This is a genomic window from Bradyrhizobium sp. BR 1432 (assembly GCF_051547705.1).
In the GTDB taxonomy this organism is placed as follows: domain Bacteria; phylum Pseudomonadota; class Alphaproteobacteria; order Rhizobiales; family Xanthobacteraceae; genus Bradyrhizobium; species Bradyrhizobium zhanjiangense.
Genome location: NZ_JBPUGF010000003.1, coordinates 749730 through 807400 on the forward strand (window position 1 = coordinate 749730; position 57671 = coordinate 807400).

General features: G+C 57.9%; 47 protein-coding genes, 1 tRNA gene and 3 pseudogenes. 25 read left to right on the top strand and 26 right to left on the bottom strand.

What is annotated here, in order from left to right:
- Nucleotides 1-141: 141 nt before the first annotated feature.
- A pseudogene (locus ACSKB8_RS03645) lies at nt 142-225 on the top strand (DUF736 domain-containing protein); the annotation flags it as partial.
- A gap of 139 nt (nt 226-364) precedes the next feature.
- Here the strand turns inward: ACSKB8_RS03645 and ACSKB8_RS03650 are convergent.
- Nucleotides 365-1690 carry a DUF3422 family protein gene (locus ACSKB8_RS03650; RefSeq protein ID WP_438102558.1) on the bottom strand — a complete coding sequence of 442 codons (1326 nt, stop codon included), beginning with the start codon at nt 1688-1690 and terminating at the stop codon, nt 365-367.
- A 1004-nt stretch (nt 1691-2694) separates the two neighbouring features.
- Between ACSKB8_RS03650 and ACSKB8_RS03655 the strand changes: the two genes are divergently transcribed.
- The gene (locus tag ACSKB8_RS03655; RefSeq protein ID WP_438102560.1) at nt 2695-2913 is read left to right on the top strand and encodes a hypothetical protein; all 219 of its coding nucleotides are present in this window, start codon (nt 2695-2697) and stop codon (nt 2911-2913) included.
- 457 nt (nt 2914-3370) lie between these two features.
- Here the strand turns inward: ACSKB8_RS03655 and ACSKB8_RS03660 are convergent.
- The 6 genes and pseudogenes from ACSKB8_RS03660 to ACSKB8_RS03685 form a co-directional block, all read right to left on the bottom strand.
- A pseudogene (locus tag ACSKB8_RS03660) lies at nt 3371-3772 on the bottom strand (pyruvate kinase); the annotation flags it as partial.
- 1896 nt (nt 3773-5668) lie between these two features.
- Nucleotides 5669-6007, bottom strand: a complete 339-nt coding sequence (locus ACSKB8_RS03665) for a hypothetical protein (RefSeq protein ID WP_438102562.1) — start codon at nt 6005-6007, stop codon at nt 5669-5671.
- An 88-nt stretch (nt 6008-6095) separates the two neighbouring features.
- Nucleotides 6096-6599 carry a hypothetical protein gene (locus ACSKB8_RS03670; protein WP_438102563.1) on the bottom strand — a complete coding sequence of 168 codons (504 nt, stop codon included), beginning with the start codon at nt 6597-6599 and terminating at the stop codon, nt 6096-6098.
- A 35-nt stretch (nt 6600-6634) separates the two neighbouring features.
- Nucleotides 6635-7255 carry a hypothetical protein gene (locus tag ACSKB8_RS03675; protein WP_438102565.1) on the bottom strand — a complete coding sequence of 207 codons (621 nt, stop codon included), beginning with the start codon at nt 7253-7255 and terminating at the stop codon, nt 6635-6637.
- Nucleotides 7256-7376: 121 nt separating this feature from the next.
- Entirely contained in the window at nt 7377-7949 is a 573-nt protein-coding gene (locus ACSKB8_RS03680; RefSeq protein ID WP_438102567.1) for a hypothetical protein, read from the bottom strand.
- 40 nt (nt 7950-7989) lie between these two features.
- Nucleotides 7990-9627 (bottom strand): hypothetical protein, encoded by a 1638-nt coding sequence (locus ACSKB8_RS03685; protein ID WP_438102568.1) that lies wholly within the window; start codon nt 9625-9627, stop codon nt 7990-7992.
- Between the two features lie 17 nt (nt 9628-9644).
- On the opposite strand from ACSKB8_RS03685, the gene ACSKB8_RS03690 reads away from it, so the two are divergent.
- From ACSKB8_RS03690 to ACSKB8_RS03700, 3 genes are all read left to right on the top strand, one after another.
- The gene (locus tag ACSKB8_RS03690) at nt 9645-9809 is read left to right on the top strand and encodes a hypothetical protein (RefSeq protein WP_438102570.1); all 165 of its coding nucleotides are present in this window, start codon (nt 9645-9647) and stop codon (nt 9807-9809) included.
- 386 nt (nt 9810-10195) lie between these two features.
- On the top strand, nt 10196-10453 hold the full coding sequence (locus ACSKB8_RS03695) for a hypothetical protein (protein ID WP_438102572.1): 258 nt from the start codon (nt 10196-10198) through the stop codon (nt 10451-10453).
- A 246-nt stretch (nt 10454-10699) separates the two neighbouring features.
- Nucleotides 10700-11656 carry a S1/P1 nuclease gene (locus ACSKB8_RS03700; protein ID WP_438102574.1) on the top strand — a complete coding sequence of 319 codons (957 nt, stop codon included), beginning with the start codon at nt 10700-10702 and terminating at the stop codon, nt 11654-11656.
- A gap of 2173 nt (nt 11657-13829) precedes the next feature.
- On the opposite strand, the gene ACSKB8_RS03705 is transcribed toward ACSKB8_RS03700, so the two are convergent.
- The 3 genes and pseudogenes from ACSKB8_RS03705 to ACSKB8_RS03715 all read right to left on the bottom strand — a co-directional run.
- Complete coding sequence (locus tag ACSKB8_RS03705) at nt 13830-14135, bottom strand: hypothetical protein (protein ID WP_438102576.1); 306 nt, start codon at nt 14133-14135, stop codon at nt 13830-13832.
- Nucleotides 14136-15035: 900 nt separating this feature from the next.
- Nucleotides 15036-16430, bottom strand: coding sequence for a carbohydrate porin (locus ACSKB8_RS03710; protein ID WP_438102577.1), 1395 nt, complete (start codon nt 16428-16430; stop codon nt 15036-15038).
- A 287-nt stretch (nt 16431-16717) separates the two neighbouring features.
- A pseudogene (locus ACSKB8_RS03715) lies at nt 16718-16974 on the bottom strand (hypothetical protein); the annotation flags it as partial.
- Between the two features lie 781 nt (nt 16975-17755).
- On the opposite strand from ACSKB8_RS03715, the gene ACSKB8_RS03720 reads away from it, so the two are divergent.
- The 10 genes from ACSKB8_RS03720 to ACSKB8_RS03765 all read left to right on the top strand — a co-directional run bounded on the left by ACSKB8_RS03720 (nt 17756) and on the right by ACSKB8_RS03765 (nt 33577).
- Nucleotides 17756-19585, top strand: a complete 1830-nt coding sequence (locus ACSKB8_RS03720) for an AAA family ATPase (protein WP_438102579.1) — start codon at nt 17756-17758, stop codon at nt 19583-19585.
- Nucleotides 19586-19587: 2 nt separating this feature from the next.
- Nucleotides 19588-20232, top strand: a complete 645-nt coding sequence (locus ACSKB8_RS03725) for a 4Fe-4S single cluster domain-containing protein (protein ID WP_438102581.1) — start codon at nt 19588-19590, stop codon at nt 20230-20232.
- Nucleotides 20233-20242: 10 nt separating this feature from the next.
- Complete coding sequence (locus ACSKB8_RS03730; protein WP_438102583.1) at nt 20243-21898, top strand: protein kinase domain-containing protein; 1656 nt, start codon at nt 20243-20245, stop codon at nt 21896-21898.
- 425 nt (nt 21899-22323) lie between these two features.
- Nucleotides 22324-22788 carry a DUF4011 domain-containing protein gene (locus ACSKB8_RS03735; RefSeq protein ID WP_438102585.1) on the top strand — a complete coding sequence of 155 codons (465 nt, stop codon included), beginning with the start codon at nt 22324-22326 and terminating at the stop codon, nt 22786-22788.
- On the top strand, nt 22734-26513 hold the full coding sequence (locus tag ACSKB8_RS03740; RefSeq protein ID WP_438102587.1) for an AAA domain-containing protein: 3780 nt from the start codon (nt 22734-22736) through the stop codon (nt 26511-26513). Before ACSKB8_RS03735 ends, ACSKB8_RS03740 begins: the two co-directional genes overlap by 55 nt.
- Complete coding sequence (locus ACSKB8_RS03745) at nt 26510-27877, top strand: hypothetical protein (protein WP_438102588.1); 1368 nt, start codon at nt 26510-26512, stop codon at nt 27875-27877. The genes ACSKB8_RS03740 and ACSKB8_RS03745 overlap by 4 nt, the downstream gene beginning before the upstream one ends.
- A gap of 897 nt (nt 27878-28774) precedes the next feature.
- Entirely contained in the window at nt 28775-29527 is a 753-nt protein-coding gene (locus ACSKB8_RS03750) for a phosphorylase family protein (protein ID WP_438102590.1), read from the top strand.
- Complete coding sequence (locus tag ACSKB8_RS03755; protein WP_438102591.1) at nt 29412-31361, top strand: hypothetical protein; 1950 nt, start codon at nt 29412-29414, stop codon at nt 31359-31361. The genes ACSKB8_RS03750 and ACSKB8_RS03755 overlap by 116 nt, the downstream gene beginning before the upstream one ends.
- Nucleotides 31362-31467: 106 nt before the next feature.
- Nucleotides 31468-32091, top strand: a complete 624-nt coding sequence (locus ACSKB8_RS03760; protein WP_438102592.1) for an HD domain-containing protein — start codon at nt 31468-31470, stop codon at nt 32089-32091.
- Between the two features lie 319 nt (nt 32092-32410).
- Entirely contained in the window at nt 32411-33577 is a 1167-nt protein-coding gene (locus ACSKB8_RS03765) for a hypothetical protein (protein WP_438102594.1), read from the top strand.
- A 33-nt stretch (nt 33578-33610) separates the two neighbouring features.
- On the opposite strand, the gene ACSKB8_RS03770 is transcribed toward ACSKB8_RS03765, so the two are convergent.
- The 3 genes from ACSKB8_RS03770 to ACSKB8_RS03780 form a co-directional block, all read right to left on the bottom strand.
- Nucleotides 33611-34957: a hypothetical protein gene (locus ACSKB8_RS03770; RefSeq protein ID WP_438102596.1), complete on the bottom strand. Its 1347-nt coding sequence runs from the start codon at nt 34955-34957 to the stop codon at nt 33611-33613.
- Between the two features lie 73 nt (nt 34958-35030).
- Nucleotides 35031-35546 (bottom strand): hypothetical protein, encoded by a 516-nt coding sequence (locus tag ACSKB8_RS03775; protein WP_438102598.1) that lies wholly within the window; start codon nt 35544-35546, stop codon nt 35031-35033.
- An 11-nt stretch (nt 35547-35557) separates the two neighbouring features.
- Entirely contained in the window at nt 35558-36688 is a 1131-nt protein-coding gene (locus ACSKB8_RS03780) for a S8 family peptidase (RefSeq protein ID WP_438102600.1), read from the bottom strand.
- A 226-nt stretch (nt 36689-36914) separates the two neighbouring features.
- Here ACSKB8_RS03780 and ACSKB8_RS03785 point away from each other — a divergent pair, with 226 nt between their 5' ends.
- The 4 genes from ACSKB8_RS03785 (at nt 36915) to ACSKB8_RS03800 (ending at nt 42700) form a co-directional block, all read left to right on the top strand.
- Nucleotides 36915-37109, top strand: a complete 195-nt coding sequence (locus ACSKB8_RS03785) for a hypothetical protein (protein WP_438102602.1) — start codon at nt 36915-36917, stop codon at nt 37107-37109.
- 3148 nt (nt 37110-40257) lie between these two features.
- Nucleotides 40258-40617 (top strand): Dabb family protein, encoded by a 360-nt coding sequence (locus ACSKB8_RS03790; protein ID WP_438102604.1) that lies wholly within the window; start codon nt 40258-40260, stop codon nt 40615-40617.
- Nucleotides 40618-40724: 107 nt separating this feature from the next.
- On the top strand, nt 40725-42119 hold the full coding sequence (pabB, locus tag ACSKB8_RS03795; protein WP_438102606.1) for an aminodeoxychorismate synthase component I: 1395 nt from the start codon (nt 40725-40727) through the stop codon (nt 42117-42119).
- On the top strand, nt 42116-42700 hold the full coding sequence (locus tag ACSKB8_RS03800) for an anthranilate synthase component II (protein WP_438102608.1): 585 nt from the start codon (nt 42116-42118) through the stop codon (nt 42698-42700). The genes pabB and ACSKB8_RS03800 overlap by 4 nt, the downstream gene beginning before the upstream one ends.
- A gap of 439 nt (nt 42701-43139) precedes the next feature.
- Here ACSKB8_RS03800 and tnpC read toward each other — a convergent pair whose 3' ends face one another.
- From tnpC to ACSKB8_RS03835, 7 genes are all read right to left on the bottom strand, one after another.
- On the bottom strand, nt 43140-44792 hold the full coding sequence (tnpC, locus tag ACSKB8_RS03805; protein ID WP_438101914.1) for an IS66 family transposase: 1653 nt from the start codon (nt 44790-44792) through the stop codon (nt 43140-43142).
- A 45-nt stretch (nt 44793-44837) separates the two neighbouring features.
- Nucleotides 44838-45185 (bottom strand): IS66 family insertion sequence element accessory protein TnpB, encoded by a 348-nt coding sequence (gene tnpB / locus ACSKB8_RS03810; RefSeq protein WP_438101912.1) that lies wholly within the window; start codon nt 45183-45185, stop codon nt 44838-44840.
- Complete coding sequence (gene tnpA / locus ACSKB8_RS03815; protein ID WP_438101910.1) at nt 45182-45583, bottom strand: IS66-like element accessory protein TnpA; 402 nt, start codon at nt 45581-45583, stop codon at nt 45182-45184. Before tnpA ends, tnpB begins: the two co-directional genes overlap by 4 nt.
- Nucleotides 45584-45758: 175 nt before the next feature.
- Nucleotides 45759-46160: a hypothetical protein gene (locus ACSKB8_RS03820; RefSeq protein WP_438102610.1), complete on the bottom strand. Its 402-nt coding sequence runs from the start codon at nt 46158-46160 to the stop codon at nt 45759-45761.
- Nucleotides 46161-46375: 215 nt separating this feature from the next.
- Complete coding sequence (locus tag ACSKB8_RS03825) at nt 46376-46558, bottom strand: hypothetical protein (RefSeq protein ID WP_143035364.1); 183 nt, start codon at nt 46556-46558, stop codon at nt 46376-46378.
- A gap of 831 nt (nt 46559-47389) precedes the next feature.
- The gene (locus ACSKB8_RS03830; protein ID WP_438102612.1) at nt 47390-47794 is read right to left on the bottom strand and encodes an HAD family hydrolase; all 405 of its coding nucleotides are present in this window, start codon (nt 47792-47794) and stop codon (nt 47390-47392) included.
- Nucleotides 47795-47804: 10 nt separating this feature from the next.
- A complete protein-coding gene (locus ACSKB8_RS03835; RefSeq protein ID WP_438102614.1) occupies nt 47805-49379 on the bottom strand; it encodes a hypothetical protein in 1575 nt (524 codons plus the stop codon).
- A gap of 328 nt (nt 49380-49707) precedes the next feature.
- Here ACSKB8_RS03835 and ACSKB8_RS03840 point away from each other — a divergent pair, with 328 nt between their 5' ends.
- Both ACSKB8_RS03840 and ACSKB8_RS03845 read left to right on the top strand, forming a co-directional pair.
- Nucleotides 49708-50028, top strand: a complete 321-nt coding sequence (locus ACSKB8_RS03840; protein ID WP_438102615.1) for a hypothetical protein — start codon at nt 49708-49710, stop codon at nt 50026-50028.
- Nucleotides 50029-50296: 268 nt separating this feature from the next.
- A complete protein-coding gene (locus tag ACSKB8_RS03845; protein WP_438102617.1) occupies nt 50297-51568 on the top strand; it encodes a hypothetical protein in 1272 nt (423 codons plus the stop codon).
- 742 nt (nt 51569-52310) lie between these two features.
- Here ACSKB8_RS03845 and ACSKB8_RS03850 read toward each other — a convergent pair.
- Nucleotides 52311-52502, bottom strand: coding sequence for a hypothetical protein (locus ACSKB8_RS03850; RefSeq protein WP_438102619.1), 192 nt, complete (start codon nt 52500-52502; stop codon nt 52311-52313).
- A gap of 140 nt (nt 52503-52642) precedes the next feature.
- On the bottom strand, nt 52643-53026 hold the full coding sequence (locus ACSKB8_RS03855) for a hypothetical protein (protein ID WP_438102620.1): 384 nt from the start codon (nt 53024-53026) through the stop codon (nt 52643-52645).
- 129 nt (nt 53027-53155) lie between these two features.
- Here ACSKB8_RS03855 and ACSKB8_RS03860 point away from each other — a divergent pair, with 129 nt between their 5' ends.
- A complete protein-coding gene (locus tag ACSKB8_RS03860) occupies nt 53156-53542 on the top strand; it encodes a hypothetical protein (RefSeq protein WP_438102622.1) in 387 nt (128 codons plus the stop codon).
- Between the two features lie 478 nt (nt 53543-54020).
- On the opposite strand, the gene ACSKB8_RS03865 is transcribed toward ACSKB8_RS03860, so the two are convergent.
- Entirely contained in the window at nt 54021-54281 is a 261-nt protein-coding gene (locus tag ACSKB8_RS03865; RefSeq protein WP_438102624.1) for a hypothetical protein, read from the bottom strand.
- A 4-nt stretch (nt 54282-54285) separates the two neighbouring features.
- On the opposite strand from ACSKB8_RS03865, the gene ACSKB8_RS03870 reads away from it, so the two are divergent.
- Nucleotides 54286-54356, top strand: a tRNA-OTHER gene (locus tag ACSKB8_RS03870).
- A gap of 342 nt (nt 54357-54698) precedes the next feature.
- Here ACSKB8_RS03870 and ACSKB8_RS03875 read toward each other — a convergent pair.
- Both ACSKB8_RS03875 and ACSKB8_RS03880 read right to left on the bottom strand, forming a co-directional pair.
- Complete coding sequence (locus tag ACSKB8_RS03875; protein ID WP_438102626.1) at nt 54699-54830, bottom strand: hypothetical protein; 132 nt, start codon at nt 54828-54830, stop codon at nt 54699-54701.
- Between the two features lie 447 nt (nt 54831-55277).
- Nucleotides 55278-55421 (bottom strand): hypothetical protein, encoded by a 144-nt coding sequence (locus ACSKB8_RS03880; RefSeq protein WP_438102628.1) that lies wholly within the window; start codon nt 55419-55421, stop codon nt 55278-55280.
- 561 nt (nt 55422-55982) lie between these two features.
- On the opposite strand from ACSKB8_RS03880, the gene ACSKB8_RS03885 reads away from it, so the two are divergent.
- Both ACSKB8_RS03885 and ACSKB8_RS03890 read left to right on the top strand, forming a co-directional pair.
- Nucleotides 55983-56486: a DUF4236 domain-containing protein gene (locus ACSKB8_RS03885; RefSeq protein WP_438102630.1), complete on the top strand. Its 504-nt coding sequence runs from the start codon at nt 55983-55985 to the stop codon at nt 56484-56486.
- Nucleotides 56487-56494: 8 nt separating this feature from the next.
- Nucleotides 56495-57124 (top strand): hypothetical protein, encoded by a 630-nt coding sequence (locus ACSKB8_RS03890; RefSeq protein WP_438102632.1) that lies wholly within the window; start codon nt 56495-56497, stop codon nt 57122-57124.
- Between the two features lie 175 nt (nt 57125-57299).
- Here ACSKB8_RS03890 and ACSKB8_RS03895 read toward each other — a convergent pair whose 3' ends face one another.
- A complete protein-coding gene (locus ACSKB8_RS03895) occupies nt 57300-57503 on the bottom strand; it encodes a cold-shock protein (RefSeq protein ID WP_438102633.1) in 204 nt (67 codons plus the stop codon).
- Nucleotides 57504-57671: the final 168 nt, after the last annotated feature.

Sequence of the window (57671 nt, forward strand, 5' to 3'; positions counted from 1 at the left end):
GCCCTTGCCCGCGCCGCAGCGATAGCCGCGCAGAATCAGCAGAACCGTCAAACCAGTGCAGGCGATGATGATGAGAGCGGCGATCTACACAAGGTTTAGTGACAAGGAAAAGCAGACCGCCAAGTCGATCGAGGATCAGGGATCTTCGTCAACCTCTTCGCCGACGAGGAAGGTGAGGGCTTCAGCCTGATCTGGTCCCGTCCCAGCCGTCGCAACGGCGACTGACCCGATCCACAATGCCTCGCCCGGCTGGTCCGGGCGGGGCATTACCTTGCGCAGGAGCCGGGCCGCGATCTTGCGGCAGCGGGGCACCCCCGACCATGCGAGCTTCGCAGGACGGACGCACCGATTCCCTCAAGGAGCTTTAGTCGCAAGTAACCGAGGGCGCGTCGTCGTGCTTGAGGTGTCGCTTTCGGACATTGTAACTCACCAGCCAGATCACGCCGACCGCGATCGGCACGAAGGCTGCAGTCAGGAACGAGGGCTCTACTCGCAGTCCGACATCATGCGCGCCCTTGGCAAGATAGCTAAACAGGCTGACCACATAATATCCTATCGCCCCGACCGACAATCCTTCGACCGTGCACTGCAGCCGAAGTTGCTGTCTCGCGCGCTCGTTGATAGCCTGCAACAGGTCACGATTCTGTCGTTCGATTTCGACGTCGACCCGGGTTCGCAACAGATCGGCGGCGCGCGCGAGCTTGACCGACAGAGTCGCCTGGCGATCCTCCACAGTTGCGCAGGTTCGCATCGCCGGCGCCATGCGGCGTGCCAGAAACGACGACCAGGTTGGATAGCCCGAGACATCGTTGCCTTCAATGATGGATAGTCGCGATTGGACCAGCTCGTTATAGGCCCTGCTGGCGCCGAATCGAAACAGGCTGCCGGTCGCGCCTCTTTCGAAGGATGCGGCCAGAGCCGTCAGCTCGGCAAGCAGATGGTTGTTGAACTGCAGCCCCTCACCGCTTTGCATTTTCTCGAGCGCCTCAACAAGACGGCGGTCGATGCGATCAACAGATGGTGCAAGCTCAAGGGCCGCCGACAGGCCAAGCAGCGCTAATGGACGGTAGGTCTCGATTTCCAGGAGCCGTTGCACCAGCGCTCCGAGATCGTGCGACGTCAACCCGAGGTCGCAGACGAGGATTTTCGTGAAGCCTTTTTCGTCTACGCGGAAGTCTGAAGCGGCAACGGCTGCGCCGCTCTTTGTGGCAACCATGGCCAGGCTGTTCTTGTCAAAAATCTGTTCGGCCCGCCTGGTCGGCGAGGCGTCCCGCTCCACTTCTAGCCTGATCGCGACCAGCAACTGTCCGGTCTGACGTAACGCGCGGACCAGCGATCGGACGGTGCCATCAACTTTGTCAAAATGGTCTGCGGCAGAACAATTTGCGTTAGTCCAGATCCAGGTGAATGTTGTAAATTCCGAATGCTGCTCCCAGCGTAGCGTAGCGGGCCCGATGACAATCTGATGAAGTTTCGCTGATTGCTCAGGCGGCGTAAGATTGCGATCGAGGCAAAAATCGATAAAACGGCAGCGATCGCTTGTGGCCGCCTCGCCCTGTGCAAGAAAAGCGAAGTGGATCACGCTGAAGGGCGAAACAAGGCGCGTGAAGGGGCGCGCGTGCACTTCGCCGAGCACAGCGTCGCGTTGCGGATGTGGCGTGAAGGTTCGCAGATCCAGTTCATCGATCATGTATTGACGCCTCACTTCAGGGTGAGCAGGCAACCGTCAGCCTTGACGCGGGAGGCAATGGCGGTGCTGGGAAACGGCTGCGCGCGGCTAGGTTTCTGATCGAGTCATGTCGACGATCACTACCGAGGCCGCCTTGAACTCGGGAAAGAGGTCTTGCGGGAGGAAGGTCAGGCCAGGCAGATTGAGATGGATCCGCCTCATCCAGCTTTCGAATGACGCCATCAACGTATGGTCCGGTGTCTATGGCGAAATGCCGGCATTGTGACGCAATAGGTGTAGCGGTGCGCCAGCAAGCCGTTCCGCGACCTTGGCGGTGGCGCGCGGCACCGTTCGACGAATGCCTAGATTTACGTGGACATGGTTGTCTGTCTCCGAATCCCACCGACATCGCCCGCCACCGAAGGGGTGCCGCGTGCAAGTGAAGATACGCCGGCCCTCTTCTGAAAGCAGTTTTCCGGTGGGATAACCGATGCCGCGCGAGGCCGTGGCAAGCAGGAACATCTTCCGTTCTCCCAGCGTGGTACAGATAAACGACCTCCGGTGCGGCAAGCGCATTGTCGATTGACGGATCGAGGCCCAAACTCGACTCCCATCTTGTTGCCGGCGCCAAACTTCCTGGCGCCGAGAGCCGGTGCAGGATTTGGGCCAGTACTATAGAAGGGGCGCTCTCGCGTCTTTTTTACGCAATGTGGCTTTCGAAGACAGTCGGAGGCGGGTTTCAGACATAAGCACGCTTGTATTCTGACAGAATGCGCACGTGGCACAGGCCACAGGGAAGGGGCTGTTTTCGGCAAGGTGATCGCTCGCCCGGCCGCTGCCATTATTTGAGCGGCCACGCTCTGGTTGGATTTGTCGATGCAGCCGAAAGAAGACGGGCTAGTCTTTCTTCGCAAGCACCACGGGCTTTCCAACATCATCCTCAAAGAGCTGACTCTGAAGCTGGATCGTGAGGGGCAACGCCGCACCTTTTACGGTCTGCGGCATACTACATCTGCTTTCGCCTCATGGAAGGCGCCGACGTTTATCAGATCGCCAAGAACTGCCGGACCAGCGTGCAGATGATTGAGGATTTCTACGCCTCGCATATTGAGAGCATGGTCGATCCGGCGGTCGTCAACGTCCGGCGCCCCAGAGAAGCGCACAAAACGCAAAAAAGCTCTGCAATCGTCGGAGAATCCGCTATAGCAATTCTGCGTTGGCTTACGGGCACTTCAGCCCGCTAGAATGGCGCAACGCGGGCGTGGCGAAATTGGTAGACGCAAGGGACTTAAGCATTTGAGTGCCCCCGGGGAAACCCGAGGTGCAGAACTGCCCAAACTCGGGGAAACCGGTAACAGGCAATCCCGAGCCAAGCGCGCCGTTCGAACGAACGGCTCGAAGGTGTAGAGACTAGACGAGCAGCACCTAAAGCGCGAAGCGCAACGGTGAAGGTATAGTCCAGACCACAAACTAGCCGGACGTGCGAACGCGCCCAGGCGAGGCGACGAAAGTCGTAGTGGTACGAAAATCCCTCGGCTCGAAGAGCTGTGCCGGTTCGAGCCCGGCCGCCCGCACCATCCCACAATGTTGAGAGCCTCCGACAAGTTGTTCTTTTCGGTGACATGGGCAGCAAGCCCAAGCAGCCATTGCGGCTTGCCGGCCCGATCCAGCAACGGCTCGGCTCGGGCGCAAATCCTGCGCATCGGACGTCAGCTTTTCGACGAACAGACCAACGCGCCCATCATCGATGAGCAAATCCTGACCGGGATAAACGGCTGCGAATATTTCCGGATGAGGCTGCGGGATCGACTGCTTCCCGCCCGTCCTTTCGCTTAGTGTGAAGCAGACGGTCTCGCCGGCATCCAGCGCGAGCTTGCCTTCATCGAGCCGGCCAACGCGGATCTTCGGGCCTTGCAGATCCTCTAGCATGCCGATCGGTCGATTGAATTCCCGCTCGAGCGCGCGGATGGAGGCGAGCACGCTGGCGTGATCGTCATGGGTCCCCTGGCTGAAGTTCAGCCTGAAAGTATCAGCCCTCGACTTAGGTGACGAGGTTGCCGGGCCGACGCTTGCGACGATCTTAGCATCGCGTGAGCGGCGCATCGTGCCCCTCCAGCTTAGAAGATCATAATTGTATGAAGCCCGGCAGGGCTGTTCATAAGGTGTTTAAGTGGTGCTGGTTGACCATGCGCATCCTTGCTTTGCCGCTGGTCCGTCGACGCAGGGCGAACAGGAGAGAACACTCGGCTTACACTCCCGATGCCGCCGCGGGCTGCCCTTGTCGCGCCGACCGCACGATGCTGTCGATCGCGCGGTAGGCGAACACAATTGCCGGCCCGATCGTAATGCCTGCCCCAGGAGAGATTCCACGCATCGGAGAGGTCATATCATTGCCGCAGGCATAAAGACCTGCGATCGGCCCCCATTTCCATTCAGGACCCGTCCCTCTGCATCCCGCTTCTATATGTGTTAAAGAAGAGCTTCACCTGTGTGGCTGTGCGTCCGATCGATGCCCGAGAGAACAACACGCTGGTCTGTACGAAGGCGATGGTGCGAGCGGTCGTAAAGGATTATGCGACCGTCGAAGGATTTATCCGCGTTTATCCGACCGAACTTGATCCCCCCAGGTCTTTCTATCGTCCGCGTGGTCGACTTCGACAGCTGCCTGATATCATTCAAACGAGCCGCCGAGAAACGCACCTTCCGGGACGACCGAGGGTCCTTCTTTTACTTATATTTGCGCGGTTTCACCTTCGTATAACACTTAGCGATCGCTCGGTTTGCTCGACGAGTATGGGCCTGATCGGCAATAGCGGCACATAATCGCGACTCCACATACAACCGCAGCGTGGGCATCATTCCGTCATTCTCCCGAAGTCCGGGAATGCGAGCACAGTGACACGCTCCTCGCAACCGTTGACGCTTAGGGCGTCGAGATCAATCCACGAGCTGTTGCAACTATCCATCGGTTGCCCCAACGCACGATAGAATTGATTCGCCCGATACCCGGGACCACGTCGCCCCGTGCTGCCATTCGAATCCCATCGGGGCCTTCGAGCACCGCCGTTCCGCCGCGAACGTCAAGGACTGTCCAACCCCCAATAGTCGTTGGTCTTGTCTCAGGAACCGACAGGAGCGGCCCCGCAGGCGCGAGCGAGCCGGTCACAGACATGTCCGTCTCCACAGCAGAGGAAGCTTGATTCGAAACTTCCGCCGATTGCGCCGCACTCGACGCTTTGGCGACAGGCTTCGGAGCAAGGCTCGCGCTGACTGTGGAGGGCTGACCTAAACCAGACGGTGCTCGCGAGCCTGATGCTGATGCTACCTTTCGGGCGCTTTCGGCCTTACCGCCTGACTTTCTGTCAGGCATCGGGCGCGAAGCCGTATCTATCTGAGCAATTGGGTTGACAGCCGAGATAGTTGCAGGACCGTACAAAGCCCCAGCCCATCCCAATCCGAAGCCCCCAGCCAACGCGGCCACGAGGAGCCAAATGGTGCGATTTGGATGGCCGCTTGGCTCTAATAGCGCCAGGATCTCATCTCGATTGGAGGTCGAGAAATCTGATTGGTCGAGAGTGACGGGCCACGTCGCGACCTCGCCACTGCCTTGATCCGCGACCGTCTCAATCCTTTCCAAGGTATTGGCATGATGCAGTTGCATGCTCGGGCCCCTTGTGGTCCCCAATGATCATGCCGGGAACTAAACCAACTCTTAACAGCCGATGTCCCTCAGCACGAATAAGACAGCAGCGGATCGCGCAAGAAACCAAAAAGGCGTGATGCCTGGCGGTGGCCCGGGAGCTCAACGCCAAGACGGCCGGACTGTGTTTGCAACCATGAGCTGCTGGACCGCCCTTGCATTCGTGCGATGCGCTGCGGAGCCTCCGAGGGATCGACCCCTAAGTATGTAGGCCGCCGTCCGGTGCACCAACTTGTCGGAAGTCGCAGGGCTGATGCACACACAAGGAAGAACCCCACGAGGAATTCGCTACGGCTCCGTCACTCAACGGTGAAGGTATTCGTTTCGTGATCCGCCTGGCCAGAACCAGGATTCACAAATATGAGCACCTCATGCTCCCCGCAGAGAAGTCTCCCCAGGCCAACGAAACCTGCTTGTTGCTGACCTGGATCAAGAAAGTCCGAGGTCCAGTTGTTGGTGAAAACATCATCGAGTTCGATGCCGACTTCAGCGTTGCCGCCGGCGTCGCCGACATTCACGACGGAAAAACTGACCCGTGTGCCTGACTCATGATGGGGCACGACATGTCCAGCCTCGTTATCCTCCGGGTCAGGCATCACCCCAATGCCTCCCCCAATCAACTCAAACATCGCTGACATATCGACTCCTTGAATTGTTGGGAGCGGTCATCACGACCTGCGCAACGCAAGCCCTGCCGGGTTCAGCCCAAGAGGTGCAATGCCGAGGTCAGCCGACCGCTTCGGTTGGCGGAGCCGCGTCCACGATCGCAATAAGATCGTCGTCTGCAACGATCTCGTCGAGCGAAGCCACGGACCGCTCCAGCTGCAACATCTCGGTGGAGAAGTTGACCGGATTGCTGACGACCGAGATGCCTCTGCAGTCCGTCGCCTGAAACTCGATGCTCTTGTCGAGCAAGACCCCGTCCTGCTCGACGGAGCGCGTCATGGTGATACGGGCAATGCCGCCACTCCTGACGAACAGATTGGTCTTGATCTGATAGCTGACGACCTGTCCATGCAAATTGGAGAAGAGGTCCCGCACCTCCGGCTCGGGCTCGCCGATGTCGACCTCTTGGGTTTCGAGGAGCATGTAGCCCAACGTGCCGAGGTCGTTCGTGGCGCTGGTGAAGCCGGCGCCGTCGATCCAGACGGAGACGGCTCCGATACCGAGGCCGATTGTGGTTGACGGGATGTTGACAGCTTCACCGAAGAACAACAATTTCACAATCATTTGCAGCCTACCTTTCGTCCGACTTCAATGTCCGTTCAGGGTGGATCCATTGGTGGCAGCCGCTTGGGATTCGTGCACACCCACGCGACGGCCTGAATTCCAGGAATTGTCAGCGAGCCCGAAGCCGTATCGAACGTGCGTCCGAAAAGGCTGAACGGTCCAACCGCAACCGATGTAGTGGCGGCATCAACATCTGCTGGCGTCCAGTTGGCCGTGATACGGACGTCACGCGTCAGAATGCACGCAATCGGGATCGCATTGAGAAGCCCGTCATTGTCAGGGCCGTCGAGCCCCTCCGAGAAGTCACCCTGCCGGAAGCCCGGCACAAACCAGTTGGGAAGTGCGAGCAAACCGCTCGAATACCAGGGGCGGGACAGACTGAGGACGCAGAGGTCGAATTCAATTGAGACGCCACGTGCCGCAACCTGTTTGGGCGTTGTACCGGCCGCAATGAGCTCGGAGAAATGAGCCGGCTCTCTTGTCGGCCGGATAACTGCATGACCATCATTTGGCCCTTGGGTATGGGCGGCCCCATTCTGGGCTCCCGCCGCCGCCATGACCAGCGGAACGTGCCCAAGCCGCAACCGCCGGAAACTCGCGGCTGCCTGCGGCGTCTCGACATGCCGTATAAGATCGCCAAACTGGTTTTCGTTCACGGTGACGCCAGGATTGAGAGCGGTGAAAACGGTCCGCAGGGCTTCGCGGCTCAGGTGGACGTTGCCGGCTCCGCGGACAAATCTCGCCCCGTGGGCCACCGGAGGTTCGGGATTAACGATTTCATCGAAGCGCGAGTGAAATCTTCTGAAGTTGCTCCGGCGTAACCTTCTCGGGAAGCAGCGGCCGGATGGCCTCCGGCGCGACCAACCATTTTTCGAGCTTGGGATTGACTGGGGCCGATCCAGAGGGAGCGTTGTCGCTGCCGACGATGCGATGATGGGACCAGTTGCCGGCAACCTGGGGATTGAACCAACTGTCGGGGATCGCAGCCACCGGATGAAACGTGCTTGGTCCATCCAGCGAGCCAATCTCGTTCGCGAACGCGATCCTGGCCTGGCTCTTGATGGCCTCGAACAGCGCCGGGTCGGTGCCTGGGGCCGACTGAGACCCGAGCAGCAAAATCTGGTACATCCCGTCAAGGGTTCGATCGCCGCGCTCAAAATAGGAGTCGACGACACGCGGAACGACGTTTGCAACGCGCGACAGGATCTCGACCGCGCGTGCATGCAACTGATCAGGCACGGTAAGCGGAGATCCAATCTCGAAACCGATGGTGGAACTTGAACCATGCGGCGCGAATTGGGATTTTATGGTATCCCGAAACTCCTGCAGCGCTCCTGCAAGGGTCGACATCGTTCCGACTCCAGACCAACAGTCCTATTGCAAACCCGGATCATTCGGGGGGACTGACGGGAACGATGTCACTAAGGAAAGCCACGATCTGAGCCCCCTTGATTGTCAACGTGTTATTCTTGAACGTCGTCCCGAAGAAGCCGCTCCCGGATCGGCTCTCAAACTGCGAGCCCTGCCCGCTGGCGCTTGACTGAGCGTGGCTGGCCGTCCCTCCAAAATTGATGAAACCGAGACACACGCCTCCGGCAGCACCGAATTCGGACTGATCGGACATCGTCGACCCCTGCGCCGAACCGTAGCGCTCCTCGAGCTGGTTGCCGTCGGCTCCCCATTCTTCGGCACTGATCCTGACGTTCCGCACGACCAGGAATTGTTGCGGAATCATGGGCAACAGCTTGTGCGGGTCGTTCACCTGCCCATCTATCGTGCCGTCGCTGATGTCGCCCTTTTCCATCTCCGCCATGGTCCATTTCCGCATGTAGAACAGATCGCTGATCAGCCATGGGCGCATGATTGTACAGAGGCCATATTCCAGGTCGATGGTGAGCCCCTTGGCGGACTGGCTGAAGCTGTTCCTGAACTGTGCATTCGAACTGCTCTGCCAGCCCGCACTCGATTCCGAGCTCGAGTGGCGCCCGCCGAATGCCATGAACCCGAACGACACGGCGCCGCCGCCGCTGTTTCGCTCCGCGCGCTGATGCCAGGAGAACTGGCTTCCGGATGTCTGATTAAAGTTGGTGAAGCTCTGATAGTCGCGTTGCGTCACTTGCAGGCGCGAAAAGCCTTCAGGTTGGTCCGGGTCGCACCAATTGGTCGGCAGGATAAATGAATACGGGATCTTGCTCGGAACACCTGTCAACCCCAGGTTCCAAGCCTCGAATTCCCTTTTCGCTTTGGCGATCATGTGAGCCTGGACCGGCACACCGATGGCATTGAGCGTATCGAATGCGGCTTCGACACGATCGCCACCTTCAGCGAGAATGGCCTCCTGCGCCCGGTTCACAGCATTGATCAATGGAATGGAAGTAAAGGGAAACGCTTCAAGCTTCTCCGGATTCCGGTTTGCAGCCGCACGTGCCATATCCAGGGTCGTGCGGGCATCCTCCGCGGCGATGACGTTTCGCAGGTAGTTTGCATGGACTTCGGTCTTGCCAATCCGATTGCCCTCTTCATCGAACTTGTAGAGCACCCGCTCAGCGGCCTTGATCCGCGCCTTCAGTTCGTCCGAGAGTTCGGTAGCCGGGGGCGCCCTCATTCCCATGATGAGGCTCTCATACGCGAAGTCCAAATGCCTGCCCGTTGGATATTCGCGATAATCATCGTCCTTCACGACTTGAAGCATTGTCCTGCCCAGGAGTGCGGTCTTCCAGGCGGCTTCAAGCGATCGCAAAACCGGCAAAGTCGGCAACGGCACGTCAGGCTCCGTCCCACCGCCAGGAGCTGCGCCAGGCAGCGTGCCCGGTCGCCCGCCGGCGAACTGTTGCGCGAGCGATGATCCTCCTATCGGAGTCCAGGGTCTCGCATAATCATCTGGAGATATCGGCATTCCCAACGTGAGTTGGGAGTAAACCCTCGTATTGATTGGCTTGCCGCCGCTATTTTTGGGCGACATTTGCTTTATGCGATCAATCAATTGCTCAAAAATGCTGAGTACAGCTGCGCCAGGTTCATTGTCCATTTGAAGCGCCCTCTAAAATGAAAGATCTGAAACAAAATAGCCAGAAGTCGGGTCGCAAGCCTAACATAGTTCATCCAGAGCGCGAACTCAAGAACTTTGAAGATGACGGTGGTGAGCAGCCTCTGGTCCTGATTGCGTGGTTTGTATTGGTTTGTCTTGAAGAGTTAGGCTGGCGAGTATGAAATCAATTCAAACACAAACTGGTGATGGGGCTTCCGCCAGCATTAACGGAGCAAGCTACAATGCGTGACCGCCACGATCGCGATCGGAGCAATTGACGCAAGCCACGTCCCCCATGGGAGCGGCCCCGACGGCCGATTGAGGAAGCGCCTATGTGACGAGCGGCGGCGACACTCTTCTAGTGGTTGATACGATGGACAATGCGGTGGTGACCACGATCCCAGTGCTCCCGCTCGCCAGCGGGGTGGCATAATCGGAATGGCAGAGACAGGCCTTCGTACCAAGCGGCCAATGAATCTAGCGTATTCGCGACGGCTCAAACAAGCTGCTGACCACGATAACATCGAGCGAGCCCGATGGACTCGCGGTTAGCCCGGATGGAAATGACGTGTCTGTGGTGCACGGTTGGCAGCATCAACATCATCAATGCGCTCAAGAAAATGCTGATCGCGCAAATCCCAGTGCCGGCGTTGCGTTTGCGCCGGATGGCAACCGTCCCTATGTGGCGAGTCTTCACGGCACGGTCACGGTGCTCGATATCGACGCGAGGCGAGTCGCAGGCGCGATTGCGGTACGGGATGGCGCCGCGGCGATCGCCATGGTCTCGTTGCCGAAAAGCACGCTCGCCGGATCCGCGGGCGCCTAGCAAACTAACACGCCCCCTTCGGGTCGAGATCCGGAGTTCAGCGCGCCTCTGCCTAATGGCGGAGTATCGTTCGAGCATGGGCAAACGGACGGTCGCTGCCGCACGGCAGCGTAATCTGTCGCAACAGACGAAGCGGACACACACTGTCGTCTTGGCCTGCTATCTAGAATTGTGAAGCGCTTCATACTAACTTGGCCGGCCACGAACTTAGAATGTCGGGAAAGTCTTTTTTGTTAGGAGAAATTTATGACCCCGCGCCGCTCGCTTGGTATTCTTACTTACATCGCCTTGATTTTGGGGAGCCTCACGGGCCCTGCCTCGGCCTGGTGGGATGCCGGTCACATGCAGATTGCCTACGTGGCCTATAAGAAGCTCGATGCGCCAGTTAAAGACAAGGTCGACGTCCTGCTGCGGCTAAATCCGGACTATGAAAAATGGACATCCGGCATCACAGACCCCAAGACCGCCAAGCTCTACGCATTCGTCCATGCGGCGACCTGGGCGGACGACATCAAGACCAAGGAATACAACTATACGCGTGACAAGGTGGATAGTCCGACAGCCGGCCAGAACATCGGCTATTCGGACAAGAACCAGCACGCTTACTGGCATTATAAGGACTTGAACTGGACGCCGGACGGAACGCCGCTTCCGCCTCCGGACGCCGTCGATCTCGTCACGCAGCTGAAATTGATGATTGCAGCCCTTCCGGCAAGTTCGGGCGCGTCGGATGATGTTCGCTCGTATGACCTCGTCTGGATTTTGCATCTTGTTGGCGATGCGCATCAGCCACTCCATGGCAGCGGCCGGTACACGCGACAAATTCCGGATGGCGATGCCGGCGGCAATGCCGAACAGGTGATACCGGCAACCGGAGAGCCCGTGGCGCTTCATGCTTATTGGGACAGTCTTTTTGGAGGTTACGTGTCGCCTTACGGAGCCATATTTGACGCGGATGCCAGGGAAGGGCTTGCAAGTCTCGCCGTCAACGAGGTTGCGGCTAAGGTCGCGGACCCGCAAAAATGGATCGATGAGAGCGCTGAACTCGCCAAGCAGTATGCTTACGCCGCACCGGTAAGCCTTGGAAACAATCCGGTTCTCCTGACCCGCGACTATGAGACCAACGTCCGGAACATCGCGCGCAGCCAAGCGGCTTTGGCGGCAGCAAGGCTCGCCAACCTGATCAACAACGCATTGAAGTAGGCCACAGCTGGCATTGCGCGGCGTGCATTCTTGCCATCCGACCATGACGAGATCATAGAGCAGTTGATCTAACAGCTCAGAGAGCTGGAGCTCAACTTGGCTAGTCGCGAGTTGGCTGGCAAGCATGGGCCGAAGTAGCCTCATGTCCCGGCACTGAAACTGCGCATTCAGGATTGGCCAATTGCGCCGCAATGTCGGGCTGCAGGGTCTGGAAGTGCTTTTCCGATGACGGCCGGGTTTATAAACCAAACCCGCGGACGATCTCCCGGATGAGCCTAATCGGGGCGTCAGTATTGCGCCGCCTGAAGAGCGCTGCATCGAGCTGAGAAAAGATGCCCATTCCAAAGAGCGCGATAGCAATGCCTCGAAACATAGTTGTGGCCCGGATTGAACGATGCTGACAAAGTTCAAAACGGCCCCAGCCGCAGGATGGGGTAAGCAGCCGGGACCGGCATTCCCATTCCACGTGCCGCGATCGGCGGTAGGCGCCACGCAACGAGATTTGGCATACAGACGCTAACGATCCGCTTCATGAGACCGCCTGCCGCTTTCATTCGGCTCGATGGGAGGCGTAGCGAGATCATTCGCCGTCTGCGGCTTCGCTGAGCTGTTGTACGATTTTTTCCCAAGCCTTTGTGGCCTCCAACTCGTGTCATCGGTCTTGGCCATCCTCTTGGCGCCCACGAAGGCACGGCTTTCCGCCGCATCATCGACAACACATGGCTCAGCGTGGAAGGGGCAGGCTACAGTCGCGCGAGTTTCATAGTGCACAATGGCGCTGAGATCATCGATGTCTCCTGGCGGATCTATCGAGCCTCATGTCGTCTCACCATCGCGAAAGCGTGCACGCGATTGGCATGTGCTACGCGGGAGCAGTTAAGGCGAGGCCCGGTTTGCCTGGGCGCCCGGACCTCATAGTGCGCCCACTCCCCCCGCGGCGGAGGAGAGGGAGAGTGGCCGGCGGTCCGATGGGCAAGGCGGGGCATGCGCCACGCGGTTGTCATGATGCACGCAACTGGTCGCAATAGGGCGCGGGTATAATTTGTAATGTTCGATGCGACCCTTCAAACCTCAAGGCCGCCAGGCGATAAGAGGGGCCCTAAGCAGCCGTCGTGCGACTAAGGCCGAAGGGGACTACCACCCCTGAGAGATCGCAGCGCGCGAGAGTGCCGCGGTACTAAGCCTGCAGCTTTGAGCTTTCGAAACGAAATCAACCCGAAAGACAAAGCGAAAGCAACGCGCACCAACAACGATGTAGGACGTTTGCGGGGCCCAAGTTAATGCCACCGTCATTTATGGGTTGTATGTTCCTACCCTGGATTGCATATTTTTCCCGTTGTCGACCGCCTATTGCTTTCAACAATCCTGGTTTGGGCAGTGATGAGTAACCGAGGTCAGATTTACAATTATTCGACTATTCTGGGCGAACGGGTCGAGGGACTGGTCGCACTATTTCGAGAACTGCAGACCCTCCGGCGTCGCCTACGAGCCGCTCAGGCGAGAAGGATTGCCGGGACTAACCGTCTCCCCAAGGGCAGCCGTAGAAGGAGAGTGCTTCGGCGGAGCTAGCTATCGCAAGCTCGTAGAGCTGTTCAATGCGATGATCGAACTTGCCACTTCCGCATTTTGGGAAGCTCGCATCAGATCGCTTTACCGACACTTCATTGTCCAGTGCCTGCGCAGCACCGAAGCATTGGAGCAACAGTCTCGCAGCACTTTGGATCAGTGCACGATCCTTATTTGCGTCGTGCGCGCGATTCAGGCCTGTCCTCTGTACGAAGCAGACAGTATATGGGGGGCGAGAATTATCGTGCGGGCGGCGGCCATTGTTGCCTTGTTGCTGATCCCGCTGGAGTCCGAAGCCTTCGCTTCGCGTCACCATAGGCCCACAGGGCGCACCTCTTGCAGAGAGGTCAGATACTACGTTGCGAAATATTCGGCACCAGTGGCCGAGATGTACGCTCGTAACCATGGCGCTACCGACGCACAGATCGAGCGGGCGCGCTGTTGCTTAGCTCAAACGAGACTGCCGAAACCTAGCGACCACGCGCTTTATACTGATTGAACTGATGATCGCCACCCGCTCCGCCTCAATGGAGGAAAACTACTCGCCGTCTCCGCGAAGCTACGTCTGTTGTCCGCCCAACTCGGACCCTGATCCTCCTTTAAACTCTTAATGAAGGTCTCGGTCTAACTCTCGCAACAGTCGATGAAGGAAGTCGCTCGCGTGGTTATATTGTGCGCCGCCGTCCAGGATCTGATGAGTGAGTGGTGCCATTATGTTGCCAACAGCCTCAGGGCCAATCAGTTCGGTCCGTGATGACCACAACTCCAACAGCCCGTCGGGGATGTGTTCGCTCGATGCAAATAGTTTGAGGAGCCGGCCTTCAGCGACACCGTTATGATCATGGTGGGCCTTGGCCGCATAAAAGGCGAACAACCCACGAAAGGCCTCACGGGAAACGGAAGGCTTAGCCATCGCAATGTCCCCCACAGAATGTTTCAAATGAATTTGCGAAATCTGGAACTGAACGGAGGCTATTCCCTCGAAATCCTCACACGAAGAAGATTCTACAGCAGACCGGGAAAAACCGGCAAGCCCTTAATCCATGTTAGATGGGGCTCACTGCCCGTGGCTTTTTACGTGTCGCAAGCCGGCTTTGTTCATTTTTCATAAAGTGGCGTGTAGCTGAACAACCTGCCGCTGAGGTCGCTGAGGCTATGGGCCTGGGTGTCCAGGCAAACCGGACCCGCTCTTCAAAAGTCTCCCATAAGTCAGAGAGCCCAGCGCAAAACCCCGAGCTTGAAGTTGCCTGGCCGACATTACCGCATGGACGAGGTTGTCGCCTTCGAACGTTAGATAGCTACCCTTTGCCAGGACACAAAGGTGGACGACGCCGTCGAGCCGTAAAATTCCTCGAAGCACATATGGTAATGGAGGTCTGGAGCGGAGCTCGCCGCATCGCGAGATTGACGGTCGGTACGCCTTGGGGAAAAGGATCATGCGTCCACGCCCGATCAACGGCGTAGCGCCTGAAAAACTGAAGATGGCATTGCGCGCGAGCAGCTTGGCGCACGCGGCGTTCCTGGAGCTCCCGACACAGCTCGTATGGTCCCGTAATTCGAGAAGAACACGCCCAAGCTCATCGCCCCCGGTCATACCGCCTTGAAGCGGGACGGCCGCTTGGGCTCATTGCCAAGCGGCTCTGGAGCGTAGCCGGCTGCAGTTTGCCAGCGCGCTGATCAATTCCCCGGCCGCGGCATACAACAGAAGCCGTCCGCGGCGCACCTCCGAAATCCTTCATGCTCTCTGTGCGGATAGTTCTTCGCGTAGGAGCCTCCTCAGTCGGGGGCACCCACCTAGAATTTCATCGCCCACCTAGAATTTCATGGTCGTACGCAGACCGAAGACTACCGCATTCTTGAGCGCTTTGCCCCGCATCGGCCCCGCCGGATCAGTCGCGCCGCCGCCGGGATGGATGACATATTGGAAGTTGGGCTGGAGCGTCCAGCCGTCCCTTAGCTGGTACTGATACACGGCCGTTAACAGTCCTTCGAAGCTGCGTACCGGCCAAGCCGGACCGACAAGTGCGCGATAGTCGGCGTCGAGTGCCTGGGCGCGTTTCGAGACGTGCGCATAGCCGGCCGCGACGCCGAACTTGTCGTCCGGCCGTTTGTCGCTCAGGCCGATGAATTCGAGCCCGGCGTCGGCGTAGAGATCGATCAGGTTGCGGTCGGCGGGAGCGCCGGAGACGCGAGCGAATACGCCAATTCCCCGGTCATCGCTCTTGGGCACGCGATAGATCTGCTGCTCGAAGACTGCCCATCCGCCAACGTCGCCCGCCAACATGAGCGGAGTGCTGCTGCTGATCGGTGCCGCAAGCGAAACGCCGTTGTTGGCGAGTTGAAGATCGGAGAATGGCCCGAAGTGACGCCATCCGCCGAACTTGATCTGGCCCGCCAGATTGGGATCGCCCTTCTTGTTGTTCCAGGCGTACTGGATCTGGCCGAGCACGAGAGGTGGATCGTTGATCCGGAAGTTGACGCCATATCGGTTACGTTGTTGCGGGTCGCCCGGGCCTGGACCTGCCTGATTGCCGTCGAAGATGCCTCCGAGGACGGATAGCTGATCCGTGATGTTGAGCAGCACCCGGGTACCCACTGCCGCCAACGGCGGCGACGGGCCGCCGCTGGGCAGGTCGAGCGATGTGATCGCCGGCCACCCCATCGAGGCGTTGGTGAAGACGTCGGTGTATTTCGTGTTGAAGAACTCGCTGTCGGCGGCGAGCTGCCCGAACTTCAGAGAGACCTTTTTGTCGCCCCACTGCTTTTCGAAATAGGCTTCGTATAGGCGCGTCGACGGCAACGCTTCGATGCCGCTGACGACGAAGAGGTTATCGAGATAGTTGCGCGACAGTCCCTCGCCGTGAATCTGGAACATGTTGGCGTGGAAGGTCAGCTTGTCGATGCCGGCGAGCTTCTGCAAGTCGACATCGACCGCGAGGTTCAGCCGGCCTTCATAGATCGCTCCTTGCTTCAGTCCGCCGGAGACATTTCCGAGCGTCTCGCCGATGTAGGTCGCGGCGAACTTGATCCCGTATTTCTGGAAGGGATTCGGCAGAAGACCGATCGTCTTCTCCTCGACCGTGCTTTCGCCGGTGTCCGGATCGGCGGGCTTGTCTTCGTCCGTCTTCTTGTCCTCCTGCGCGAAAACATGCGTCCCCGCGAGTAGCCCCGCGACCAGGATGGCCGGCGCCAGGCATCTAACGGACATGTTCAATTGAACCGCATACGGAGAACTCCACGATACGATGCATTGGGGCACGGTCGGACGGCAAACTCAAGAGCGCAACATGACCTCTTCCGGAATTCGACATGCGAAGGTCGTGGGCAAGCATGCAATGGCAGAATCCAAACCGACTGGACGCGACTGACGCCTGTCTAATTCGTCCGTTGCTGAGAACCGAACTATATTAGCGATCAGCCCGGCGCAAATGCCGGGCGTTGCCCTCGTCTCCAGAGCACAGCTCGCAGGAATGAGCACGTGCGCCGGCGCCCCAGTCATACTACCGTCTGGATCACACACCAGGGGTTTTCGCTTCGCAGCTCAGTCCTCGAGCACGCTATCGTTTCCCTTAGTCCTGCGATGGTCTCACGCTGTGGGACCTGCTGCGGGCGATAGCGTGACTCGCGCTCACGAGGCGCGGGGGGCGTTCCGACGGATTGCGACTAATCCTAGCTTGGAGCTCCGTAAGATCGGCGAACACGTCGGCTTGCCGGCACATCTCGTCGGCGATCATAGGAGGATGGAGTGCCAGTGCGCCCGGATAACCGTGCGCCGCAAAGCCATGACCTCATGGCCTTTGTCACCCCACGGGAGTGTGCCGCTTATGTTCGAACAGCCGTGACAATCGGCTTCAACGACGGCTTCAATGCCATCATCGGCGGGCGAGCTCCGGCAAAAGCGACTTCCTAGAATACCTGCGCTTCGGTTGCTCGTACTGACAAGGATTTCAATGCAAAGCTTGATCCCGCAAAACCGCGAGGCCTAGCTCGTCAGCGAAACCTTGGCGGGCGACGGTTGGGCGGAGCTTACACGAAGGCGACCTGCTTCTGAACGCGCGGCGCGCTCGTCACGTCCGTGTGTCTCCCTCGCCAGCGCCGTAGTTCCAGGCTTTTGGGCAAGCTGTGTTGTTCATCGGATGCGTCGCTTCACGACCGTGTCCTTAAATGCGTAAAGAAGCCCAAAAGATCCTAAACGCCCGAGTTCGAGCTGCCTTCCGATCGCTCACGGCGCCGAAGGTGGGCTTCTCTTTTAACGGGTGCGAATTGCCTTCAAAAACTTGCCGCCTGGCCGAAAGACGATCTCCCAGAGATAGCGGTTGCCGTCGCACACGATCTGAACCGTTTGGCCGAGCAGATCGCTAACATTAATGATGTCCCTGATGTGCTGGATGTCCCCTTCCGACCTCGATCGAACCGCCCTTCTCGTCCTTTGTCGCCTTATCCCATTTCCCTATGGATTCATGGGAAATACTCTCGAAATCGGCGAGTAGGATAGCTTATAGTTGCGCGATACGCGTACAAGGGGGCTTCTCGGTGCACGACAGTTCGGTGGAAAGAGCCAGATGGCTCCGCGATTTGCTACGCTTTTTGCCTCTGCGCAGCCAATTCGTGCTCTCCGGCAATACGCGGGACCTTCAGATCCACGAGGTCGGTCCGGGCCAGTTGACCGCAGCGCCGTTATCGAGGGTTCTGCCGGACGTTTTAAAGGCAGCTGGTTATGGGCGGATTGCATGGTTCGATCTTCTGAACGGATTTCGGGACGTGGAGCCGGCCGACGGAAGCTACCTCACTCAACTGGGTCTAGCGCCGACTGCTGGCACAGCGGCGGGCGGGATCGATCTGTTGTCGATGACGCTCGAACGGCACGTCATTGCTGAAGGCCAGCCCTCCGCCCTCATCGTCGACTTTGCCTCAAGACTGATCGCGCGAAACGATGCCTTATCACCTGCCGAGCACCAGCTTTTCTCCCGGGCGCTGATCCTGTCTCATGCGGCGCGCGCGCGTCCGGCGGGCGATAAGCGGCTGCCCTTCTTCAATACGGTCGTCTGGATCGTCGACAAGGAGGGTGATCTGCCTGATTGGTTCCTAATCGGTAACCCGAAGATCAGACACGTGCCCATCGGGCGACCGGATCATCTTGCGAGGAGGAGCATGATCCGCTCCCTTGTCCGAAGTCTACCCGGCGCGCAGAACGCGGACCAATCTGACCTAGAAAAGTGTACTCAAGCATTCGTGGACGAGACTGAAGGCCTTCTGTTGCTCGACGTCAGTGCGGTCGCGCAGCTCGCCCGCAGCGAAGGCGTGCAGTTCGATCGGATCGGGGATGCCGTGCGGCGCTTCAAAGTGGGCGTGACTGAGGATCCCTGGCGCAAGATCAGTCGCGACAAGATCACTTCGGGTGAAGAATTCGTCAGACGCCGCGTCAAGGGACAGTCTCACGCAGTCACGCATATGCTCGATATCGTCAAGCGCGCGGTGACGGGGATCGGACAATCGCCGCGCGGCGGCCGGCCAAGAGGTGTCGTCTTTCTTGCTGGGCCGACCGGTGTCGGCAAGACGGAACTCGCCAAGACCATCACCAGCCTGCTTTTCGGCGATGAATCTGCGTATATCCGCTTCGACATGTCGGAGTTCAGCGCCGAGCACTCGGACCAGCGGCTGATCGGCGCACCGCCCGGCTATATCGGATATGATGTCGGCGGCGAGCTCACGAACGCGATCCGTGAAAAGCCGTTCAGCGTCGTCCTGTTCGACGAGATCGAAAAGGCCCATCCGAGGATTCTCGACAAATTCCTGCAGGTCCTCGACGACGGCGTCCTCACCTCGGGACGAGGCGATCGTGTCTATTTCTCCGAAGCCTTCATTGTCTTCACCTCAAATTTAGGCATCTACGTACCGGGGCCATCTGGTGAGAGAATTGCCAACGTCACGCCCGAAGAGACCTTCGACGGCGTGCGGAGAAAGGTCCGAAGCGAGATCGAAAAGCACTTCAAACAGGTCCTCAACCGGCCCGAGATATTGAACCGGATCGGAGAGAACGTCATCGTCTTCGATTTCATCCGGCCCGAGGTTGCAAACGAGATATTCGATCAGATGGTCGACAATCTGCTCAAGGACGTCAGCTCGCTGGGCTATGACGTGACGTTGACCGGAACTGCCCGGGAGATCCTTCGCGGCCTGTGCCTTTCTGATCTTTCAAACGGCGGCCGCGGCATCCGCAATCAGGTTGAATCTCACCTTATCAACCCGCTGTCGCGCAGTCTCTTCGATCGCGGAGCGGAAGCCGGACACAGATACAGGATTGAACAGATTCGACCTGGGCCATCGACCACGATCGATCTCGTGAGCGAGCAGTCTCCATGAGGATGGTCAATCTGTCGCGCATCCATTTCCCGGTCACAACGTTGGGGCCTGGCCGAAGGATCGGGATCTGGTTTCAAGGCTGTTCGATCCGCTGCCCAGGATGCATCTCCATGGACACCTGGGCGCACGGACGAGGAACGACGACCGTAGAGGACGTCGTCGAGGCAGTCTCGCCATGGCTTTCGACCGCCGACGGGATCGCGATTTCGGGTGGCGAGCCCTTCGATCAGCGCGAGGCGTTGTTCGATCTTCTGGCACGCCTTAAAAGTCGAACCAAGGCGGACATCCTGGTCTTTACCGGCTACCCGTGGACCGCGATCTCTGAAGCGCTAGCCACGTCGCCATCTCTCATCGACGCGGTCGTTTCCGGACCGTTCGATATTGATGAAAAGCAAACCCTCGCGCTTCGTGGCAGCGACAATCAGGAGCTGCACCTCATGACGCCCCTGGGCCGCGCTCGGTTCGCGAGTTTCGACCGGCCGATCGATGAAAGAGATCGCACCTTCGACGTTATGTTCGACGATAATGGCGACGTCTGGCTCGCAGGCATTCCTGCTCGCGGCGACTTCCGGCGCCTTCGAAATATGCTCGAAGGCGGCGGAGCGACGCTGGGAATTTCGGAAGATACACGTTTCCCCTCTGTTTAGAATTTTACTGATGATCAGACTTTGCCCGAACTGCAATACCGAACGCCCCGTCAGCGAGATCTTTTGCGAAGGCACGTTGAACGGCCAAACCTGCGGCTGGGACCTGTCGGCGGTCGATATAACGCCGGCCGGATCGGCGAGACCAAGACCAGATCCAGCTGTAATTCCTCTTCCGAGCGCCCCGACCTGCCGAAGCGGTCATCAGGGCTCTCCCGGCGACCTGATCTGTAGCTTATGCGGCGAGCCGATCATCGAAGGGGGCGAGGCGCCCTCACCGACCGAGCCCATTCCGACACCACCGCCCGCGCCAGCGCCCGGCCACGAAACGATCGTGGACGGTTGGCATCTGCAGGATCGGATCGCCTCGTCCAGCACAGTTCGCGAGCGCTTCGTCGCCACGCGCGCCTCAGACGGACAGCGAGGAATACTCACGCTTTACGCTATAGGCTCGGAACCGGACCAAGCGATCTACGATTTGCTCTTAAAGCTTCCTCGAGATCACGTCCCGGAATTCTTCGCAACCGGTCGCTGGCAAGACCGCGCCTACGAGGTCGCGGAGGAATTCAAGGACGGCACTCTGACGGATTTTGCCGTCGATCCAGCCGATCCGGCGTCTCTTGCAACGTTAGTCGGCGAGCTCGCCAAGGCCGTTCACGCTCTCACCGAAGCCGGATTGCGACACAGGGATCTGCGCCCTTCCGTGGTCTTCGTGCGGTCAAAAGAGCCACTTGACCTCGTCATCGGGGGCTTCGGCTCGGCACGGCTCTCCGAATTCGACCTCGATATCGTGTCTCCGCTTGAAACCACTCGCTATATGGCGCCCGAGGCGATCGCGGGCGGCGTCGCCCCGGCTTCCGACTGGTGGAGCATGGGGATGATCTTGTTGGAGAAGATCACCCAAGGCGCGTGCTTCGCAGGCATCAATGAGCAGGCCTTTCTGATCCACATTCTCACCAACGGCATACACCTCCCCGAAAGCCTGGATGAGCGGATCAACACGTTGCTGCGCGGCCTGTTGGCGCGTGACAGGCGTCAGCGCTGGCAGTGGAAGGAAGTTCAGGCGTGGCTACGCGGAGAAAGCGTATCAGCGCCAGCGGCCGATACAGCGGGCGACACAGAGGGCGGGAGCTCGATTTCGCTGGGCGGCAAACAATATCGATCTGCAAACATGTTCGCATTGGCAGCGGCGGAAGCTGCGAACTGGGACCAAGCCAAGGCGCTTGTCCTCAGAGGCGCCGTTGCAAGCTGGACTTCGGAGGCCGGCTTCGAAGCGGCCGTTGCGGCAGGTCTTCGGCAAATTCTGCGGACTGAGGACCTTCAGGAGGATTTGAAGCTCTCCATCTCCCTTAAAACCCTCAATCCGTCGATGCCTCTGATCGTCAGAGGCAATATCGTCACACCGGGCTGGCTGCTCGACCATCCGAGCGACGGTTACCGTCTGATCACAGGTCCTGCACCCGACCTGTTGCGGAAGATTGATCCGGACGATTGGCTCTGGCGCCTGAAGGTCCGCTCGGACACGGTTCGTAAGCGACTGGACCAACTCGAAATCGCGGTCGATGAGGATGCTCTGCGCGTTCACCTGCTGTCGACCTCTATGGCCCGCCTGGCCGCGCTCTGGGAAGAACGGCGAAAGCTTTTCCCGATACCGACCACGCCGGCGTAGCAGCGCTCACTGAGCGCCGCATTTCGGCGGAAGAAGACCTCGTCATCCTGCTCAGCGCGACCTCGAACCAGTTCCGCTCGGTCGCCGAGGTCATCGAAGAAGCAGAAAAGGAAGCGTCGACGGCCGGGCTCGGCAACTTTTCGGCAGAGGAGGCGACAACGCTCCTCGGCCGCCCACGTCGCGAGATCTACCAGGCGATTGAAGAGCGCATTCAAAACTTCGCCAGATGCGGCATCAAGGAAATCGACGAGTGGGCGGATCAGTTTCGCCTGGACAGACGAATGCCCTTAGGGCGCGCGCTCGCCCTTCTTTGTGTGCCCGCCGAGACGTGGAGAGCGCTTCCGAAGCAAGGCTATGTGTCAACGATCTTGGACTTCTTCGCCAAACGGATTTCAGGCGGCGTGTTGCGCGGACCACTGACGCGCATGCTGATCGGCAAGTCGGCCAGGATCGATCTCACAGAACTCGATACGTCCAGAGTGCCGGCAGCTGAGATTCTCGACCAACTGCTTGGTCGTACGCACCGGACCGTGAACGTCGATCCGGCGGCTTTCGCCGATGACGACGGGCTTGAGCGAAGGTTGCGCTCCTTGCACTCCCATGCATTGCTCTACAGGCGTGATACCGGCATCGATGGTTTGTTCATGGGATTTCCGTTCCTGATCATGCGCGATCATCGGCCGAACGCGAGACCGCGGATTGCGCCGGTTCTGCTGTGGCCGGTGCGCGTCAATCCGGAGGTCGGAAACCGCGGTCATGTCACTTTAGGTTATGGGCGCGAGAAAATTCAGATACCGAGATCGAGCATGTTCTCGTCAATCCCGCTCTCGAAGGAATGGTCGGCATTCCCGAGGCGAGACGTTGGCAGGAAGCGGCCAACGAGCTCCTGACCCATGCAAGCTTGTCCGTCCAGGCGGTGATGGACGCCTTCAGCCGATTGGCCAAGCCTATCGGCAACGAATTGGTTGCGCTTCCCGGAAAGGACGTCGAAGTCGGCGTGCAAGAACGGCAGCTGGTGCCAGCAGCCGTGCTGTTCCATCTGGCCTTCATGGGCCAGGCGGTGATGAAGGATCTCGAGACCCTCCGGGGCTTGCCGCCGACGGCCACGGCACTCGAGGCCGCCCTGCGCCTGAACGAACAGCAGGCGGCGCCTTCGGCGCTCCCTACGGTGAAAGAGACCGACCGGTACTTTACTGCGGATAGTGATCCCTCGCAGGAGGCGGCCGTCCTCGAAGCACGTCAGGGCCCGGGACTGGTGATCGAAGGACCTCCCGGAACCGGCAAGAGCCAGACCATCGTCAACATGGTCGCGGACGCCATCGGCACGGGAAAATCCCTCCTCGTGATCTGCCAGAAGCAAGCCGCTCTCGAGGTGGTCCGCAAGCGCTTGGATAAGGAACGCCTGACGGATCGCTTCGTCATGATCACCGATGCCCATCGCGATCGTGAGCCGATCGTCGGCGCAATGCGTTCGCAGGTCCAGGCTTTGCACAACCTGTCTCCCGGAGGGTCTCCAGCCTGGAAGCGAGAGCGCGATCGTCTCGCGGCTCGCATCGAGACGCTCGAGATGGAGCTGGACCGTCGCCAGGTAGCACTTCATTCCGTGGATGATCGAACCGGATTGTCCTATCGAACGCTGCTCGGCGAACTGCTCGAGATCGAAGATGGTAGCCCGAAACCCATTGACGCTCCTGAACTCCGCCCTTTGCTGGCAGATCTGCATCCCGCGGACGTGGCGAGGATCGAGGAGAATTGCGGCCCGCTCGCGAAATTCTGGCTTCCGTCGAAATTTGAAGACAATCCTCTGTCCGCCCTCAAGCCGTTCAATCCCGATCGAGGAACCGCGGCCGCGCTTGCCTTGCACCTGCAGGCATTTTTGCAAGCCGACGCGCGGCGGGAGCAGACCGACGCTGAGACGGCGAATTGTCTGAAAATATCGGATGCGGCGGAATTTCGGTCCTGGCTCGCCGAAGCCGATGAGCTCCGCTCGATCAGCGATTCGGTCTGCGCAAATCTCGCTCGGTTGCGGCCGCTGTTTCGGAACGTCGAGGATGGGACATCGGAAGCTGCGCGCATTCTCGAGGGCCTATCAGCGATTAAAGAAATCTTCTCATCGCTCGACGGCCCGTCCTACAAACCGAACTTTTGCTCCAAGCTCATCGCCTTCAATGAGGAAGAGCTCTGCTCTGCCGGGGAACTCGCGGGCCAAGTTCGCTTGCCGGCAAGCGCCCTACAATGGCTCAACCCGCTCCATTGGCTGCGAACGCGCCGTGTACGCCAGCTCCTTGCGTCATTGCAGCTCCCGCAAGATAACGACGCCATCAGCTCGTTGCATTATGCGGTCGAGCTCGAATTGGCCATACGCCGACCGAGGCACGAACTCGAGCAATATTTCACGATCCTGTTCGGCCGTGCCCCCAATCTGGATTTGTCGCCCGGTAAGCTCGCCGATTTCGCCGAGCGCCTCGGCTCGTTCCTCAATGGTCTGGGAGGTCATAATTCGCTCATCGATCGGTGCCCCGACCGGCTTGAGCTCGAGAGAGCGCTCTCGGCCGGAACGACCGAGGAGCTCGGCACGTTCTTTCAGCGGACTGAACTCGCGCTCAGAAGGCATGACACGCGAGAGGAGAGCCGCGCAGCCTTGGACAGGCTCAGGGTCTATTTCGACGAACTGTGGCTTGGAGCGAGACGCTCGGCGGTCGAGAATGGTCGCTCTAATGCGAGCGCCATTGACCAGATCGTGCAGGCTCTGCCGATGCTGAGCAGCTACCAGGAATATCGACTTCGCTCTTCGCGCCTGGACGACAAGGAGCGCGCCATTTTCGCAACACTCAGGTCCCGGGAGTCTGAGCTCGCAGAACTGGCTGCCGAAGGCCTCGACGCCTGCATTCGCGCCACCATAGGCCACGAGGCCCGTTTGGCATGGAAGGCCGATATGGAGGGTGCGAATCCTGACGTCTTGTTCGACGCCGACGAGCTAGATGCGAAGGTAAAATCGCTCGCAGAAGCTGACGCGCAGATCCGGCAGTACAACCGGGATCTTCTCGTCCAAGGTATCGATGCAGCAAAAGTGCGTCCGACCGGCGAGTGGGACGCCATCGCCAGGCGGCGTGGCCCGAGAGCGCTAAGATTGCGCGAATTCATCGATCGCGCCGCTCCGCTCGGTCTTTTCGCGCTCCGGCCGGTCTGGCTCATGACGCCAGACGTCGCGAGCCGCGTTCTGCAACCTCGCGCGGGACTCTTCGATACCGTCATCTTTGACGAGGCTTCGCAGATGCCAGTTGAGTATGCGCTGCCCTCTCTGTTCCGCAGCAGGCTCGTCGTCGTTAGCGGCGACGAAAAGCAGATGCCACCGACCTCCTTCTTCGCCAGCAAGGTCGAGAACGACGAAGCGGCAATATTCGACGGCGAAGAACCAGAAGAAGGAGCCAGCGAGGAGGAACGCGAAGCCTTCGCGGAGACGTGGAATCGCAGGGAGATCAAGGACTGTCCCGACCTCCTCCAACTCGCCCGCTCCGTGCTTCGGACCCGTACTCTGCAGGTGCACTATCGTTCGAAATATCGGGAGCTGATATCATTCTCGAACGCATCGTTCTACGCCAACGGCCTCAGCGTCCCCGTTCGCCATCCCGTAGAGACAATCCGCAGGCTCAAGCCGATCGAAGTCGTGCGCTCGGACGGCACTTACAAGGCCCAGACGAACCAAAAGGAAGCCAGCGATGTCGTACAATATCTATCGGAGCTTTGGGAGGATTCATCGCCACCCTCGGTCGGTGTCGTTACATTCAACCGCAAGCAGGCCGACGCCATAGAAGATGCTTTGGAAGATCGCGCCGAAAACGATGCAGCGTTCCGAGAGGCATTGATGCGCGAGCGCGAACGTATCGAGCATGGCGAGGACATGGGCTTTTTCGTCAAGAATGTGGAGAACGTGCAAGGCGATGAACGTGATATCATCGTTTTCTCCACGACATTCGGCCGCAACGAACACAGCGTTTTCCGCAAGAGCTTCGGTGCGCTAGGCCACGCCGGCGGCGAGCGCCGCCTGAATGTTGCGGTAACACGTGCGAGAGAAAAGGTGGTCATCGTCACATCCATGCCGATATCGGAGATATCGGACCTGTTGACGAGGCGTAGTGGTCCCAGGGTGCCGCGCGATTATCTGCAAGGCTACCTCGAATATGCCAGGACGGTATCCGAGGGTCTTGCAAACTCCGGAAAGACGCTCCTGGACCGGATGGTAACCGAACCACGTCCCCACCACGAAGCTGGACATCATGAGGATGACGGCTTCACCAGGTCCGTCGAAGCCTTTCTGGAAGCGAATGGCTATAAGCCCAGTCGGGCTCGCGATGGCGGCGCATTCAGCCTTGATTTTGCCGTGACTGATCCCCGGACCGGCCTCTATGCCATAGGCGTGGAATGCGATGCACCGCGACATCATTTGCTTCAAAGAGCTCGTGCTCGCGAGATCTGGCGTCCCAACGTGTTGGGAAGAGCCGTTCCTTATGTCCATAGAGTTTCGTCGTATGCTTGGACTCATGCTGGAGACGCCGAACGCCTCCGGCTCAAGAACGCTGTCGACCACGCGCTTCGTGGGGGAGGATTGCAATGAGCGGACCCAAAGCCTTCAGGATCGTTACCCGAGCCGAGATCATCGCCATCTGCCAGCGCAACCTGGCGCGGCTTGACGCCGCGATCGAAAGCTGGACCTCCGCCGGCAGACGCAACGGAACGATCGAGCAGAAGGACATCGACAAAGTCATAGTCCGGCGAGATGAGCTTCGTCGCCTGCTCGAGGCCGATCGTTTCATCGAACTCCAGAAACAGGTTGCCGCCGAGATCGCCTTCCTTCAGGCGGATTCCGGGCGCCGGGTCGAAAGAGCTGCCGAAATGGCGGCCCGTTCGAACCGCGAATTAAGGCGCTCGAAAGCGGCAGCCGAGGCGCTGCTACAGAGACTGCAAGCTCTGAAAGTCGAGATTCCCGCCAATATTCAAAGCGAGCTCAGTGGCTTGGCGGCATCTTCCGAGCGCTTGGAAGCGGCCATGGCAAAGGCGCTGTTGCTGCTTCCTTCTAAGGCGGCACCGGATAGCGCGACAGACCGGCAACGCGAGCTTGCCAGTCGCCTGGGCGCCGGCGAACGGCGCGTCACCCTGCAGGAATGGATTGCCGGGCAAGCTCAGGGGATGGAGGATCCCGCCTTGGGACGCGTCGATGCTCTTCTCGGCGAGTTGCGTGGGCTTGGCATCGATCCCTCCCCATTCTCGGACCGTGTCGCGCTCATGGAAGCAGAGGCACCGGCTCGAAGATCTCTTATCGCAGATAGCCTTCTGTTGGACCTGGCCGCGGCCGTGAAGGATGGCCGCGCTAAGGCGCGACTAGCCGACGAGCTCCGGGCACGACGCGCCGAGCTTTCCGTGATGAAGTCAGCGGAGGCTCCCTCGCTGGTGACCGAAATCGAGGAAGCCCTCGCCTCCCCATTGCCCAGCAATGGGCAAGAACTCGTCAAACGCGCCGACGTTCTCATCGAGGAAGAATTCAAGGCGATGGCCGCGGCGGAGCGCAGGCGCGCGGTGCTCGAAGGTCTTGCCAGCCTAGGATACGAAGTATCGGAGGGAATGGCGACCGCCTGGGTCCAGAACGGCCAGATTGTCATTCGTAAGGCGGCAACTCCTGGCTACGGAGTAGAGCTGTTGGGCGGATCGAGATCGGATCTCCTCCAGGTGCGCGCCGTAGGTATCGGCAGCTCGGCCGAAGCTCGCGATGCGAAACGTGACCACGACATTGAAACGATCTGGTGCGGTGAGTTCGATCGCCTGAAGGGGTTGGTCGCTAAAGCAGGCGGGAACGTTACTATGGAATTCGCAAGGCCGGTCGGGCAATTCCCTTTGAAGTTCGTCCCAGATCCGGGTGCAAGCCAAGAAGCAGAGGTTGTTGAAAGATCACATCGAGCACGACCGATCAGCCCCCCTCATTAGCCATTTGCAGGTACCCAGCCACTAACGAAGAAGGTGATCACGCGGATGCTGGCGAAGATCGGAAAGCTCGTAGCATCTCTTTTGCGCAGCCGAGAGCTTTTGCGGCGGTCGTTTGCTTCACATCGAAAGCCGGTCGCACGTCGAACTTAGCGGCCAACCCATTACAAACATCCTCTGGTCCGTAGCTCGGCTCCCAAGCTACTTTACCGGCTCGAAGGGCACATTGATAGGATCGTTGTAAATTTCTGATCCGAGAAACGTCAAGCGTTATAGCGAACAGCGCCGCTCGGGCGACTTCATAATCTAAGAAGCTCCTATAGGCCGCGTGCGGAGCTCCTCAGGAGGATACTTCCAAAAATGAGCGGCGATCACTCATAAGCAAAATAGTAGGGCACGGCGCGCCATTTTCCGAATCTGTGAGGAGGTTGCATTTTTTCCGCACTCTTCCCCGGCATAACGCCGAAATCCGGCGAACGTTGCGAGTCGCTGCGGTAGCTTGGCGAAAGTTCGGCGTACCTTGCAAATAATCTTCTCGGCCTCAGCAGGAAGAAAGTGGCCGATGGGCCGCCGGCCGGCTGTGTCACCGCATTGGGGCGACCAATATAACCGTCGGCAGTGGGATTGGTCTGCATTTTTGGCAGTTGGAGCCATCTGGCATGCGGCGACCACTCCTGTCCAGGTGAGATTGGATGATGTGCTGTGCGGCGGTCTTCCTAAACACTATGGAGTTACGCCAATTTTTCGAACCAAGACAGGGTCGTTCCAGTTGAATGAATCAATTAACACACGTAAGCTCTCTGGCTGCAAATAGTCATCGCCAATAGTTTTGAAATGCTTATAGCCGAGGTGGCGCCTTCGATAGGCGATCCCCTGCCCAATTCCCGTCGAGACCTTTTCATGACTTCACCAGAAGCCGTAGACGTCCTGATTCTAATCGCCCTGACGGAAGAAGCAGAGACGTTTCACGATTTACTGTTTCATAAGCTCAAGGAGGAGCCTCGACTGGGCATTTTTCCGTATCACTCCTTTGAATACGAAGACGCGAACGGCACCTCCCGGCGTGGCGCGTTGGTGAGCGTGGGCGAAATCGGCCTGCGAATCCGGGACGCGGCGCTTCGCTTTTCGGAGAAATTCTCACCCAAGCTGGTGTTGAACGTCGGCATTTCGGGCCGAATAAAGGACGCTCGGGTCGGTGATGTCGTCGTACCCACTCACATCAATGTTATTGATTACCGCGCAGCTGCGCAGGATGACGAAAAGAATGGGTATGAAATACTTCCCGGCGGCAAACCTGCCCCCGTGAGCATCAGTGCCGGATACGTCGTAAACTCAGTCCCATTCAAGAAGAAGAACAAGCTCCCCAGCATTGACAATTTCGCCAAACGAACGGGTTACACCCTCACCCCAAATGAGCGACGGAAGCTGAAAGATTGGGATGGCGTCAAGGACCTTGCCAAGACTTCCGACCGTGGTGAGCGGCCCTTTTGCAGTCAGCAATCTGCTGATCAAATCAGCGCGCTTCAAAGAGTACGTATTGAAGAACGCGGATCGCAACTACGTTGCCGCCGATATGGAAAGCGGGCTTATTGCGGATGGGTTGCTTACGTTGACACCGGCGCCGCCATTTTATGCAATCAGAGCTATCAGTGACCCGGCCACAACAAAGAAGCCGGAATACGATGCGATCGGCGACGGACTCATCCGCCGCTGGGCGATGTCGAATGCACTGGATACGGTCAAATTACTCATCGCTGAGCCAAGTCTCTTTGGAGACGAGCGAAAGCTGAGCGGAGTTGGTGGCGTCCCGGAAGACTACAGTCCAGAGTATCCAGGACAACGAATACTAGGCGCTCCCTCCACTTCCGATTTCGACGATCGTTTTTCGAATATGCGCGTTACCGTCTCGAAAAGAGATCATGGTGAGACCGTTCTTCCAGTTCGGTTTTCGAAGCTCTTGAGCGAAATATTGGAAAAGCCCAGAGCCGGGTCGTTCCTGGTCCAGGGGCGCGGCGGCGGCGGAAAGACGGCGCTCCTGCGAGCCCTCCAGCTTTCAGTTAACGATGCGCGCGAAGGACCCAAAACTGTGTTCCTCGACGCCCGCAAAATAATCAAGGAAGCCGCATCGGGCGATGCCGCTTCGGTACTTCGAAGACGTGTCGATCGGGATGCTCCCGGCCTGATCGACACAAAGGACAACGTCATCGTTTTTCTGGATGGGTTGATCGGAACGGACAGCGAGCGCCCGATCATCGAGGCGCTTTCTCAGCTGCTCGCCCGCAACGAGCCAACGCTGGTGCTCGCGTTCGGCCTTGATCATTATGAACTCCAAGCGGACTCAAATGATTACCCTCCGACGCCTTACCTTCACAACAGAAAGCACGACCGTACGGTCGACCTGAAAGCGATCTCAGTAAACGACGACGCTTTAGCAACAGCGGTTATTGGCGGTATCGTCCGAACGAGTGGAACGAGCACGAGCGAGTCACCTGAGGCGATCCTTGCTGCGCTTCGAGCGCTCGGGTTTCTTTATCTCAATCATTTCGTGGTATCCATATATCTACACAATGCCGGGAAGATGGCGTTCGAAGGCAAGAACAGCTCGGCCTTTGTGATCCAATCGATGCAAAACCTCTACGGCGACCTCTACGGCCGCTTCACGAGCCGGCAGTTCAACCTGCTTTGCGTAGCAGCTCTGCGGTCTTACTGCCGGATCCTGGTGAGAAGTGCCGGATCTCCAGAGCTTGCGACCGCGCATGACCGATACGAGAGCGACTTCGCGCTTTTTCCACGCATTGTCCAAACCGCACTGATCGCCAAGGCTGTCGTCTATATCCTTGGTGAATTCAACAATCCCAAGAGTAGCAGCGCGATCTTCAAGTCTACGGGTATTAACGAGGAGCTTTTTCTATCATTGGTGTTTGGCAACGACGTCAACAGCGCCGTCAAGGATCTCATGGCCGACCAACGCGTCGAGGACGCGGTGCTATCCGCCGCGCACAAGATCTCGGACACCCTCGAGCCGGCTTCACTTTCCTATGCTTTGTATCTTTTCGGACGTGCGCGCTCGGAACGGGGCAGGCTTCGGGCCGAAAAAGCTTTCGACACAGCCGCTCAAGTGTTGCTGGATCCAGGCACAATATCGCCGAGCGAACAGACCAAATTCTGGCGGCTCGCAAGGCGCTCGCTCTATATCAGCCGCTCGCTAAACGGCGACAAGAAAGCAACCGACTCATACATTGCCGCCGTCATCAGCGATCCCTCTGAAGATCGCTTGAACCGGAGCTTTCATCTCGAATACTACCGTGATCACAATGCCACAGGCGTCACAGTGGCGCTCGACCATGAAGATAGAGGAGGTAATTGGCGTCGTACTCGCCAATTACTTGGACGACGGATAGAGGCCGCGATAAGCAGCGGAACGACAGGCGAATACGATCGAATCTGCCATTCTGACGTATTTTTCGCTAGTCCGGTATCGTCATGAACTCGCAAAACTATCAACAGAACAACGGGAACAGGAGGCGGGTCTCATAAAGAGGCTCCTGGCCAGCAACGTGACGTTGGGCCCAGAGCTTTCAGCCTTTCTAATCATGGTTGAACACGCACTTTCGCGCGACCTCTACTCAAGCCTTGATGCGGTGGTTGAGCTATTTGCCACAAAAGCAATACCGCGGATCGGCTGGGTTGATCGCCAGATGACGTCCGAAAAGCAGGTCGTGGAAAGTGTCGCTTCGCATGTCTATGGTGCGATGCTTCTCGTCGACCTTCTGAGCGAACGACTGACGCCGAAACTCGATCCAAAAGAAACAACCCAGATCATCCGGATCCTTCTGTATCACGATATCGCAGAGGCCTACATCGGCGACTACCGCCCTACCGACGGCGAGACGAAGTCAAAGGAGATACCAGCGATGCATCGCATCGCCGCGCTAGCTACCTATCAGCATTTACCTGGCCTGGCCGCCTCGTTCAGTCAGTTTCAAAGGTTTGAGACAGGGGCCGATCGGTGCGCGAGCTTGGCTCGCGATTTTGACAAGCTGGACGCGGTTTTCCAGGCGCTTGTCTATGCTAACCATTTTCCAACGCTCGATAATCGACGACAATTCGTCACTGGCAATAAGGAGCGGATTTCAGATCCAACCCTTCGCGAGATCGCGGACGAGATCTGGCGCCGCATTGAAAAAATGCCATTGAAGGCCACAGCCGCCTGCTGATGAAGTTGCATGATCCGACGTACGCTAATCGCTGTGCCCTTCGAATCCAAGACAGCGAGTGGCGGCGGCCGGCCAACACCTCTCGCGGGCCTGACACCTGATCGCTCTGCCTCGGTTATTCACTCCGATTGGCTGCAGAAGCCGCGAACTCGTTGATAACGTCCGCAACGTCATCAAGCGCGCGAAGCAGGTTCTTTACCCAATGCAACTCAACGTTTAGCTTATTGAAATATTTGGGGGCTGATACATGCGTTGCGATAAAGCCTTTTCGCTCTTGGTAGCATTTTCACTTGCGGGCTGCGGAACTCAACTGCCTGACTTGACCAGCCAGCAGGTACTTCCTCGGGACCGATTGATCGGCGCAATACACTGCGAACTCGCCGACGCCATCCGGGAACAGTTTCTTCACAGGACCGATCGCCGTTTCCTGATCGACTGGCAAGCTGCTTACACAATTACACTCAAAGGCAACGAGACCGGCGCACTCGCAGCAGATGCCAACAAAATTCCGATTCCCTTCGATAGGGGGGCCTCTTCCGTCCTCATCTCAGCCGGTGCCGATGTTAAGGGCACAGCAAACCGCACCGCGGTCCTCAAATTCAGCCTGAACGTCTCGGATATCGATCTTCATGCGGCACCTTGCGCCGAGACTTATGCAACAGGAACTCATCCTTTTCTGCGCGGCAACATCGGCTTTGGTCAATGGCTCAACGAGGCGCTCGATACGAGCATCTCGGATGGCTTCATCGCAAGCCATCCTGACCGCCTCACCAGTGTCGGCCATACGTTCCAATTCGTCGTGCTTGCGACGGCCGGCGTCAATCCGACGTTCACGATCGCGCCACGGCCGATAACGATTAACCCATCTGTCGGCGTGTCGCGGGAGGAAGACAACAGTGTCGACGTCGTGTTGGCCAAGAAGTCGTCCGGGGGCAGCGGCACCACGACTGTCTCAAAGGTAAAAACGCCCGAACAGGTTAGGAAGGTCGAACAGTACAGAAGGGAAAATGAGGACGCCCGGCAGACGATTGCTCAGGCGGATGCCTATTTCGATACTGCGGACGGCCGTCGGCTTGCACAGCTTCAGGCACAGATAAAAGGCAAGGAAGCAGCGATCACTAGTCTCGGTGTTGCTTTACCGAGCGGGCTGGCGGCGCCCAATAATCTGGAGGTGCCGAACGACCTAGCCGCTCCGCTAGCGGAGAAGGCTCGACGCGAATTCTCGGAGCTGCAGGGCCTCGAGAATCAGTTTGCGACAACTGGAGGGGCCGAACTGGAAAGGAAGCAACGCGAGCGAACGACAGGCGAGAATACGATCGCCGAGAACCAAGGGAGGATCCAGGCAATCGAGTCGAACCCGAAGGGGGTACGTGTCACGCGCGCCCCAGCTCCGGCCCTTCCGCCTTCGGAGAACACCAACATTGCCACGACCCAGTTGCAACTGACGCTAGAGCGCGTCATCGGGAACAAATTCAGCGGCTTCTAGGCTGCAACCTCGGTCCCTTAGGGAAGCAGATACTCAACGCGCCGAGTTCTGAACCGCCCAGACGAAATCGGTCTTCGTTTGGCCCGCAAATAGCTGATCGGCCGGATCGATCCATCCGTTGGGATGATACGTCAACGGATATGGGACGCCCGGGACCGTCGCGCGCGCATGGCAGGACATGCAGTTAGAAGATGTGCCTTCGCTCAGGCCCGGCTCCAGGTAGGGGTTGAAGCAGACGATCGGTTTTCCGTTGCGATCGTTTGCTGGAAGAACGACCGAGTCCGCAATGCACATGGCATAGTTGCGCCAAGGACCGACTATAGTGTTGCTATCAGGCATGTCATCGACCGAACCTGGAAATTTGTTCGGCGGGTTCTTCCCATCCTGCCACCAGAATGTCTGCCAGGTCCAATTGGCGATTTCCTTTGTAGTCACGTGCATCGCGACGGCGACCTGATAATCTCCAGCTTCGAGGGCCGTGGGTCCGCTGAGACCCAAAGAGGCCGAAACTGCGGCTGCTCGAGCGGAGTCCAATTGAATCGCATAGAAGCGATCGAGCCCAACGACTTGCGCGTCGATTTGCGTGCCGTTGCAATCAATCTTTGTCTGCCCGGAACCGTTATTCGTCGGATCGACTGCGACACACTTGGTCCACGTGTTCACAGTCGGATTGTTCGGATTCGAACTGCTGCCAGGCCCATCCCAAATGGGAATGGCGGTCAGACCTTTCGCCTTTACAGGAAGGAAAACGATTTTCAGATCGACGGCCGCTGCGGGAAAGTCCAGGATCTTGCGATCGGCGATCTTTGCGCCGATCTTGTCGAAATAGGTGTTTAGCTTCAACAAATCGGCTCTTCTATTGTATCGAACGGTGCCTCCGGAATTGTCCGGCATCGGGTGTTGGGCCGCGACGAACCCGGCAGCATCCGGGCTCAGCTTCACGAAAGCGAGCAATCTGGTTCTGTCGGCATCAGTCGCTAGCTGCAGCGACAATCCTTGCGGTGCGTTGAGGAACTCGTGACGAAGCTGGCGGAGTGGTGAGAATGGTCGCAAAATCCGCTCCTCTCCGGCTGCAGCAGGAGCCGCTAAGGTTGAGAACGCCTCCTCTTCCGATAACCACGTTTCCCAGATGGGAAGCGTTTGCCCTTGATATGATTGCGTCGATCTTGCTGTGAGGCCGGCCCACAGTTTCCAGGCATGCGCACGCAACGCAGCAATATCGTTGGCGGCAACGTGCCCATCGATGACGGAGCTCGCGAGCGGAAATTCGGCCGGCGGCAAACCCAGTGGCTCGGGCCTGATGCTTTGCTGAGCGCTGAGCTCGCTTGGTAGCGTGGTATAAAGTAGGCCGGCGATCAAGGCCGGTACAAATTTGCGCATTTTTGTCGCTCCAAGTCGATGAAGGAGTTCGAAGACTTCGGTGCTGAAGTGCCGGGCAGCAGAGTTGCTCAACTCACTTGTTAAAGGGAGATGACAGCCGGTTATCGAAAACCGCGATCGAGGGGATATCCTTCAGCAGGCTCTTCACGGTGCTCGCATCGATTGTCGTGATCTTCGCCTTATCTTGGGGCGCCACGCTCGGCTTCGGTGTGACGTCCAGCTTGAAGGTGTCCTCTCCGATCGGCTTGAGATCACATTTCAGGTTTCCGCAGTTATTGTCGAGTGCCCACTCGATGTCCGCTGTTGGTCGCACCGTCTTCAATATGAACGTTCCGCTAGCCGGTGAGGACGGAGCCGTGTCCGGCGTCGGCGTGCCGTCCGTCGAACTAGAAGATCCAGCTGGACCCGTGGAGTTCGAGTTGACGGCGGCCTGATGGACAAGTTCAAGGCGCGGCAGTTTGGTTCCGGTCCGCACGTCGACAGTGATTGGCGCTCCAGCCGTCAGACGGCTTTCTAGCTGGCTGACGCTTTCGTCGGGAAACTCCTGACGTAACAATGCAAGTGCTGCGGCGACATGGGGAGCTGCCATGGACGTGCCCTTCATGGTGCATAGGCCGAACCAGGAACGCTTGAGACTATGTCGGTGCCGGGCGCCGCTATATGGACCATAGAGGCTACATTCGAATAGGAGACGTCGAGCGAGCCATCCTTCTTGGTGGCTGCGACCGATACCGCCGATGAGATGCAGGCCGGCTCTGCCACTCCGTCAAAAAAATGTTCGTTGCCCGCAGAGACGACAGTTGGAATTCCCTTGGACCTCAAGCGCTCGATGATCTCCGTCAGGGCCGAACTTTTGTCGCACGCTGCATCGAAATATCCGCTTCCCAAGCTCATGTTGACGGCGGCCACGGTGAACTCTGCCCGATGCTTGAAGACGTATTCCAATGCTCGAAGCTGATCGGAAGTGAAGCTTCGGATACACTTGCCGGCCGCCTTGCAGACACTGGGATCATCGAAGAGCGAGTAGACCTGTATCAATAGAAGCTTCGCCGCCGGCGCAACGCCGCCGAAGTTCTTTGCCGCGAAAGTCATGTTGTGGCCGGCAATAATTCCGGCCACATGCGTCCCATGATCGCATCCGGCTACGTCGGTCGGACATTGACCAGCCGATCCGCCGACTGTTCCGACATCGAACCCGCCCGGACAAAGCGATTTCACGTTGTAGACGCTGGAATGATCCGTCGAGAAGCAGGCTTCGCCTACCACGGCGCCGGCTAGTGCGGGATGATCGATTTGCGCGCCCGTGTCCAGGACGGCCACCGTCTCATTGGTCCCGCTGTAACCCAGGCCGTGCATCTTGTCGCCTCCGATGAACGGAACCGAATCCATAAGTGTGGGCGGCATGGGTATGTCGCGAGTAACGAGAACGACGTTCGGATCCTCGCGCAGACGGGGCAACGCGGCTGCCGAAATCTCCGCCGCGGCTACGGGGAGCGACCCGATCGGACGAACGTTCTGGGCGGAATCGGAGAGAGCATCCGAAACATAGCTGCTGGCACTCGCAAAAGAGGCACCACCGTTTGTCTGTTCCGGATCAGGGCGCGTCACGATCAGCACGCGCACGAGAGGTGCTGTTTTCAGTTCGGCACGAACCCCATTCTCGATTTTTTGCTGACAAATACCGGCGGTCGGCAGCAAGAGCGTAGCGAACGCCAAGAGTATTTTTCTCATGCCCGTTCCTCGCACATGAGCAATGGAATATACAACAATAGAATGATATAACCTCTGGTTGTTTGCGGATGCAAGCTCAAACTAGGAAGATTTTCGGCTTTTTAGGCGCGTTTCGCGGCGGAAAGCGGCAGCGGACGTCAAGGTCATATCCACTTCTCTGAAGTAATAGCGAAATTCAAAGCTCCGTATGTGCGATATGTAGGTTCGCCGCCAAGACCGTGAGAGAATGGCGCGTTACGCTCGCAAGACCATACCTTTTGATCGAAGCCTTCCGCGCGTCGATCCCTCCATCGGGTTCTTCATGATCCAAGAAGGCACGCTGATGTCGATATTGCCAAGCATCCTGAGGCTGCTGATGGTATTGCGCGCCCGCTTTAGCATGCGTGGACGCTCAAATTCCTCGATTGAGCGCGATTTTTGACGGATTTCACCAGGGACTTTGCGCGAAGTTCAAGGCGACTTTGAATCGGCTAAGCTGGCGCAATGCGTTTGGAAGCTATTGGCCCGGCCGGCAATTTGGTCGTAGCCGAGCCCCATATGAGGGCAGCACAGCTGACGTGGAGACTGGCGCCATCGCGCGACACTTCATGGATTGAGGTTGGTTGCAAGAATGCGTGGAGATCTAGTGAGGAGCAATCGCCTCTTTGGTCACGGGGCCGGCGGAGCTGTAACTTGCATTCGACCGGTCCCTGCTCCGCTGCCGCGCAAGCTCCACGCCGAGCACCGTCTCCGCAACAGCGACAGTCTTTGGGCAACAGTGGGATCCGCACTCATCGCCGGTGCATTGGTAAGCCACGAGCTTCGGCATCTCTGGCCGCGGCGCCCCTCCCTCGCGAACTGCGTTAGCACTCGCGCACCTTACGGAAGCACGTCTGCGTATTCCAAAACACTAATGGCAAAATACCATTTACGAATCACAACTTTTGATAGATATATTTTCTTTGTTCAATCAGGCGCATTGAAGGAGAATTATGTCAAAAACTGCTCCCTACCACACGGATTCCCTCGAATATCCACCATCTCACCGCAACGTCTACCACGACCACGACAACTGCCCGGCCGGGAAACACATCAAGCAGTGGCATCGCAAACCCGGTTCAGCTGGTAGGCCACGTTGCGATGATTGCAAGAAGCTCGGCTAGGTCGCCAAGTTCATGTAGCACGGACCTTGGATCAACGCTGTAGGTTGACTATTTTGCGCGGCGCCTGTCGCCGCGCCTTCTTATTAGCAGCTGGACAATCGCGCGTCAGCGGCACGCTTAAATCTCACACGCACTTGATGCCGAGACAAGTCATAGACCAAGGCTCCCGGCGAACCTGTGAGGCATCTCGCCCCCTCCCGGCCTAAATTGACGATCGCGTCTGCAATCTTCTGCCCTAGCTGGTAGTGCGGCCGTCCCGTCGATGCGGTCAGCACCGGCCCACTTCTGTCGACTTACAGGACGTAGCGAGGCCGCAGGGGTCATCGCCCAGGCCAGAACCGGCCGAGGTGATCAATTTCACAACGCCTTCATTTCCCTTTTCGTCGGTGGATATGACGAACCGGTATCGGCCAGTGGCACAGGCCGTGCAGTGCGTCTGCTGCCTGAGAATTTCAGTGTCCCTATTCAGGAATAAAGCGCGGGACCTGCTTTCCGGAGACGAAGATCGCGTTTCCTTGGGACACTTGGGGCGATTTGAACTTAACGGGTCAATGTAGGAGGAACTATTGAGCCACGGATTACCTCCACAACAGTCCAGGTTCCTCGTTCGAATGGGGACCACCGGCTGGATGGTTTATGATCGAGAACGCAAGGGGCCGGCGTTGTTAAAGGATCACAGCTTGGCCGAGAAGCTGCCCAAGGAACGGGCCGAGCAAATAAGGCGGGCACTAGTTGATGGTTCGATTAACCGATGACCATGATCCTTGAGGTGAGCCTTCGATTCAGGGACATGAAAGTCTAGCCTGCGTTCAGCTCCGCTCTGGGGTCTCGACGCGGAGAATATAGCCATTCGTTCATGCGCCGCCCCCGCCGGGACCTCGTGAGTTGCCGATGACCTTGAGACAATCGGCCTGGGAACGGCTGCGGCGTCGGACAACACGCAGAAGCGTGTCCTTGCTTAGTGGCAGCATCAGCCGTTTTGAGAAGCCCCCCCTGCCGCTCGACCGCCAAGCGCCAGACCGAGATGCTGGACGATAGGGTCCAGCCGCGTCGCGCCGATGACGCCAATATCCCGTCGGCGAAACGCTCAGTGAAGATCTGGCGTCCGCACACGACGGCGTCGCAGCAGAAGCGGCGGGCGATCACCACGAGTTCTACGACCCGCCCGGCCGGCGGCAGATCGGTCACGCGTCGCCGATATCGCCATAGATAGGCCGGAAACTGACCCGCACGCAAGAAACTGAAAGCCCTTGCCAACTACACCACCTAGGCTCGCCAGCGCGCTACTGCCGGGTCTGATCTTACGCGCGTGATGTTCCTACATCGCGGGAGCAACTTAAGCGATCGCGCAAGCTCCTCACGCCCCCTGTTCCGGCGACGTCGCCCAAACCGCTAGTTGTGGCCATCGACACGACGCCAGCTTTTCTCGGCGGCCTCGGCGAGCAGGAAGATGTTCGACAGACATCCCTTGGCGCGCACGGTGCGGTGGCGCAGCTCACAAAGCGGGCGCCGGTCGACAGGACCGCCTTACTCTTCGGCGGACTTGAATGCACGGTGGCCTCACCTCCCGGGTTCAAGCAACGGCTGCTCAGCGACCCTACCGCGGGTATCACCCCCTCAAGGCTCCGAGCAGGACAATTCATGCAAGACACCCGTCAAGATCCGTGTCCGCCGCACCCGTCTTAAAAGGCTTCGGAATGCCGACTGTTACGTTGAACCATAGATGGTTGCCGCGCGCGCCATTGCGGCCTCCGAGGGTTGCCTTCCCTGCGTTGTGGCAGGCTAAGATTGTTATCGGCGCACAAATGTTGTCCAAATCGGACGGAGGCATTCACGTGTCGCAGAATGTACCCTAATAGATGCAGAACGGTACGCTTCGAACAATAGCCCTACGATTGGTGACTGACTTCACCTGATCTGAGGTCATTGAATTAGCGCGGAGTCGTCCTGCCTGGAAAAACAGCTATCGACGCATATTAGCGCGACTAGGGTATTTTTTGCGTTTTCCACCTGCGCGCCGGAGTTTCCGCCGAAGCACGAGCGGGCTCCGCCTACTCGCATAATCGATCACGATGATCCTGCCAAAACAGCGCGTCGGCCCCTCGCTGTTGGCGCGGTATGCACCGAGTGTCCGTTTTCGAACGGGGCGAGTCCCGGAAACGTTCGATATTTGAGGTCGGCAGCAGCGCCTTTAAAGGCCTCAGAGCGCGGCACCTCGATCACGCCTCACCTGCGTAAGCGACATTCAGAGCATGAGGCACGATAATTGTCAGATCCTGCTCAAATATCTTGGGAAGTTCTGCTGCACAGTCGAGGCATTGTACAGCGTCAAGACCGCCCTGCTGCCGGTGCTTGTTCAAGCATTGCCTTGAGCTCGATCCCGATATAAGAACGCGGCCAAGTTGCGGCGTCACGTTTGCGGCCACCATGATCCGTCACATCGTCTTCTTCACAGTCAGGGATAAGGCCGGTATCGACCAAATCGTCGAAGGTCTATCGGTTCTCACCTCAATCCCATATGCACGCCGGCTCGAGATTGCGCGCAACCGCAAGAGCGATCAGCTCGGCAATGACATCGACGTCGTGGTGTACGGGGAGTTTGATAGCGAGACGGATCTCGCTGCGTACAAAACGCACAATTTGTATCGAGAAGCGATCAGATGCGTACGGCCACTCCGGGAGTTGCGCTTTGCCGCTGACTATGAGCTGTCAACAGACGTGCATTTCGCTGGAACGGCAGGGCTAACGCAAGTCGCTCGGCGCAGCGGACCAGCTGGCCGTGAGTAGCTTGATCAGCCGCAAGATCTCGTACGCTCGGGCGGAAACAACCCTCCTTCGGAAGGGCATCACGCGGCGCGGGCCTCACAATCTGCCGGATCGGTAACAGATAGCTTATGCACGTCCGCGAGTTGCAGTGGATTGAGCCTGTCAAGGCGCTGCGATGCTTTGCGCAGCGGCCGCAGCTTACCTTTCTTGATAGCGCGGCAGGGCATGAGCTGCTTGGGCGTTACTCATATCTGGCCTGCGAGCCGTTCAGCACATATTTGGTCGCCGATGGACAGGCAAGTTGGAATAGAGAGGCCCTTGCTGGCGATCCATGGGAGGTCCTTCGCGGCCTTCTTGCGAGATACAAAGAAGCGCACCGCCCCGATCTCCCCCCATTCCAGGGCGGCGCAGCCGGCTTCCTTGGTTACGATCTGAACCGAACACTGGAGCGGCTGCCGCCGCCGTCAGTTCTCGGCCTCCGGTTGCCTCAATCTATCCTGCATTTTTACGATGTGGTGGTCAGCTTCGATCACAAGGACCACAGGTGCTGGATCGTCTCGACCGGATGGCCCGAGCAGGACCCCACCCGACGAGCCGATCGCGCGCTTCGTCGCGCCGACGAGTTTGCAGCACTGCTTGCCAGGCCAAAGTCGCCGCGGATCATAATTCCCAGCACGGCGCGCGCTTGGCATTCGAACTATAACCGTGAACGCTTCATCGCAGCGGTCCAGCGCGTCGTCGGTTTGATCCTGGCTGGAGATATATTCCAGGCGAACATCGCGCAACGCTTCAGTGCCAGGGTTTCGCCCCTGTTCGATCCGCTCACTTTTTATTGCCAGCTCCGGTCATTGAACCCGGCACCGTTCGCAGCTCTCTTGCGCTACGATAAGCTGACGATCGCATCGAGCTCTCCTGAGCGATTTCTGAAACTCGACGGCCGGCAGGTCGAAACGCGCCCGATCAAGGGCACGATCGCGCGTTCCGCCGATTCCGCGGAAGATGGGCGCCGTGCCGAACTCCTTCTTGCGTCCGAGAAGGATCGCGCCGAGAACATTATGATCGTCGACCTGCTGCGCAACGATCTGTCACGCGTTTGTACCGACAATTCGGTCGAGGTTACCGCACTGTGCAACTTGGAATCCTATGCGTCAGTGCACCATCTCGTCTCGATCGTCAGGGGCGCACTTGCTGCGGACAAAGACGCCGTCGGTCTGCTTCGCGCCTGCTTTCCGGGCGGCTCCGTTACCGGCGTTCCGAAGGTGCGAGCAATGGAGATCATTGCGGACATCGAGGGAGTGGCGCGAGAGGTCTATTGCGGAGCGATCGGTTTCATTGGATTCAATGGACAGATGGACACGAACATTGCGATTCGTACCGTGATGATCGACGACGACCTAGCCGTCTTTCATGCAGGGGGTGGAATAACGGCGATGTCGGATCCTGAAGCCGAGTACGAGGAGACGCTTGCCAAGGCACAGCGACTCTTCGACACCTTTGGTGCCGATCCATCTGGTGTGCTTTGATCTTCATCGTCGACAATTACGATTCCTTCGTGTTCAATATTGCGCGCTATTTCCGCGAGCTTGGAGAAGAGACGCAAGTCGTCCGGAATGACGCGATCAGCTTCACCGATCTCGTCGCGCTGCAGGCGCGTGCAATTGTGATCTCTCCCGGGCCGTGCACGCCAATGGAGGCCGGCATATCCACTGCCGTTGTCCGCGAACTGTCGGGTCGCGTTCCAATTCTTGGCATCTGTCTTGGGCACCAGTGTATTGGGAGCGTTTTCGGCGGTCGCGTGGCGCGCGCGCGTTGTCCCATGCACGGCCGCGCCTCACACATTACTCATGACGGCCGAGGGTTGTTCAAGGAACTCCCGTCTCCACTTCCTGTTGGACGCTATCATTCTCTGGCGGTCGAACTCGAGGAGTCAGACGCGCAGCATCTCGTGGTGACAGCCCGTTCAATTGAAGGTGAGATCATGGCTTTGGCACATAGGCATCACCCAACCTATGGCGTGCAATTCCACCCCGAGTCAGTACTTACTCAACAGGGGCACGTGCTGCTTATGAATTTCTTGCGATTGGCGGACAGTTTCGAGGCGTGAGATCGGAGACTTCGTCGAATGGGCGAGCTGCGTATTTTCGTGAATCGCTCCGCAGAGGTCGGTCAAGATGGATCGGAAATAGCTCAGTTGGCACGTTACATACGCAACTTTCTCTTTTGGCGCAGCCTCCATTGAATTACTTGGAGCCGCGTCGGCCTCTTCGCATCACCTCCACCTAACGGGCGTTTCCTGCCTCACTTGGCCACTGGTGCCTATGGGATCGCCGGTTCTCTTCGTGTGATTAGCGCGATCGACGCGGTCAGGCTTTATCTGCCAAAGCTTCGCGTATCGATCTGGCTCGCCAGGCCTATAGGATTCGCCGCCTCATCACACGCGCGGTCCGGTGATACCAAGATGAGACGTACGCATACGACGAAGACCGCCTGATTGACGCATGCGCGCGGGGGCCGGGTAGCGCTATGATAGCGCTGCGTGAAGGTTAGGCAGCTTGCTGATCGGTGGGTTCGTCGGCTTGGCGCGGGAGCTTCCATTCCCAGGGCAGCAGTTCGTGCAGACGCGAAGCGGGAAGATCGGCGATCCGGGCGAGGACGTCGGCGAGCCAGGCTTTGGGATCGACATCGTTAAGACGACAGGTGGTGATCATCGTCAGCATGATGGCGGCGCGTTCGGCGCCGCGCAGGCTGCCGGCGAAGGTCCAATTGCGCCTTCCCAAGGCGATGCCGCGCAACGCTCTTTCGGCGGCGTTGTTGCTGAGGCAGATCCTGCCATCGTCGAGGAAGCGGGCAAAGTCGGCCCAGCGCCTGAGCATGTAATTCATGGGCTTCAGGACCTCGGAGGAGCGCGAGAGGGTTTCTCGCTCGCGCAGCAGCCAGGCGTACATGTCGTCGAGCAGCGGCTTGCTTCTCTCCTGGCGCACGGCACGCCGCTCGTCGGCGCTGCGGCCGTTGATGGCGCGCTCGATCTCGAACAACGCATCGAGGCGTCTGACCGCCTCCAGCGCGATCGGGGAGACCGGTTTACCCTTACTGCCTTCCCTGGCGTTCTTCTCGATATCGGCCAACTCGAAGAAGCCCCGCCGCGCATGCGCGAAGCAGAATGCCGGCGTGATCGGCATCGCTTTCCTTTGCGGGTCGAACAACGGCTCGAAGCCGCTATAGCAATCGGCTTGCAGGATGCCGGCGAAGGCGGCCAGATGCTTCTGGGGATGCTCGCCCCGTCGATCGCTCGAGGCGTAATAGACCGCAGCCGGCGGCGCCGGCCCACCATAGGGCCGGTCATCCCGCACATAGGTCCAGATCCGGCCGGTCGTGCACTTGCCCTTCGCCAGGACGCGGATGGTGGTGTCGTCGCCATGAAGGCGCTCGGCTGCGAGTACATGACGCTCGATCAGCTGGAAGAGCGGCATGACGGCGAAGGTTCCGTGGCCGACCTGGTCAGCGAGCGTCGACAATGGCAGGTCGATCCTCTCGCACTTGAAGCGCGCGCTCTGGCGGTTGAGCGGGATATGCATGCCGAACTTGTCGAACAGGATCGTCGCCAGCAATTGCGGACCGATGAAGCCGCGCGGCGTGGTATGGAACGGTGCCGGCGGCTGGCTGATCTTCTCGCAATCGCGGCAAGTGAACTTTTCGCGCACGGTCTCGATGACCTTGAACCGGCGCGGGATCTCCTCCAGCGTCTCGGTCACATCCTCGCCCAGCTTCGCAAGGCGCGCCCCACCGCAACAGGCGCAGGTCTTTGGCGCCTCAATGACGACGCGCTCGCGTTCGATGTCGTCCGGCCAGGGCTTGCGTACCGGCCGCTTGCGCGTGAAGGCGCGCACGCTCTGGGTTTTCGCCGCGGCGGCGCGCGCGGCAAGCTCATCCTCGCTCGCCGTGGTGGCGAGTTCTTCGAGTTCCAATTCCAATTGTTCGATCAGCCGCGCCGTGCGCTCGGAGCGCTGCCCGTACAGTTCGCGCTTGAGTTTCTCGATCCGCAACTCGAGATGCGCGATCAGCGCCGCGTTATCCGACAGCTCCGCCCGTGCACTGGCAGCCACCGCCTCGGCTCGCAGCCGCGCCTCACGCTCGGCCTGCAGCGCCGCCAGGGCACTGACAAGGTCCGATGGAAGGTCGTCCGGCTTCGATATCATGAAGCCATTGAATCAGATCAAGCAGAAGATTCAAACCCAAAACGGCTATCCGACCCGCGTCGGACGCTGGGTTTCTTGGGGGTTGCGCCAATCGATTCCGGACAACAGGTAGCTCATCTGCGCCAGCGAGATCGTCACTGCTTCGCCCGCAACCGAAGGCCAGATGAACCGCCCTCTCTCGAGTCTTTTGGTGAACAGGCATGCTCCCTGGCCATCGTGCCAGATCACCTTCAGAAGATCGCTTCGGCGACCGCGGAAGACAAACAGATGACCGCTGAGCGGGTCCTTGCGCAGCACCTCCTGCACCTGGAGTGCCAGCGACGGAAAGCCTCGGCGCATGTCCGTGTAGCCTGTCGCAAGCCACACTCGTGCGCCCGTCGGAACCGGGATCATCGGCGTACCAAAGCATCGAGAACTCGACGCAGCGCGTCTCCATCAACGTCGCCATCGACCCGGATGCGGTGCCCGCTACCAAGATCAATCTCAATGATGCCCAGGCTCTTCCGTCGACGCGCCGCCGTCGTCGTCAATGACGCTTCGGCCACCTCCCGCGGCGGCACAGACGGCCCAATCTCGACCGGCACGAACGGCGCTATACTCGCTTCACCGTGCTTGCAAAGCTCTTTGCGCCACCTGAACAGCTGGCTTACATGAAGGCCAGCCATGCGAGCCACCTCGGAAACACTGGCTCCGGGCTCGAGCGATGCTGCAACAAGCCGTTCCTTCTCATCCTGCGACCACCGGCGCCGCCGCTCGACCGATGTGATCACCTCCGCCCTCGAAATCGTCATAGTGCTTCTCCTAGGATTACCCCTAGGACCTGCAGCGTTCGCGTCCGTCAAACAAGACGGCCCTCAACGGAGGAATACGATGAGACGTCAACACCGCGGCTGTAACATCATCGGTCGCGGTCAGTCGGAATTTGCAGGCTGGTTGAGATTGGAGAAACAAGGGGAAGTGGACGAACTAGGAGCCAGATATCGCTTGGTTGAGCGACTGGCGATCTAGACTTCTCGGACGAAATACTCCACGAATAAGGCGCTGATTGAGTACAGCAATCTGAGTGTGGGTGCGGCTATAGAACCGAGCACCGCGAAACGCGGGGTCTCCTTCCTCAAACAACCCCCGCACTGTATCAAAGCGAGGTAACGGATTTTCGGCGACCGCATCTGCAACCATGTGATGCAGGTGAGTAATGACCGCACAATCCAGAAACCTTAGTACTTTGTCGCGTTTTGGTAGGCGGCGACCATCCTTGTTTGAAGGGAGCTTCGATTTAGCCAGACCTTGAACGCGCCGCAGATCTGAGTAGGCCACACTTAAATATTCAAGGTTTTCACGCAAAGTGAGATCTAAACATTCGCCCAAGTCTATAATCGCTCCGACAACGAATGGTTCGGAGTAGCCTCGGTCTCTGGCCCATTCCCATGCCCGCACCGGGTCACCTTCCCAAAAATAAACGCCCGGACCGAGCCAATCATATGCCTTTTCGCTGGGCCTAAAGTCCTCACCCCTCAGCACGCGAAGACCGACCTGTCGCTCGCACCCGTGGAAACCCACCGCCAGCGATGTCGCAGAACGACTCATTTACGACGGAGGGTGCGAACCTTCTTCAAGGTCGGACCACCATATTCCTTCGTCAATCCGCCGCGAGAGTTGTTGATACCCTCTTTGATCAATACCTGCAGCGCATCGTTGCGAGACAGCTTTAGCCGCGCCCGACGTTTCGCGACTTTCTTCAGAGCTGTCAGAAGTTCCAGATTCACGGTCAAATCCTCTCTCTCCGGCCCGAGGTCAACTGAACATATAAGGAACGTTCGGAATTGCCAAGTGGGCAATCCATCGCAGTGATCGCAACAGATCGGCGCACCCTATCAGCTTCAGAGTCTCGAAAACGATGGTTGCCGAACCGGGCTCACTCACCTAAGGTCGCTGGCTGTTTGCAGGATTTCAAACAAGCCTTTTTGATTGGTCGGAACTCGCGGTCATGAGCGTCAAGTCGACCCGTACTGGCGCGCCTTCCGAGCTTCTGAGCAGAGTGGTTGCAGAAGTACGAGGTTCTGCAGTGAATAATCACACTCTCCGCCAGACGGGGGGAGCAATCCATCTTATCCTAAGCCCATCGCCTCTGTGACCCGGCGGTGGCTAGGCAGGACAGATCTTTCAGGGCAGTCCGACCCAGCGACCACGCCGATTCTCGTCACCTTCACTCTGGTAAGCCGAGCTACTGAGACCACAGGCCTTTCCCATGCGCCCACTCCGAGAAGGCCTGCCCCGTCTCGCCGCCGGCCTAGGTGCGGTGTCTCGCGTTCGCACGTAGCGTCTATCCATTTAGAAAAAAGCCGTGCGTTTGAACGATTGGTAACAGCTCGTGATAGTTGTGGATGATGTGGTCCGGCTTAGCAGCTCGCAACCGCGACTCGGAAACAAATCCACCGGTAATGGATATGCTTATCAGTCCAAGGCTTCGTGCAATATTCGTTTCTACTGGCATATCCCCGATGATGAAGGTTGAGTCGGGATTTATATCATTTTGCTCCATATATCGCCGAAGTCTCTCCCCTTTGCTCATCGTTTTATACTGCGTGGCACGGCTTTCAAAGGCCAGGACGCCGTTGAAGTAGCGATCGATTCCGAGCCTTTTCAATTGAGCAACGAGGGGCGCGACTATATGGTTGCTCTATGATGGACGACGCCGCTTCTTGGCGCACCAATTCCAGCATTGTGCGCGCACCTATGCGCAACTCCGCTTTATCGGCTAGCGGCTCGTACGTATCATGAAAGATTGCGCCCCCATCGTGATCTACGGCTGCGACTTCCGCTTCTGACATTCCGACATTTCGGAAGAGAATGGAGAGTGGGACATCGGAATGATCCCGAAAGGTGTCCAGATCGATCGTCGGGCGTCCGAAGCGCTCCAAGATAATGTTCGTCGTTTGCAGTAGCGCATTGGCATCGTCAAGCAACGTGCCATTCCAATCAAAAACAAAAACTGGCTTCATGCTTCGGGCCTCAGGCAGCGCTATAGTGATCAGCAACCATGTTATGCAGGTCTCTATTTGCGCGCGTTTGCCCTGCAGGAGTTGGCATTTCGAACGTAAAGGGTGACAAATCTATTCCCTCGCTTCCTCGCGGCAGCAACGATGTGAGACGCGGGAACGGTAAGTAAGTCACAGTTGCCGCATTGATCGAGGCCGCAATTCTTCCCTCAATGGTTTTGAGGACATGCGGCTCGACATCTTTAAATAGTAGGCTTTGCTTCCGCTGTTGAGCGGACAGTCCCTTCCATGTCCGCCAGAAGGCCAGCTCACCAATGGTCTCAATATTCACGCCGTAGTAATTTGGAGCCACGATAGGCGGTGAGCCTATTCCCCAATGGACAGCTTTGACACCTGCCGCAAGAAGCATGTTCGTTACGGTCCGACTGGTATCGCCCCGAATGAGGGCTTCATCGGCGATAAGTATCGTGCGTTTGTCGACGTCAGTCGAAGCCAGACGGTATTTGTGAGCAATACGGCGCTTGCGCTCACTGCTTGGGCCGATGAGAGTTCGTTCAGAGATTTGAGTCTCGATGACTTCACGCCGTTCGGCGCTAACCCCGCGTGCTACGAGAGATGAAAATAAGCCGTCAGCGTAGGGCCCTCCGGTATGAGGCATGGACGCGACGATGATTGGAGTGGCGTCCGGCTCTGTGGGAAGCCGACGCGCAATAAGATCACCCAGCGAGAAACCGATACTGTAACGAGTTTCGAAGTGAGATCGGCCCTGGATCGACGTATCCGGACTTCCGAGGTAAAGAGTTTCGTAGGCGCAAAGCTTGGCGGCGCGTTGAGAATCGCTGACACAACGATCGATGCAATGCCCCTTTTTGCCATCCACATATTTGATGTAGCCGGGGACGATTTGGTCTGATTTGCCCCGAAGTCCGGCAAAGGCGCAATTTTCAGACGCAAAGAGCAAGAAACCATCGTCCGTCTGCATGAACTCCAAAGGACGCAGACCATATCTATTGCGGAACGCAACCAGATTTCCTTCGGTGTCCAGCAAAAGCGCACTAATAGCACCATCAATGCGCTCATCAATCTCACGAAAGACGTTCTCATAGTTGACTCGCAGGCCTTGGCGCCAATAATCCCTTTCACAAATGTGTTCAACTAGCTTGAGCAAGAGTTCGGCATCCGTCCGACCCGCGAAGGTGCGACCTTGGGCAACCAGTTCTGCCCTAACCTCTCGAGCATTTACTAACGCTCCGTCCAACGAAATTGTCAGTTGACGGGAAGTGGCCCTGCGATTGGGAGTTGGTTGATCGTCGCTCTCACCCTCTGTGCAAACTCGACCGCAAACATGAGCGATTGCAACATGGGGAGTGAACTCCAGATCCTGCTCATCCTTGTCGATCGCGCGCAGTTCGTGCGATGGCCGAGACGCAATTTTATATCGAACGCCTTTGTTGTGCATGAAGGCGGCGATGCCGACTCCTGCCTGTCCGCGAAGTGAGAGCTTCGGAATCATGTGCTTGAGCTGATCATAAACAGTCTGATGGGAACTGCTCCAAGGCAATAGAAAAGCGGCAGCGATACCTGACATGCTGGTAACCTTCTTGTAGCGTCCCCGTCCCGAGCCAGTCACAAGGCGGATGTAGTCCGCCGATCCGAGAAGAGATGGACCTGCTCTTAAGCAAGCTTCGTACCAGCGCCCAGCGCTCAGCAATTTGACAGACCATCAAACCCACAGGTGTCCTTTCCGCTCTCGCAATCTCTGTGGCCCGACAAATGAGCTGGCGTTTTCGCGACAATCCGTCTGAAGCGCGACGAGCTCGTATGAGAAATAACAAAGCCAACGCTCGTGCGGCAGCGCATGTCACGACCAACAAGGCGTCACTAATTCGCCTGGATGCATGCTTCAGAAGGTCGTCATGAACGCGCAGATCAGTGCCCGCCACATCTGCCAACCGATCGGCGAGATCAATGTGCGCGTCCTTTCCATAGCGAGCTCTTCTTATCGCCTCGTCGATCTCGATAAGGACGTTCGCCTGCGTAAGTTCAGTCTCCGGATACGCAAATCCAAGGTCGGCAAAAACATTGCCCGAGCCGATCATGCCGAGGGCGTCGGCCGGTCACGGACGACTGCTACGCGGGCGAGTGGCCGCGGCAAGCTTTCGAAAAGCGCGGAAATCACCTACCATCTTTCGCCAGCGCCGAAATCGGCCCGTACGTGGACATGCTTCCGAAACTGAACTCGAAAACCATCCGGATCCCGGACAACCCGCGTTTGATCAACCAGATTGCCGCCCTCGAACGCCGAAGAGCGCACGGCGGTAAGCTCGATCGACCATCCGCCGGACCCATGACGACTTGGCGAACGTTGTTGCCGGCGTCGCAAGCTGCGCGTAAATCGAACTACGGTAACTGTGAGTGAGTTGCGAATTTAGACCGAGGGCGTGTTCCCAACTGCAAATTCAATCGCTAGTTTAGTGGTGATTCGCTTTCCAGGAATGATGAATTATGTCGGAGAATAAATTCGCAATCCCTCGTGTAGATGACGCGTCTCTAATTGCGGTTTTTAGGCAGCTCAGAGATGATTTCCAGCCACAAACCTGCGGTCTGAACGTCGTTGGTATTGATCGAATAGATTGGCGAAAAGACAGCGTCGTTGTCGACGGACTTGCTCGGTCCTCATCCTATGTGGTGTCATCAGTCTCTGCTGAATTTCCGCAGTTCTCGATACGCTACGATCGCAATCGAGATGCATCTCTACTTAGCCCCTATTTCGACGAACTTACCTTCAGGTATGAAAACAACAATAATCAACCGAGCCTGAAAGCCGAGCAGCGCTTGGAGATCGTGCACTTCATCAACAGCAAGCTGTCGCATCTTGGAGGAGTGGCTGGCTCGCTGGATACGTCAGGTCATTCAGTTGTCGATTTACAATCGATCTATCACGGCACGATACTCAAGCTCGAAACCAGCTTTGCAGATCAAATACGAAAAATCACAGATTGGACAGTCGAACAGACCAGCCAGCTGGAACAACATAAACTGAAGCTGACTGAAGAAACCGACAACGAGAGAAAAGTCCTGAGGGATGAATACGATCGTCAAATTCAAGAATTGCGGCAGAAGGAAGAAGATCTCGAACTCCGTCGAAAAGCACTTGATGATCGAGACTATGTTCACGCTCGCCGCGCTCGGCATACCGCTTTGCGCGAGATCATCGAGCGCCGGCAAACGAATTTTACACTCACGGGCGATACTCGAAAATTGAGAACTCCTATTCATGTCGCTATGATTTTGCTGTTGTTTGCCCTAACCGCGGCCAACGTTCTCAACGTTCAAATCCTACTTCCGATCGTGCAGCGGGGTGAAATTGGTCTGCCTTTTGCTTGGGCCATCGCCAAGCAGACTGTGCTGACCGCAGCATTCCTTGGAGCGATACTCTTCTATATACGCTGGATGAACCGATGGTTTGAGCAGCATGCCTCAGCGGAATTTTTGCTTAAGCAGTTCGAACTCGATGTAGACCGCGCGAGCTGGGTCGTGGAGACGGCTATGGAATGGCGCCGAGATCAAAATGAAGAATTGCCGACGGCGCTCTTGGACGGCATCACTCGAAATCTCTTCTCGGGCCCAAACTCCCTAACTGAAGTTCACTCCGCCGCGGACAACCTTGCTTCGGCACTCGTAGGGAATGCATCTCAACTCAAGCTCAAAATAGGAGAAAACGAGTTGAATCTCAATCGAAAGGGCGTGGCCGGATTGGCCAAGACTCCCAGCTGACCTATTTAGTTGATTTTTACTTTCGGCTGCGAATAATCCTCCCTCTGACGCAAAATCACTGACCGTGAAATCTGGCGGACCGAACATTTCCCCCAAGTCACCGCTGCGCTGTCTCACGCCAAAGTCGCCGCGCTATTGCTCACGAATCTCGCGCCGTACATCGCTCGCGTAAGCGCGCACGACTTCGAAACGGAGCTTCAATATCGCTTCGCAGGCAACCAAGCTCGGCTTAAGGCTGCGCGAGATGACTTAGTTGCAGCGCGCGATGTCGTGCTCGCTTTTTGATTTTTGCTTAGCTATCATCTGCGGGGACGAGGAAAATCGAAACGATTGCAAGGAGCTGTCGTACTGCGGCTCACGCCAGAGCTCCGCCACGACATCCTATCGTATCTGGTCTCCAGGCAGACCGATCCGAAAGCGGTCTACCTCATCCTCGAATCGCTCTTCATACGAACTTCAAGGGCCTAGCGTCGCCAGCGGGCCGGGGTTGAGGTGCGATGCTTTAAGCGGCGCAGCACACCTCGCAAGATCTTCGCTACGCAATAGGCTTCCATAAAGCTTTGAATTGCTTGACGGCAGTCCGGCATTTCGCTCGACGAAACGCTCATCGGTGTTAAGTCCCATCCTGTAACGCAGGACAAAACCACTGGATCACGGTGAAGAACCGCGGCTGAGCCTCTCATGCGTTCGGACACTCCGGGCTGCCTTTCATCCCGGCCTCACCCTAGAGAGTTCTAGCGCGTTATCGGAATATCGCCTGCGTCTTCAGGGGCCGCTCGCCATCAAGGTCATTGTGCAAGAGCAGCGCTCCCAAACCGAACAGGACCATGCCGCCAATCCAATTGAGGATGGCGGTGACATAAACCGAAGTGCCGATCCCAACCGAGCCAGCCCGGCCGAAGAGAGTGCCCGCATTGAAGAGGAGGCCGATCACGCCCCAGAGCAAAACAGCGCAGTTAGAAAGCCCCTTCCGGGACCCTGACGGCTTCGTAGCCGAAACGTCGGCTCCTGTTGTTGCCCACGCGTAAAAGGCCCCATCGAATGGCCGCGCCTCGAGTCCTGCCTCTTCGTTCGTTATCGATGAGTGCCGTAACGGTTGCCAGTTCTCGAATTGACATAAGTCCCGCCACGGTGTGATGAGCCGGATCCGCCCAAATAGCTGCCGCCATGGCTGGTAGTGTGATGTCCGCCGCCGTAGCTGACGCGCCCTCCATGTCCTCCGCGTGCGTTTGCTTGTCCGATCATGCCGAGCAGCAACAGACCGGCAACTACTGCAATCAACTTCATCATTTCGCCCGCCCCTTTCGAATGTGGAAACGTATCCAAGCGCAGCCGATGCGGGATAACAACCTCTGACAGGCGCAAAATATGCAGCTTTATGCCGGGAATAGTTGGAGCGGAGCCGTTTTCCGGCGCGAGTAAGGCGGGCGCCCTCCTTCCCAACTTCTCGACCTCCAAATGGAGCCGGTGACCTCGTCTGAATGCCCAAGCCGTTCGAGCAGAAATACCGCAGATGAAGGACCCTCTACGCTGATTATCATCATGGCCGCGATGCTAACGTAGGCTTCTACTTGCTTGGGGCCAACATTGTCATCGCAGGAAATTTCCACCCAGTCGACTGCTGCAGCCGATCGGGATCTAATCTTCGTAGTGATCGAGCGTCATCGCGAGTTGTCGGCGCATTACGATGCGGCCTTGTCCGTATCGGCGAAGCTCGATGAGGGGCTCGAGTTTGATGCTGCCGACGAAATCAGCAGTCAAAGGAACCATGCTCTCGCGGAGCATGCGAATGTCCTCATCCGTTCAACGCCAACCACGATTGCGGGCGTTATTGCTCTGACCCGTTACGTCGGCAGCCTACGAGAATGGGAGCTTCCCGATGATGATGCGTGGTATCGGGTTTTCTTAGAAGGGTTGGCAGACGCGATCGATGGGATCGCCATGGCGCAGCGGCTTGGGCGAGACGGCGATTAACATGGCGCTCGGTTTCATCTTCCGCGGCATACTTTTCTGGGGAGCCATTGCTGCGCTTCTCTATTTCCTGTGGAAGTTGCCCTTCTGAAGCCCGACGATTATGGGCTCGCCCGCGCTAGTGTCGAGGCAATGAGGAGCGGCGGCTTTTCAACCAAGGTAATCGCCCGCTCCTGGAACGTGGTTGCGATATCAGTTTCGGTCGCTCTGCCCGAAGCTGATCCGTCTTGAAATCGTCGACCACGAACGCCTGGCCAACGGTGCGGCAGGCGCGGCCTGATGGGACTGCTGCAGAGTGGGGCATCGCTTGAGCTAGATCAAGAGAACGGCGCCCAACTGAGGCGGCCTTGAGCAACGCGGGCCCGGTGTGCCTAGGAGGTCGTGCCCATAGCCTCAGCAACGGCTGCACCGTCGTTCAGCTATCAGCCCCTTAAGTGCCAAGAAAACATTCGTTTCTCTGGAAATTGAACACTTCCGGACATTACAGAACAGCCGACCGCAGGAGCCGCTTTGGACCAGCCCCCTGCGGCCGGTGCCACGACGTTCCGCACGATATTGCGGTGGCGAGAGCATATGTGCTGGGCTGCTCTGACCAATCGACGTAGAGATTGCCCTTGTGATCGTGAAGCGCGAGCACGTTCTTCACGCCCTTCTCGAGGATAATATCGCGGACTTCCTCGAGGCGCTCGATGCGCCAGCTTTCTTCGTCCGATCGGTTGGCCGTGATTTTCACCTCTGCCATGTGACCTCGTAGCTCAGTTGAAATAGCGGGGAGTTTCTACGTGTCGTGGCGTAGGTTCAAGTCCTGCCGAGGGCATCATCCACGGTCGCATAGCTCCCGGTCGCCGATCAGAGCTTTAATCAGGGCGCCGACGAAGCCTCCGAGGGTGAGACCACCCAGGACCAGACACAGTAGATCGGGATTTGGCATAAACCGTCATCGTTGATGTAGAAGCGGAACGGGTTGTATTAGCGAGCCGGGAGGAATGACTGCAGAGCCTTCCTCGAAGCAGCGGGATTCCCTCAAATTCTGCAGCTTTTCGTTCGTTCCGGGCCGACCATGCATTATATTGGACCGCGTCTCAGTTGATGTTGGAATTTTTCGCATTCTCTGCGGCAACAGCCAAGGCTCGAGAGAGATTGAGCGCCTAATCTGGTGTTAGCTGAAAATGAACGCCCACCATGCTTGCGATAACAACGGTGACCTCGTCATCGGCCTGCTCAACTCAACTATGACCGCCGCCAACTCGTTGAGTTCGATCTCATCAATCCGGCTGAACAGCTTGTTCATTCGCCATCGCTACTCTCTCCATCGACAGTGCCTGAGTTGGCCACGGTCGCGCGGCTCATAATCGTCTTGGCGTCAATGAAGATCCACCGCGGCACTAGTTGCGGCCTCTAGGTAGCTTTCTTGCTAATTCAAGTCGACTTGGTGAGCGGCTTAAGTGGCAGTAGTAGCTTCCCTTGCTCAAGGCCGCGCTGATGCTGGGATCGCGGTAGATCGCACCCGAGCCGCATCAGGTTACATTGCAGCCAGAGCCTCTGCTGTAAATCATGCTTGCTGCGCCGAAATAGGTTCCCGACATACGAGCCCATACGGAGACGGTACAAGTGCTTAGCCATGTTCTGCTCCTGTGCAGCAATAGCCAAACTAGATGTGGCCAATTATTCCCGTTGACTTCCAGACCGCCGAAATTTCCTAAGTGAGGCATCTCGTTCAGCGCTGAAATTGTAGCGCTCAATGAAAATCGATTAATGCAACAAATCCACAATCGGCGCCAAAATTCGGCGGTTTGTCCGCTTCTTTCGTGGTTTTTTTGCACAGATTATCGGTTTGCGGCGGCAGAGCGCGATGCTCGCGCACCGCGCCTGCTGTGATCATCGATAAAAGCCCGCGATGTAGCGGATTGCGAAGAAAGCCACGGCGACGACTGCGGCCTTAATAGCAACTGAAAACCCTACCCGCGCCAAGAACCGGCCTTGGGCGAAGTCCATCCTATGACCTCATTTTCTTGCTTTGCGTTACGACTAGGGCTCGCAGAACGGGTGGTGGGCGTCGCCACGAACCTGAAGTGCGCTTGCCGGAGAATAGCCCTTGATGCGCGCGACCTTGCGGAGCGAGCCACGAACTTGCCGCACGACGAGCATTGGATATCGGCGCGGATCGCCTCGCCAGATGCGCTGAGAAGCTCAGCTCCATCGCGTTCCGCCGTCGGGTTTTCGCCTGTCATCAAGTTCGCGGGCGACCCTGACTGAAAAGGCAGTTGCCGCCGTGCCTCCCAAACAAATTTGATCCTGAAGCGCCGGACAGACGATCGAGCGACGCGACGGTACGCTGTATATCAGGATTAACGCGAGGTCAGGACTCCCATGGACCTCTTATCAACTATACGCGCAGGCCAGCGCCCCTCACTCTTGTAGTATTCGATCTCTGCACGATAAAATGGCACGATACTACTTTCATCGTTTGCCAATCGTTGTTCCGATGGTCTTTAGATTTCGCCGCAGCTTCAAGATCATTCCCGGCGTCCGCCTGAATGTGAGCGGGAGCGGTGCCAGTGTCACGCTGGGGCCGCGCGGCCTGCACTACACCGTTGGCCCACGTGGCACGCGAACGACGATCGGTCTGCCGGGATCCGGGGTGTCGTGGACGTCCTACCAACCATACGCGGCGGCCAACGCCTCGCCTCCTCCCCTGCCGGACGTACACCAGCCGCCCATTCCTGATTCGATCGAGGTCAGCCAGGGCACGGTGATCGACAGTGCTCCGATCGATGAGCTGGTCGCCAACTCAACCCTCGATATTGCGCAAACTTTGGCGGCCGCCCGATCGCGATGGCGGCGGTATAAGATATTAATCGCGATGCTGTCCGCACTCTTTGCCGTTGGCGTCCTGATGGTCGCCGGCTCAGCTTCCGCCGTCCCCCGGTCACGGCCTTTGTCCTGACGGCCGGCGTGGTTCTGATCGTCGGATCGCTCGCAATCCATGGCCGCCAATCCAGCACCGTATCGCTCGAATACGAGCTATCAGCGGAGTATTCGTCGCGGTTTGAAACCCTCGCTTCGGCCTTTCACGATTTGGCCAGCTGCGGCGGTATCTGGAACGTCCCTCTTGAGATGCAGGAATCGGATTGGAAGCGCAATGCTGGTGCCTCGAAGCTGATACGACGGCACCCGATCTCCTTGGGCAGAGACAAGCCGCACCTGGTCAAAAGCAACGTCGATTTCCTGAAGCTGCCACTTGGAAAAGAGACTTTCTACCTGACGCCTGACGCCATCCTCGTCACTGCCGGCAGGACGATTGCCGCCTTCGCCTACCAGGATGTACAGTTCGCGTTCCGAAATGCTCAATTCATCGAGGAAGAGACCCCACCTCATGACGCCATCGTGGTCGACCAGACCTGGCGCTATGTGAATCGCAAGGGTGGTCCGGACCGGCGTTTCAACAACAATCGGCAGCTACCGATTTGTCTTTACGGTGAGATCGATATGCGCTCCGCAGCCGGCGTGAACGAGCGCATCCAATGTTCGCGCGGAGATGTCGCGGAGAGATTTGTCGCAACTCTCGCGGCAATGTCGGCCTGACGGCGCGACTGGCCGCTTAGGTTTAACTATCCAGTCGGTCACAATGGTGCGGACAACGAAACGGCCTCAGCGGCACCGGGGGATTATGCTGAGGCCGTATCGATGCTTCTCGGACAAGCCGGAAACCAATTCAGAACACGATGAACCTGGCTTGGTTCCTCGGGGCCTGACGTCCTCAGCCAATCCGGAGATTTTCCGCGCTCATCTGCCCAGAACGTCCGGCTTTCAGCTCGTAGCTAACCCGGGCGCCTTCCGCGAGGTTGGTGTAGCCGGCCTTCTCGACGGCACTGATGTGCACGAAGACGTCAGCTCCGCCGTCCTCCGGTTGGATGAAGCCATATCCTTTGGTCGCGTTGAACCACTTCACAGTACCTGCCACTGCAATATCTCCAAATTGAACTCACGCGATCTAGCGAAGAGCATCGTCATCATCAAGAGTCTTGCGCGACTCTCATGTCTGAGCCAAGCGCCGTTTTCGCGTCCTCAATCGCTTGCGGCGGGGCCGGTTCCTCCGCGCGACGGTCCGCGGCTGCACCGTCATCGAAGG

Excerpts from the sequence above, each read along its gene's own strand:
- ACSKB8_RS03650 (WP_438102558.1), bottom strand. The coding sequence starts at position 1,690 with ATGATCGATGAACTGGATCTGCGAACCTTCACGCCACATCCGCAACGC.
- ACSKB8_RS03655 (WP_438102560.1), top strand. The coding sequence starts at position 2,695 with ATGGAAGGCGCCGACGTTTATCAGATCGCCAAGAACTGCCGGACCAGC.
- ACSKB8_RS03665 (WP_438102562.1), bottom strand. The coding sequence starts at position 6,007 with ATGTCAGCGATGTTTGAGTTGATTGGGGGAGGCATTGGGGTGATGCCT.
- ACSKB8_RS03670 (WP_438102563.1), bottom strand. The coding sequence starts at position 6,599 with ATGATTGTGAAATTGTTGTTCTTCGGTGAAGCTGTCAACATCCCGTCA.
- ACSKB8_RS03680 (WP_438102567.1), bottom strand. The coding sequence starts at position 7,949 with ATGTCGACCCTTGCAGGAGCGCTGCAGGAGTTTCGGGATACCATAAAA.
- ACSKB8_RS03685 (WP_438102568.1), bottom strand. The coding sequence starts at position 9,627 with ATGGACAATGAACCTGGCGCAGCTGTACTCAGCATTTTTGAGCAATTG.
- ACSKB8_RS03690 (WP_438102570.1), top strand. The coding sequence starts at position 9,645 with ATGAAAGATCTGAAACAAAATAGCCAGAAGTCGGGTCGCAAGCCTAAC.
- ACSKB8_RS03700 (WP_438102574.1), top strand. The coding sequence starts at position 10,700 with ATGACCCCGCGCCGCTCGCTTGGTATTCTTACTTACATCGCCTTGATT.
- ACSKB8_RS03705 (WP_438102576.1), bottom strand. The coding sequence starts at position 14,135 with ATGGCTAAGCCTTCCGTTTCCCGTGAGGCCTTTCGTGGGTTGTTCGCC.
- ACSKB8_RS03710 (WP_438102577.1), bottom strand. The coding sequence starts at position 16,430 with ATGTCCGTTAGATGCCTGGCGCCGGCCATCCTGGTCGCGGGGCTACTC.
- ACSKB8_RS03725 (WP_438102581.1), top strand. The coding sequence starts at position 19,588 with ATGGTCAATCTGTCGCGCATCCATTTCCCGGTCACAACGTTGGGGCCT.
- ACSKB8_RS03730 (WP_438102583.1), top strand. The coding sequence starts at position 20,243 with ATGATCAGACTTTGCCCGAACTGCAATACCGAACGCCCCGTCAGCGAG.
- ACSKB8_RS03735 (WP_438102585.1), top strand. The coding sequence starts at position 22,324 with ATGCTGATCGGCAAGTCGGCCAGGATCGATCTCACAGAACTCGATACG.
- ACSKB8_RS03740 (WP_438102587.1), top strand. The coding sequence starts at position 22,734 with ATGGTCGGCATTCCCGAGGCGAGACGTTGGCAGGAAGCGGCCAACGAG.
- ACSKB8_RS03745 (WP_438102588.1), top strand. The coding sequence starts at position 26,510 with ATGAGCGGACCCAAAGCCTTCAGGATCGTTACCCGAGCCGAGATCATC.
- ACSKB8_RS03750 (WP_438102590.1), top strand. The coding sequence starts at position 28,775 with ATGACTTCACCAGAAGCCGTAGACGTCCTGATTCTAATCGCCCTGACG.
- ACSKB8_RS03760 (WP_438102592.1), top strand. The coding sequence starts at position 31,468 with ATGGTTGAACACGCACTTTCGCGCGACCTCTACTCAAGCCTTGATGCG.
- ACSKB8_RS03770 (WP_438102596.1), bottom strand. The coding sequence starts at position 34,957 with ATGCGCAAATTTGTACCGGCCTTGATCGCCGGCCTACTTTATACCACG.
- ACSKB8_RS03775 (WP_438102598.1), bottom strand. The coding sequence starts at position 35,546 with ATGGCAGCTCCCCATGTCGCCGCAGCACTTGCATTGTTACGTCAGGAG.
- ACSKB8_RS03780 (WP_438102600.1), bottom strand. The coding sequence starts at position 36,688 with ATGAGAAAAATACTCTTGGCGTTCGCTACGCTCTTGCTGCCGACCGCC.
- ACSKB8_RS03785 (WP_438102602.1), top strand. The coding sequence starts at position 36,915 with ATGGCGCGTTACGCTCGCAAGACCATACCTTTTGATCGAAGCCTTCCG.
- ACSKB8_RS03790 (WP_438102604.1), top strand. The coding sequence starts at position 40,258 with ATGATCCGTCACATCGTCTTCTTCACAGTCAGGGATAAGGCCGGTATC.
- pabB (WP_438102606.1), top strand. The coding sequence starts at position 40,725 with ATGCACGTCCGCGAGTTGCAGTGGATTGAGCCTGTCAAGGCGCTGCGA.
- tnpC (WP_438101914.1), bottom strand. The coding sequence starts at position 44,792 with ATGATATCGAAGCCGGACGACCTTCCATCGGACCTTGTCAGTGCCCTG.
- tnpB (WP_438101912.1), bottom strand. The coding sequence starts at position 45,185 with ATGATCCCGGTTCCGACGGGCGCACGAGTGTGGCTTGCGACAGGCTAC.
- tnpA (WP_438101910.1), bottom strand. The coding sequence starts at position 45,583 with ATGACGATTTCGAGGGCGGAGGTGATCACATCGGTCGAGCGGCGGCGC.
- ACSKB8_RS03830 (WP_438102612.1), bottom strand. The coding sequence starts at position 47,794 with ATGAAGCCAGTTTTTGTTTTTGATTGGAATGGCACGTTGCTTGACGAT.
- ACSKB8_RS03835 (WP_438102614.1), bottom strand. The coding sequence starts at position 49,379 with ATGTCAGGTATCGCTGCCGCTTTTCTATTGCCTTGGAGCAGTTCCCAT.
- ACSKB8_RS03840 (WP_438102615.1), top strand. The coding sequence starts at position 49,708 with ATGAACGCGCAGATCAGTGCCCGCCACATCTGCCAACCGATCGGCGAG.
- ACSKB8_RS03845 (WP_438102617.1), top strand. The coding sequence starts at position 50,297 with ATGTCGGAGAATAAATTCGCAATCCCTCGTGTAGATGACGCGTCTCTA.
- ACSKB8_RS03865 (WP_438102624.1), bottom strand. The coding sequence starts at position 54,281 with ATGGCAGAGGTGAAAATCACGGCCAACCGATCGGACGAAGAAAGCTGG.
- ACSKB8_RS03875 (WP_438102626.1), bottom strand. The coding sequence starts at position 54,830 with ATGAACAAGCTGTTCAGCCGGATTGATGAGATCGAACTCAACGAGTTG.
- ACSKB8_RS03880 (WP_438102628.1), bottom strand. The coding sequence starts at position 55,421 with ATGATCACAGCAGGCGCGGTGCGCGAGCATCGCGCTCTGCCGCCGCAA.
- ACSKB8_RS03885 (WP_438102630.1), top strand. The coding sequence starts at position 55,983 with ATGGCACGATACTACTTTCATCGTTTGCCAATCGTTGTTCCGATGGTC.